At 35.7% G+C, this 43,346-nt stretch carries 24 protein-coding genes and 2 riboswitches; of the genes, 21 read left to right on the forward strand and 3 right to left on the reverse strand.

Annotated elements, in window-relative coordinates; all coding sequences use genetic code 11:
- From AVL50_RS18480 to AVL50_RS18500, 5 genes are all read left to right on the forward strand, one after another.
- A partial coding sequence (locus AVL50_RS18480; RefSeq protein ID WP_157491430.1) for a BamA/TamA family outer membrane protein occupies nt 1-632 on the forward strand: 632 nt, incomplete at its 5' end.
- A gap of 295 nt (nt 633-927) precedes the next feature.
- On the forward strand, nt 928-2,034 hold the full coding sequence (locus AVL50_RS18485) for a BamA/TamA family outer membrane protein (protein ID WP_062617968.1): 1,107 nt from the start codon (nt 928-930) through the stop codon (nt 2,032-2,034).
- A gap of 420 nt (nt 2,035-2,454) precedes the next feature.
- A riboswitch (cobalamin riboswitch) is annotated at nt 2,455-2,657 on the forward strand.
- Nucleotides 2,658-2,809: 152 nt separating this feature from the next.
- Nucleotides 2,810-3,787 carry a ribonucleotide-diphosphate reductase subunit beta gene (locus tag AVL50_RS18490; RefSeq protein ID WP_062617969.1) on the forward strand — a complete coding sequence of 326 codons (978 nt, stop codon included), beginning with the start codon at nt 2,810-2,812 and terminating at the stop codon, nt 3,785-3,787.
- 107 nt (nt 3,788-3,894) lie between these two features.
- Nucleotides 3,895-5,568: a ribonucleoside-diphosphate reductase subunit alpha gene (locus AVL50_RS18495; protein ID WP_157491431.1), complete on the forward strand. Its 1,674-nt coding sequence runs from the start codon at nt 3,895-3,897 to the stop codon at nt 5,566-5,568.
- Between the two features lie 1,002 nt (nt 5,569-6,570).
- Nucleotides 6,571-7,455, forward strand: coding sequence for a haloalkane dehalogenase (locus AVL50_RS18500; protein WP_062617971.1), 885 nt, complete (start codon nt 6,571-6,573; stop codon nt 7,453-7,455).
- Between the two features lie 32 nt (nt 7,456-7,487).
- Here the strand turns inward: AVL50_RS18500 and AVL50_RS33065 are convergent, their stop codons facing one another.
- The 3 genes from AVL50_RS33065 to AVL50_RS18515 all read right to left on the reverse strand — a co-directional run bounded on the left by AVL50_RS33065 (nt 7,488) and on the right by AVL50_RS18515 (nt 12,980).
- Complete coding sequence (locus AVL50_RS33065; protein WP_157491432.1) at nt 7,488-8,015, reverse strand: hypothetical protein; 528 nt, start codon at nt 8,013-8,015, stop codon at nt 7,488-7,490.
- A gap of 364 nt (nt 8,016-8,379) precedes the next feature.
- Nucleotides 8,380-10,017, reverse strand: coding sequence for a RagB/SusD family nutrient uptake outer membrane protein (locus AVL50_RS18510; protein WP_062617973.1), 1,638 nt, complete (start codon nt 10,015-10,017; stop codon nt 8,380-8,382).
- 35 nt (nt 10,018-10,052) lie between these two features.
- Nucleotides 10,053-12,980, reverse strand: a complete 2,928-nt coding sequence (locus tag AVL50_RS18515) for a TonB-dependent receptor (RefSeq protein ID WP_062617974.1) — start codon at nt 12,978-12,980, stop codon at nt 10,053-10,055.
- Nucleotides 12,981-13,508: 528 nt separating this feature from the next.
- Nucleotides 13,509-13,616, forward strand: a riboswitch (SAM riboswitch).
- Nucleotides 13,617-13,746: 130 nt separating this feature from the next.
- Between AVL50_RS18515 and metH the strand changes: the two genes are divergently transcribed.
- The 16 genes from metH to AVL50_RS18590 all read left to right on the forward strand — a co-directional run bounded on the left by metH (nt 13,747) and on the right by AVL50_RS18590 (nt 42,582).
- Nucleotides 13,747-17,553: a methionine synthase gene (gene metH / locus AVL50_RS18520; protein ID WP_062617975.1), complete on the forward strand. Its 3,807-nt coding sequence runs from the start codon at nt 13,747-13,749 to the stop codon at nt 17,551-17,553.
- Between the two features lie 312 nt (nt 17,554-17,865).
- Nucleotides 17,866-18,393 (forward strand): hypothetical protein, encoded by a 528-nt coding sequence (locus tag AVL50_RS18525; RefSeq protein ID WP_157491433.1) that lies wholly within the window; start codon nt 17,866-17,868, stop codon nt 18,391-18,393.
- A gap of 273 nt (nt 18,394-18,666) precedes the next feature.
- The gene (locus AVL50_RS18530) at nt 18,667-19,383 is read left to right on the forward strand and encodes a hypothetical protein (RefSeq protein ID WP_157491434.1); all 717 of its coding nucleotides are present in this window, start codon (nt 18,667-18,669) and stop codon (nt 19,381-19,383) included.
- Between the two features lie 220 nt (nt 19,384-19,603).
- Complete coding sequence (locus tag AVL50_RS18535) at nt 19,604-20,017, forward strand: hypothetical protein (protein WP_062617978.1); 414 nt, start codon at nt 19,604-19,606, stop codon at nt 20,015-20,017.
- Nucleotides 20,018-20,276: 259 nt separating this feature from the next.
- Nucleotides 20,277-20,858, forward strand: a complete 582-nt coding sequence (locus AVL50_RS18540) for a uracil-DNA glycosylase family protein (RefSeq protein ID WP_062617979.1) — start codon at nt 20,277-20,279, stop codon at nt 20,856-20,858.
- Between the two features lie 153 nt (nt 20,859-21,011).
- Nucleotides 21,012-21,599 (forward strand): hypothetical protein, encoded by a 588-nt coding sequence (locus AVL50_RS18545; protein ID WP_062617980.1) that lies wholly within the window; start codon nt 21,012-21,014, stop codon nt 21,597-21,599.
- A 476-nt stretch (nt 21,600-22,075) separates the two neighbouring features.
- Complete coding sequence (locus tag AVL50_RS33730; RefSeq protein WP_256366133.1) at nt 22,076-22,198, forward strand: hypothetical protein; 123 nt, start codon at nt 22,076-22,078, stop codon at nt 22,196-22,198.
- Between the two features lie 87 nt (nt 22,199-22,285).
- Nucleotides 22,286-23,386 (forward strand): AraC family transcriptional regulator, encoded by a 1,101-nt coding sequence (locus AVL50_RS18550; RefSeq protein ID WP_082795915.1) that lies wholly within the window; start codon nt 22,286-22,288, stop codon nt 23,384-23,386.
- A 218-nt stretch (nt 23,387-23,604) separates the two neighbouring features.
- On the forward strand, nt 23,605-25,359 hold the full coding sequence (lysS, locus tag AVL50_RS18555) for a lysine--tRNA ligase (RefSeq protein WP_216639069.1): 1,755 nt from the start codon (nt 23,605-23,607) through the stop codon (nt 25,357-25,359).
- Nucleotides 25,360-25,488: 129 nt separating this feature from the next.
- Nucleotides 25,489-25,779: an antibiotic biosynthesis monooxygenase gene (locus AVL50_RS18560; protein ID WP_253764305.1), complete on the forward strand. Its 291-nt coding sequence runs from the start codon at nt 25,489-25,491 to the stop codon at nt 25,777-25,779.
- Nucleotides 25,780-25,958: 179 nt separating this feature from the next.
- Entirely contained in the window at nt 25,959-28,604 is a 2,646-nt protein-coding gene (locus tag AVL50_RS18565; RefSeq protein WP_082795916.1) for a S9 family peptidase, read from the forward strand.
- A gap of 268 nt (nt 28,605-28,872) precedes the next feature.
- Nucleotides 28,873-29,883 (forward strand): hypothetical protein, encoded by a 1,011-nt coding sequence (locus tag AVL50_RS18570; RefSeq protein ID WP_062617982.1) that lies wholly within the window; start codon nt 28,873-28,875, stop codon nt 29,881-29,883.
- Between the two features lie 111 nt (nt 29,884-29,994).
- Nucleotides 29,995-31,014: an aldo/keto reductase gene (locus AVL50_RS18575; RefSeq protein WP_062617989.1), complete on the forward strand. Its 1,020-nt coding sequence runs from the start codon at nt 29,995-29,997 to the stop codon at nt 31,012-31,014.
- Nucleotides 31,015-31,399: 385 nt separating this feature from the next.
- Nucleotides 31,400-41,092, forward strand: coding sequence for an Ig-like domain-containing protein (locus tag AVL50_RS18580; protein WP_062617983.1), 9,693 nt, complete (start codon nt 31,400-31,402; stop codon nt 41,090-41,092).
- A gap of 337 nt (nt 41,093-41,429) precedes the next feature.
- On the forward strand, nt 41,430-41,669 hold the full coding sequence (locus tag AVL50_RS18585) for a hypothetical protein (protein ID WP_062617984.1): 240 nt from the start codon (nt 41,430-41,432) through the stop codon (nt 41,667-41,669).
- A 313-nt stretch (nt 41,670-41,982) separates the two neighbouring features.
- On the forward strand, nt 41,983-42,582 hold the full coding sequence (locus AVL50_RS18590) for an ankyrin repeat domain-containing protein (RefSeq protein WP_157491435.1): 600 nt from the start codon (nt 41,983-41,985) through the stop codon (nt 42,580-42,582).
- The last annotated feature ends 764 nt before the right edge of the window (nt 42,583-43,346 follow it).

A 43,346-nucleotide genomic window follows, 5' to 3' on the forward strand; every position in this document is an offset into this window, starting at 1 on the left:
ATATAGATATTTCTGAAAGAGCAGATGGAATGGAGACAGACACTTCAGAAATTCCAGGTTTTGATGGAGGTAAAGTTTCAGGGATAGGTCTTGTATATAAGTGGGATAGTAGAGATTATGTAATTGCTCCTACGAGTGGACATTATATAGAAGCAAGGTTTGAAACGAATCAATCTTGGATGGGATCGGAGTATAGCTTTAATCGTTTCTTTTTAGATGCAAGAAAATACATGGACCTTACTAAGGAAAAAGAAGGTAAAACAGTCTTGGCCTTGCAATGTGCTTTACAGACCACAAATGGTGATGTTCCTTTTAGGGAAATGTCATTAATGGGAGGTATGTATATGATGAGAGGGATTTATGAAGGTAGATATCGAGATAATAATATGTTGACTTTCCAAGCTGAAGTAAGACAGCATTTATTCTGGAGGATTGGTATGACAGGCTTTGTTTCTACTTCGAATGTATACAATAATCAAGATGGTTTTGATTTTAATCTAATAAAAGTTGCTGGGGGCGGTGGATTTAGATTAGCTTTTAATAAAGATGATAAAGCATCATTAAGAGCTGATTATGGTTTTGGCCCAGAAGGGAACTCAGGGCTTTACCTTACCTACGGAGAGGCTTTCTAAGTTTTTGAAGAAACTGTTGTTTCATAATTGCTAACAATAAGTACAAATTCAAAATTATCTCATACTAATTCTATTTATTGTTTTGCGATTACTTCCTTCAAAAAACTTTTAATAGAACCACTATTAATACGTTTTTTAGCGTTGTACTCCCAAAAAATAAATTAGAATTAACTACGATTTATTTTTGACTTTGTACTTAGATTGAAAAATTATAACAAAAACACACCTTAATTATTTTTATTACATTTGAAAAGACTGAACATAGTCAAAAATTTAAACTATTGATTTTTTTATTATGCCTTTAAGAATAGCATCTACCTTTTTCTGTTTATTTGTACTTTCAAATTTTATTTTTGCTCAGTCAGAGGTTGATACCTTATATAGATCTCAATTTACGGCATTCCCATATCCTGCATATGCCCAAGAAACAAGTTGGGAATTTGGTGCTGTAGGTGTATATCAATTCAAAACAGCCAATGCTACTTTTGGTACACGGCCATCCAACATTTATTTTATAGGTTTTTACACTTTAGAAAATCAAATGAGATTTAAACTAGAACATACTCTATTTACAAATCATGAAGATTGGGTTTTGGAGGGGCTGTTGGAATATTCAAAATACCCTGAGAAGTATTATGGAATCGGAAACAATACGCCCAATGATAATGAACAATTGATGGATTGGTCAAAAGTGGAGTTAAGACAGCAGTTATTGAAAAAACTCACAGACAAAATGTTTTTGGGGGTACAGTATCGATTGGTCAACTTTTGGAATATTAGTGTAGAAGAACGAGCAGATGGTACAGGAAGTTTGGAAGAAATTCCAGGTTATCAAGGAGGGATTAATTCAGGTTTAGGATTGGTGTACAAATGGGATAAGAGAGATTTTGTGCTGGCACCAACCACAGGTCATTTTATTGAATTCAGAGCCGAAAGTTATGGAAGTTGGCTGGGGAGTGACTATCAATTCAATGCATATAAACTGGATATGAGAAAATACCTTTCTCTCAACAAGAAAAAACCATATAATACGGTATTAGCTTTTCAAGGAATATTAAATCAAACTTATGGTGAAGTACCATTCAGAGAGTTGTCTTTGATGGGAGGCTTGCAGATGATGAGAGGTGTATATGAAGGAAGGTTCAGAGATCGTCATATGATGGCTTTTCAAGCTGAAGTGAGACAGCATCTTTTCTGGAGGCTTGGAGCCACCGCATTTTTTTCTACTGCACAAGTAGCACCGAATTGGAACGCTTTTCTTTTTGATCAATTTAAATTTGCAGGAGGGGCAGGGCTCCGATTGCTGATCAACAAAGATGACCGTGCAACTTTAAGAGCAGATTTTGGAATGGGACCTGATGGAAGTTCAGGATTGTATTTAACTTTTGGAGAAGCTTTCTAATTTATTTAGACTGTTTCTTACTTATTCATATTTTTTTGAAAAAATCAATACCTTTTTAATGATTGTAAAAAAGATACAATAGTGTATGAAGTACGCTTAGTATTATTTAATATGTAATTCTAATTACAATATTTTTAAGCAGACAATAAAACAATTCCTATTTAACTATAGTTTATTATTTTGTTCCCATTTTGGAAAATTTTCCTTTTTAAAATAACTGTTTTTTGACGTAATCAGCGCAAGTGTTACAAAGTTGTATACTGAATTGTTGTTTTTGAGTAGTCTTAGAAAAATACAATAAATCAGCAGATGAAAAAGTAATTTATATAGCGCTTTATATTGAAGATTTCAAGAAAAAAAGATAGAAATTTTTTAAAAAAAAGAACCTCGAAAAAGTTTGCAATACTCCGTAAAACAATCTTAATTTGCTAGAATAAAGGTGCTCTAAGTGACGCTTAAAAACTTAGAGTGAAAAGGGAAATAGGTGTAAATCCTGTACTGTACCCGCAGCTGTAAGTAAAGAGAAAATACTTCATTTTTAACCACTTTGGTAGATGATAAAGGGAAGGTGGAAGTATTGAATTTTACAAGTCAGAAGACCTGCCTTTATCTGCTCGTTATTCTTTTTCGGGTTAAAAAAGGAGCAACATCCTATCATCTAAAAAATAATACGCTTGTTTTTTTGTGTAGGAAATCACTTACTCTATTTTTTTAGAGTGCCTTAAATTTAAGTGTTTTTTCACTTGTGTGTTGTACTAAGAAACGTAAATAGAAAATGAGCTTACTTGATAAACGTGTAGCTTACAAACCATTTGAATATCCTCAGGCTCAGGATTTTATAGATGCCATTCATCAGACATTCTGGATCCATTCAGAAGTGAATTTTGATGCTGATATTCAACAGTTTAAAACGGATCTGTCAGATAACGAAAGAGAGGTTATTGGTAATATCCTTAAGACTTTTGCACAGACAGAAACAAACGTTCAAGATGATTTCTGGGGTGTTGTTGGACAGTTCATTCCAAAACCTGAAATAGCGGCTATGGCTATTACTTTTGCCGAAAATGAGGCAAGACACGCTTCTGCTTATGCACGTTTAAACGAATTGTTAGACTTGGATAACTTTGAAGAGTTCTTAGAGGATGAAACGGCTATGGAAAGATTAGAAATGCTTTCTAAAGTAGCAGTAGATGAAAAAGGGAAACCATCTCCATCAGACCTGTTGCAAAGTATTGCTATCTTTTCTTGCTTTACAGAAAATGTAAATCTATTCTCTCAGTTTGCAATCTTATTATCCTTCAAAAAGTTCAAAAACCAACTAAAAGGAATAGGAAACATCATTAAATGGAGTGCTAAGGATGAAAACTCACACGCACGTGCAGGAATGTGGTTATACAATACTTTAATTTCTGAATATCCTGAGTTGAATACTCCTGAGTTGCAAGAGCGTATCTATGAAGCAGCAAAAATATCACATGATGTAGAAGTCCGTCTTTTGACAGGAATCTTTGAGAAAGAAGAATTATCATTCTTACCATTGGATCACCTCATTCACTTTATGAGAGATCGTCTAAATAGAAGTTTACACGAAATTGGTTTGAAGCCAATTTTTGAAGTAGATCAGCCAACACTTCAGAAAATGCAGTGGTTTGATGAAGAAGTTTTTGGTCATGCACATGACGACTTCTTTGCGGTAAGACCTACAGAGTACACTAAAAAATCTCAATCTGTTACTGCAGACGATTTATTCTAAAGCTTTAGAAAATCATCTACGTGCAAAAGGCATTACCTGCCCTTTTGTACGCTCAATACTATATATTACCACCCTCAGTTCTAAATATTTTTATGTCTGATATTAACATGACTATCGAGACTTCACAGTTAGATTCACACCCGAAATGGATGACTGATGAAGGACTCCAAACCCTAAAAAGCGGTTACCTTCTAGAAGGTGAAAATGTCCGTGATGCTGTAACAAGAATTGCAAAAGCAGCTGCTTCTCGTTTAAAAAGACCAGATTTTGAAAAAAGGTTTTTTGATGCAATATGGAATAATTATTTATGTCCTGCATCACCTGTGTGGTCCAATATGGGTACCGAAAGAGGCTTGCCAATTAGTTGTTTTGGTAGTTATGTCCCTGATAGTATTGCAGGTATTGGCAGTACATTGGCAGAAGTAATGATGATGTCCAAAATTGGTGGAGGTACATCAATCAATGTTTCAGACGTTAGACCTAGGGGCTCTGATATTACGAATAATGGTACAAGTAATGGTGTATATCCTTTCTTAGAAATGTTTGATTCTGTGATTAATGGAACAAATCAAGGAAACACAAGAAGAGGAATGTTAGCCGCTTACCTTGATGTAGAACATGGAGATATTGATGAGTTTTTAACGATCAAAGATGTTGGAAAATCAATCCAGAATATCTTCATGGGTGTTTCTGTTTCTGATAATTTTATTCAAAAAGTAAAAGAAGGAGATCAACGCAGCAGAGAGGTATGGGCCAAAGTCATCAAGTCAAGAATCGAAAAAGGTATTCCTTATATTTTATATAAAGATAACGCTAATAATCAACGTCCAAGATGGTACAAAGACCAGGGTATGGAAATTAAAGCTTCTAACCTTTGTTCTGAAATTATGTTGCCATCAAACGATGAAGAATCATTTGTGTGCTGTTTATCGTCATTAAACCTAGTGAGATACGATGAATGGAAGGACATAGACTTGGTTGAAACTGCTATTTTCTTCCTAGATGCTGTAATGGAGGAGTTTATTGCGAAAGCAAAAGACATCCCTCATATGGAAAGAGCTGTGAATTTTGCAAAAAACCACAGAGCGTTAGGTTTAGGAGTTTTAGGATGGCACAGTTTCTTGCAGAAGAAGAAAATTCCTTTTGCAGGTATAGCAGCTGATTCTTGGACTAGAATTATCTTCAAACAAATCAAAGAGCAATCTATCAGAGCTTCTGAGAAATTAGCATCAGCTTATGGAGAACCTAAAGTAATGATGGATACAGGTAGAAGAAACTCAACGTTGTTGACAGTGGCGCCTACTACTTCTAATGCTTTGATTGCAGGCGGGTACAGCACAGGTATTGAGCCAATAGCGAGTAACTACTATGTGATGGATTCAGCAAAAGGTACATTCTCTCGTAAGAATAAAAACTTAGAAGCTTTATTGGATGAAAAAGGATTGAACACACCGGATGTTTGGAAACAAATATTGGCAGATGGCGGTTCTGTTCAAAATATTGGAGGATTGACAGAAGAGGAGAAAGAACTATTTTTAACTTTTAAAGAAATCAACCAATTACAGATTGTAAAACAAGCAGCATTACGTCAGTCTTATTTAGATCAATCTCAAAGTTTGAACTTGAACTTCCCTCCAACAACACCTGTAAAGGAAATCAATAAAGTAATGCTTGAAGCACATGCTTTAGGAGTAAAAACTCTTTACTATCAAAGAAGTGAGAGTATTCTAAGAACTCAAATGAATGTGACAGGAGACGAATGTATTTCTTGTGAAGGTTAATCTCTTTTTGAAGAGTTTTATATAAAGAAAAGGCTATTCTATATCATAGAGTAGCCTTTTTTAGAATTAAACATGCAGTTTATTTATACTATCGCAAACTAAAATTTCTTGACAAGACCCCCCATGTACGGTGAGTACTTGGGAGGCTTGTCTATAAGTATGGCGGGTGAGTGTCCCCGCGCTCATAAATGAGCCAAATTAATTAGTTGCTTTGACCTACAAAGCTTAAGACCTACAAGAGGTATTGATAATTAACAGCAAACTGTAATTATTGCCTTCAATTCCTTATTCTAATTAATAAGTACTTATTGATTTTTTCTTTTGACGGATTTTAAAAGGAGAGAAATAAATTCTTTACCTTAAGTAAGGTGATAGAAAGGGAACCTCAGAGGAGCATGTCTCCTCTGAGGTAGAATAGAACTATAGACAAAATTTCTACTCTATATACCCGCCATATATTTTTAGAGCACCTAATAGTATTAATCTAAGAGGTGTACATACATTCTTATATTCATTTTGACTTAAGCATTCATCTCAGTTATTGTATTGTTAAAAAATACTAATCGAGAATATGCTAATTTTGCACTGTGTTTTGAGGAGTGATGTTGTTTTTATTTCATTTTCATATATGCAATTTTACAACAGTTTTACCTTTTTTACAAATATTAAGCAAGGGTGAATAAATGGTGAAATTTTAATTTTTTTGTACTATTCTTATAAGTATACTGTGTTAAGTTAGTAAATATATCAATCGGTTTCGGAAAAGATGATTTTAAAGAAAACAAAGAATGGGAGTCACTAAATCGGTTGCATAAAATTACCTATTTTTATATTAATTGTATAAATTACAGTTTTAACTTGTATAATTTTTATGAAACCATAAAATGAAAAAAATGAGATTATTTTAATTTTTTTTCAGTGGATTGAATATTCTATCTATTTTACACTGAATGACTTACTATTTTAATAATTTTTGATCTATTCTTAATTTCACAAACTACTATGGAAATCCAATCCGCAGACCTGTCTTCGTTTACTAAATTGACTGAATACCCTTTTTCTCCACATTTTAATGAGTATAATGGAATAAAGATGCATTATATTGATGAAGGGCAAGGAGAGGTAATACTGGCTCTTCATGGGGAGCCCTCTTGGAGCTATTTATACCGAAACTTTATACCTGTTTTATCCAACTATCGCTTTATTGCTCCAGATCTGATAGGGTTTGGTAAATCAGATAAGCTGTCTTCTAAAAAAGATTACAGTTTTGAACTGCATTATGAATCTTTAAAAGACCTGATCAATACATTAGAATTGGATAACATAACCATAGTGGTTCAAGATTGGGGAGGCCTTTTGGGATTGAGTTTATTAGGAGAATTTCCTGAAAAGTTTAAAAGGGTAGTGATTATGAATACCTTCTTGCCAAAAGGAAACAAGCTGTCTCTATTTTTTAAAATGTGGCAACTTTATGCTAAATATCACCCCTTCTTATCCATAGATGGAATCATACAGAAAGGTACCTATGCAAAATTGGATAAAGAAACATTAGAAGCTTATCGCCTCCCATTTCCGAACAAAAAATCCAAGGCTGGTGCAAGCATTTTTCCTTCGTTGGTACCTTCAAAACCAACAGATGACGGTGTCTTTGAAATGACAAGGGCAAGAGATGTTTTATCGAAATGGGATAAGCCTGCCTTGGTGATGTTTTCTGATAAAGATCAAGTACTTGGTGGAATGGAGAAGTTCTTCTATAAACTTATTCCAGATGAAGTACAAACACGAATTATGATTCACAATGCCGGTCATTTTCTTCAAGAAGAGAAAGGGGAAGAGATTGCAAATCATATAAAAGCATTTATTGAAAACAATAAATTAAATGGCTAATTAGGATGATATTTTCTATATGGTTCTTTCTGTTAACGGTGCAGATAAAAATCTTTCATATTATTGATACAGAAAAAATTATAAGTGATTTCAGTAAAAGAGCCTTTTCGTGAATATTTATTGGTATCAAAATATTTCTTCTGTTCATTAAATCGAAGGTTTTTAACATAGTCGTGGCACTCGTTACTTTCATGGTTTCTGCCTGAAAGTTGAATTCTATCAGAACTGCCTATAGTATATTCAATGATTCCATTACTTCCGTTGGCCCAACTGCCTTGATATGAAGTAGCAGAAAAAGTGTGTATTTCGTTTTTAAACTCATATATCCAGTCATAACGATAGAATTCTCCATTGTGTTTGAGAATCATTTGCGTAGTGGTGTTTAATCCAAAATGCCCATGAGCGATATAGTACCTAGTATTATTACTGCTAGATGAACTGCCATCTCCATTATCTTCAATGGTATTATATTGCCGTTTGGGCTCAATCTCATGAGAACCACATGATATAACTGAGAAGATGAATAAGGAAGAGAGTAATAGTATTGTTAGAGATTTCATTTCTTGAAATTATTGATGTTTAACTAAGCTTTGATTGGTAAGATACGCTTTAAATTTAGACAAAAAATCCTACTTCTGAAATTAAAGTAAAAGACCACCCTGAAACATTCAAGGCGGTCTGAATAGCAATTTCCGTTAGTAACTGTATTATGAATTACGTTCTATTCGTCCTATAGTACATAATCAAAAAGATATGATTCGATGTTAACAATTTTAATTTCAACACAATTTAAGAGGTCGGGGTTATTCTTAAATTGATTTTATTTTGATGAATTTTGTCGAAATGATGTAGGTACAAACCCATGTCTGTACCTACTTTTTTAAACTACACTATTTAATTAAATCTATAATAAGGGGAGCAATCTTAGTACCCATCATTTTGATTCAAGTTAGGATTAGCCGCTACTTGAGTAGGAGGAATAGGGAATAAGTATCTATGAGACCCATCACTAGCTTTACCTTTACTTGGGAGCCAGAATAAATAAGAGTTGCCGTTTTCGTCTACTCTTTCCTCAAAAGCGTCAGCATCATTTTCCATTTGTTTGTTTTGCCAAGCTTCTAAGTATTTACCATGACGGATGATATCCTGTCGTCTTACGCCTTCCCAGCATAATTCCCAGCCTCTTTCCATCAAAATAAAGTCTAAGATGTCATTTACTTTTCCATCACTTTGAAGTTGAGTGAAATGAGCATTTGCATCTGCTATTGGAGATGAAGAGTCAAATCTATTGCCTTCAGTTCTCAATTTATTGATCATTGAGATGGCCTCTCCATTCATTCCTTTTCGAGCTAATGCTTCAGCATGCATTAACAATACATCTGCATATCTGATGATTGGAAAGTCATTACCTGACCAACCACCCCAAGATACTCCAATAGAACCTAAGTCTGGCTCCCATTTCATCAGGCGGACACCTTGTGTTTTATTGGCATCGAACAATGGAAGCTCTTGCTCATGTTGGACCATTGTTCCATCTATTTTTTCAAACTCTGTATAGAATTGATTTTTTCTACTATCAGCATCATCAAATGACTGATAACGGTCTGTCATAATTGAGAAACCATTCCACTTAGAAGGTACACCCCACTCAATACCTTTTACTTTGTAAGTGTCGTAGTGTACACCCCAGCTATTACCGTGATTTCCTAGTGGATCATCCGCAGTATAAGTAATGGCAAAAATATAGTCAGTGTTATTTTCTTCATTTGCAAGCTTAAATGTTTCAAGATAATCAGGGTATACAGCATATCCCATTCCCTCAATTACTTCACTATACTGAATTACTTTGTCCAGCTGTTCATCCGTAGGGTCTACTACTTTACTTCCATCTTGGAAATATACACCTGCATTGAGGTATATTTTGGTCAATAAAGCATAAGCTGCACCTTTACCAACTCTTGCATAGTTTGGCTTTTCAGGTAGACCATCTTTGATCGCTTCTAACTCATCCACGATGAATTGTGTTACTTCAGGACGTGTACTTGCTGGTGTATCTCCATTGTGTTTGGTTGTCAACACTAATGGCACATTTCCGAACATATCCATCAAATTGAAGTAATAAAATGCTCTTAGAAATCGAACCTCATTGGTAGTTGAAACTATTTCATCTGTTTGTTCAAAACCTTTTAAAGATTCAATTAAACCATTTGCCCTTGCTATACCTGTGTAAGGTGCATTCCATAATCTAGGTAGGTGAGGATGATTTTCATTCCAAGTATGTGCATTCAATTGAAGCCATTTTCCACCGTCATACCAGTCACCGCCTCTTGTTGGTACTAGCGTTTCATCTGAACAAACCTGAGAGAAACCCCAAGCATTTTCATGGTGATAAAATGATCTTAAAGATGCATAAACAGGAGCAACTGCTGAAGGTAAGTTTTCAGGGTCTTGAAAGTACTCATCAGTAACCGAACTGTAGAGTTTTTCATCAAGATTTGTACATGAAGTCGAAGATATTAATGCACCTGCAGCAAGTGCAATCATCAATTTATTTCTTAACATAATAATTTCTTTAATCTTTTTGGGAATGGGACAATTTAGAAGCCTACTGATATACCGCCGATAAATGTTCTTGCAGCAGGGTAGTTGTTGTAATCAATTCCAATTGGAGGAACTTGACTACCGCCAGCAGGAGCGTTCACTTCTGGGTCATAACCTGAGTAATTTGTGATTACAAATAAGTTTTGACCTGAAACATATAATCTTAGATTACGGATATGTTTCACATTTTCCATTCCGAACGTGTACCCTAAAGTTATGTTTGAAAGACGGATGAATGTAGCGTCTTCAATGAATCTTGAGTTGTAACCTGTTTGTCTGATTCCTTCATCAACAGCAGGTTTTACGACGTTGTAAGTACTGTTTTCACCATAAAGGTCATTAGTTGAAGAAAACTCTAAAGCAGTATTATTGAATACTTGATGTCCTGTTGCTGCATTAAAGAAGAAGTTGAAATCCCATTTTTTGTATCTAAATGTGTTATTCAAACCAAAAGTCCATTCAGGTAATGCTTGACCTAACACTTCATTCTCCTCAGAAACTAAAGCATTGCCACTTTCATCCAATCCAATGTAACGAGGACCCCAGAAAGTACCGTAGGGTAAACCTGGCTTGATCACTTGAGAGAATTGACCTACTTGACCACGGCCACCTACAGCACCTGTAAGTATCTCTTCATAATCACCAATGTTTTTCACTTCGTTTTTGTTATAAGCAGCTACTAAACCAGTTTCCCAAGTGAAGTCATTTTTGCTGAAGTTCAATGTATTGATTGAAATCTCAATACCTTGGTTTGTTAACTCACCAACATTTTGAAGGTAAACATCAACTGGAGCAGGTTGTGGGGCTTGAAGTTCTAACAATAAGTTGTTTGTGTTTTTTTGATAGAAATCTAAAGTACCATACACAATACCGCTGAATAATTCATAGTCAAAACCAAAGTTCAATTGAGTAGTTTCTTCCCACTGAAGGTCTGGATTAGCGTAGTTGTTGTAAGTTACACCAGAACCAATTCCAACAGCACTGTATTCTTTATTTCCAGAGAGAGTAGGTAATGATCTATAGTTGCCAATTTCTTGAGAACCTGTAACACCCCAACCTGCTCTAAGTTTTAAGTTGCTCACTACACTGCTTGAGCTTAAGAAATCTTCTTCCGATAATCTCCAAGCGGCAGAGAATGAAGGGAAAACACCCCATTTGTTATTTGCTCCAAATCTTGAAGAGCCATCAGCACGGACAGTAGCAGTGACAACGTATTTATCTTTAAAAGATAAGTTGGCTCTACCAATCCAAGAAATCAGCTTACTTGATTCCTTGTATGAATCTACAAGTATAGCACCATTGGCCGCATTTAGATTGTTTTCTGCTGTTTCGTCGATATCAAAACCAGTTGCATTTGAAGAATTGTAATCTCTACCAAATTCTTGGTAAGTATAACCTGCTAAAGCATTCAGCTTAAGGTCTCCAAACGTTTTTGTATAGTTAAGTGTTCCTTCTAAAAGGATATTATGTAAATTATTATTTCTTACATCAGCAGAACCATTTCCTTTGCCCACCCATTCGATTGTACCAGGCAAGTAAGCTTTTCTTTTGGCTGAAGTGATATCACCACCAAGGTTTAATTTACCTGTTAAGCCTTCAATGAATTGAGCTTCAATGAATACATTACCCAATACACGCTGAGTGTTTGTAAAATCACGAACAGAATTGGCCATGATGTATGGATTTTTCTCTAACTGATTTGAAGAAGAGAAATCTTCAGGTAAAAGTGGAGACATACGCAGCATATTGTTGATTACACCTCCGTCAAGAGCACCACCAACACCATAAGGAAGGTTGTTGTTTTTTGTGAATGCACCCATCATGTTAGCGCCTATTTTCACTCTGTCGCTTAACTTCTGAGTGATATTCATTCTACCGCCAATTCTTTCCATGCCAGAATTGATCATAATACCTTCTTGATTAAGGTAATTGACAGAAAATCTGTATTGCGTTTTTTGAGTGCCACCAGAAACCCCAATGTTGTGATTTTGAGTGATGGCATCACGTGTCATCAATTCTTGCCAGTCTGTATTAGCTCCTAAATCAAGAGGGTTAGAACCTTCAGCGGCAGTAGCTGCTCTGTATTCGCCTGCATCTAATACATCTACTTTTTTCGAAATCGAAGAAACACCAAAATAAGCGTCATAATCTACTTTTGCAGTTCCTTCTTTTCCTTTTTTAGTAGTGATGATGATTACACCGTTAGCACCTCTTGCTCCATAAATTGCAGTAGCAGATGCATCCTTCAAAACATCAAATGATTCGATGTCGTTAGGGTTGATTGATGCTAAAGGGTTTTTTGACGCTGATGCAGAATAAACACCTGAAGTCCCAGGGTCTGAAGCAGTATTATCAATTGGAAAGCCATCAATCACATACAAAGGCTCATTGGAAGCAGTAAGTGATGTACCACCTCTGACTCTGATATTCACGCCTGCACCAGGTTCACCAGAAGATGGAGTCATTTGTACACCGGCAATTTTGCCTTGAATCAGTTGATCAGGAGAGGCCATTACACCTTGGTTGAAGTTCTCAGATTTAATAGAAGCCATTGCTCCAGTTACATCCTTTTTCTCCATTTGACCGTAACCAACAACTACGACTTCTTCAAGTTGTTCTGCATCAACTTTAAGTTGGATAATGAAGTTGCTTTTGTTGCCAATTGTAACTTCTTGATCAAAGAAACCAATATAAGTAACTAATAAAGTTTCATTTTCTTCTGGGACGTTTAGACTAAATTTACCTTCAAAATCTGTGGTTGTTCCAAGTGTTGTTCCTTTGATAATTACGTTTACACCTGGTAGTGGAGAATTAGTATCATCATTTACAGTACCTGTGATAATTCTATCTTGAGCATGAGCTCTAAAAATAGTAAGTAATAGAAATACAGATACAATACAAATTAGTTGTATACCTTTTTTCATTTGTTACATGCGGTTTATTAATCGGTAATGAATAGTTAGAACACATGAAGGACCATGTATATTTAGTTATTTCATTTCCATTTTTTCATTCCATAGTTATAGACTAGTAGAGCTGCTTTAATTTTAAAATTTAATAGATCTCGAGATTTGAGCTTTAGCTGTCTGTTTTACAATTCTAGGGGTAATTCTATGATTTTGCAAATTTTAAAATTGTCTTAAAAGTGTTTAAAAACATCTGAAAATTGAATAATTCAAAGTGTATGATGAAGAATTCTTTAAACTATTGAAAAGTTGGTGTTTCAACCGGTTTCAATCATTAAATAACGTATTATGCTATACGTTAGAAACCTGTTGCGCGATCTGTTGCATAAATTTTAAAAACGTCGATAATACGCTTTAAAATTTGTACAATTCCTGTTTGAGAGAAATTTCAAAAAAGATAAAAAAAGTCATATTTTTTTATTGATAAGCCTTATTTTCTTCCTTATAACTGTTCAAATTTCTAAAAATGTGTCTATCTTTGCCACGTGCTTATCAAGAATGGCAGAGAGAACGGGCTCGTAGATGCCATGGCAACCGTTGTTCCCAGCGAAAGGTGCCAAGTCCCGCTTCGGAAGTGTCCGAGAAAGATGAGCTAAATGCATTCGTTCAAGAATGATTATCTCGAAAAATTATTAAGCACGTTTTTATCCTCTTAAGTGGTAGGAGTCTTTATCTTATCTACTTAGTATAGGGGTATGTGAAACGTAACTTTCAGAATATACTTATGTCAAAAAAGCTCAAAGAGTTAGCGAAAGAGCGTGTCTTGATTTTGGATGGTGCAATGGGTACTATGATCCAAAGACACAAATTGGGAGAAGAAGATTACAGAGGAGAAAGATATAAAGATCACCCTTGTGATGTGAAAGGGAATAATGATATGCTGTCCATCACACAGCCGGATATCATTAGAGACATTCACAAACAGTATTTTAATGCAGGTGCTGATATTGTAGAAACAAACACTTTCAGTGGTACTACCATTGCCATGGCAGACTACGAAATGGAAAGTGATGTGTATGAGTTGAACTATGCTTCAGCAAAACTAGCGAAAGAAGCAGCGGAAGAGTTTACTGCAAAGGAACCTAACAAACCTCGTTTTGTGGCGGGTGCCGTTGGTCCTACCAACAGAACAGCGTCTATCTCTCCTGATGTAAACGATCCAGGTTATAGAGCGGTAACTTTTGATGATCTTGTAGAAGCTTATTACTTGCAAGTACAAGGTTTGGCAGAAGGTGGTGCAGATACAATTTTGATCGAAACAGTATTTGATACCTTAAACTGTAAAGCAGCTCTTTTTGCAGCAGACAAGTATTTCACAGATGTAGAAGAAGGAAAAGTAGTCTCAGCGGCTCCGGCAGGAAGAGAAGACGAATTTCCTAATTTATATAAAGGAGAGCGTTTGCCATTGATGGTGTCAGGTACGATTACCGATGCCTCGGGTAGAACACTTTCAGGACAAGTAGTAGAGGCATTCTGGAACTCTATCCGTCATGCCGACCTATTCAGTGTTGGTTTGAACTGTGCTTTGGGTGCCGATTTACTTCGTCCATATATCCAAGAATTATCTCGTGTAGCAGATATCAACGTTTCTGCTTATCCAAACGCGGGTCTTCCAAATGAATTTGGTGAGTATGACCAAACTTCAGAAGAGATGGGTAAAATCCTTGAATCTTTTGATGGTTTAGTGAACATCATCGGTGGATGCTGTGGTACTACTCCTGATCATATTGGAGCGATTGCAGAGACTTTCAAACAAGCTAAAGTAAGAGAGATCCCTACGCAGGAAGCTTTCCAACGTTTGAGTGGTTTAGAACCTGTAACGATCAAGCCAGACAGTATTTTTGTGAACGTGGGTGAAAGAGCCAACGTAACAGGTTCTGCTAAATTCCGTCGTTTGATTGAGAACGGACAGTTTGAAGAAGCCATTGAAGTGGTAAGACATCAAGTAGAAGGTGGAGCTCAAGTGATTGACGTCAACATGGATGAAGGGATGTTGGATTCTAAGGAGTGTATGACACGTTTCTTGAATTTGATCGCTTCTGAACCAGATATCGCCAAGCTTCCAATCATGGTCGATTCTTCAAAATGGGAAGTTATCGAAGCGGGTTTGAAGACCTTACAAGGTAAAGGTATTGTGAACTCGATTTCATTAAAAGAAGGAGAGGAAGACTTTATCGCGAAAGCAACATTGATTAAAAAGTATGGTGCGGCAGCCGTTGTAATGGCGTTTGATGAAGATGGACAAGCAGACAACTTTGAAAGAAGAAAAGAGATCTGTGGTCGTTCGTATGATATTCTTGTTAATAAAGTAGGTTTCCCTCCTCAAGATATCATTTTTGACCCAAACATCTTAGCAGTTGCAACAGGTATTGATGAGCATAATAACTATGCAGTTGATTTCTTTAAGGGTACAAAATGGATCAAAGAAAACTTACCACATGCATTAGTTAGTGGTGGTGTTTCTAATATCTCTTTCTCATTCAGAGGTAATAATGCTGTAAGAGAAGCGATGCACTCTGTATTTTTATACCACGCTGGTAAAGCTGGTATGGACATGGGTATTGTAAACCCAGGTATGCTTGAAGTGTATGAAGAGATTCCAAAAGACTTATTAGAGCATGTTGAAGATGTTCTTTTAAACAGAAGAGAGGATGCAACTGAACGTTTGGTTGATTTTGCTGAAACTGTAAAATCAAAAGGGAAGAAAAAAGAAGTAGATCTTTCTTGGAGAGAAAATCCTGTAGAGCAGAGATTGTCTCATGCCTTAGTAAAAGGTTTAGTTGAATTTATAGATGAAGATGTAGAGGAAGCTCGCCAGAAATTTGACCGCCCAATTGAAGTGATTGAAGGTCCTTTGATGGATGGTATGAACGTGGTAGGTGATTTATTTGGTGAAGGTAAAATGTTCCTTCCTCAAGTAGTGAAATCTGCCCGAGTAATGAAAAAGGCGGTAGCGATTCTTATTCCATATATTGAAGAAGAAAAAGCGAACAACCCTGATTTGGAAGCTTCTTCTTCAGCCGGTAAAATCTTAATGGCCACTGTAAAAGGAGATGTGCATGATATCGGTAAAAACATTGTAAGTGTAGTTTTAGCTTGTAACAACTTTGAGATCATCGACCTTGGTGTGATGGTACCATTAGACAAGATCATTAGAACTGCCGTTGAAGAAAAAGTAGATGTAATTGGTCTTTCAGGCTTGATTACGCCTTCATTGGATGAGATGGTTTATGTTGCTGATGAATTGGAACGTCAGGAATTAGACATTCCAGTGATGATTGGTGGAGCAACTACTTCAAGAATCCATACAGCAGTGAAAATTGATCCTAAATACTCAGGTTCAGTAGTTCACGTATTGGATGCTTCTAAGTCAGTGCCAATTGCTTCAGCATATACATCTGAAAACAAAGAATACCGTCAAGAGGTGATTCAAGAGTTCAAAGACGAATATGCGGCACTTAGAGAATCGCATGCAAAACGTCAAGGAGCGAAGAAGTTATTACCGATAGAAGAAGCACGTAAGAATAAGGTGCAAATTGATTGGGAAACAACGCCAATTACAAAGCCTTCTTTCTTAGGTGTGAAAACATTTGAGGATTATAGCTTAGAAGAAATCTCACACTATATCGATTGGACTCCATTCTTCCAAACTTGGGAGTTGGCAGGTAAATTCCCTGCTATCCTTAAGGATGAAGTGGTAGGAAAAGAAGCAACTGATCTTTACAATGATGCGAAAGCGTTATTAAAAGAGATTGTAGATAATAAATTACTTCAAGCCAATGCAGTAGTCGGTTTCTTCCCAGCCAACAGTATCAACGATGATGATATTGCTTTATATGACTTTAAAGAAGAGGATGTAGAGTTGCCAGATGCAGAGCATCATCATTCTACTTTCTACAGAGAAGACAGAGAGAAGCAAGTGGGCACACTTTGTCACTTAAGACAGCAAAACAAAAAAGCGGCAGGGAAACCAAACTTCTGTTTGAGTGACTTTGTAGCACCAGTAGAATCAGGTAGAAGAGATTACGTTGGTGGTTTTGCAGTAACAGCCGGAATCGGAATTGATGCTTTAGTAGAGAAATACGAAGCGGATCATGACGATTACAACAGCATTATGGTAAAAGCTTTAGCAGATCGTTTAGCTGAAGCATTTACTGAATTGATGCACGAAAAGGTAAGAAAGGAAATCTGGGGTTATGCGAAAGATGAGATCCATAACAATGAAGAATTAATTGATGAAAAATATCAAGGTATTCGTCCAGCGCCAGGTTACCCTGCATGTCCTGATCATACAGAAAAAGACAAGTTATTTGCTATGCTAGATGTAGAGAAAAACATTGGTGTTTCACTAACATCAAGCTATGCAATGACACCTGCAGCATCTGTAAGTGGTTGGTACTTTGGTAATGAGAATTCTCGTTACTTCGGTTTAGGAAAAATCAACAAAGACCAATTACAAGACTACGCCAAACGTGTGGAGAAAGAGGAGAGAGAAATGGAACGTTGGTTAGGCAGTGTGTTGAGTTACTAGAATTTCAATTCATTGATATAAAGAGACAACTTGAGAGATAATTTCAGGTTGTCTTTTTTTGTGGCTCTATTTTTAAAACAACTATTGAGAATTAAAGAGGCTTCTCGGAAATTTGTAATATATATTAGAATAATGATGTCTTAGTTTGAATATAGTATGCTGTTTATTACTTTGAGAGAAGTAAACTATTTTTTAATGGAGTAAATGTGATGATTAAGCTAATACAGTTTCTATCAAGGAGGGGTACCTTTTAATTAAAAAGATTACCCCAATAATAGAAGTAAGTTTAGTCAATACATTATGAATAATCAAATGAAGACATTATATAAAATTCTATTACTTACAATAATTGATTTTGGGTTGATCTGGTTATGGGTTTATCTAATGGACCCAGATCCTAGTATATCGATTACAATCATTTTACTTGTTCCTTTGGTTTTAGTAATTAACTTGATAATAGGAGGGTTATTACTCTATTTCAAGAAAAAAGATTATTCTAAATTGTTTTTTATAAACTCAATTTTGGCTTCAATAATAATGAATTATCTGTTCGGTAAGGGAATTGATAGACATCTAAATACTAGATTCGAAAGTTGGGAATTTCAAAAAGCTGATTCAACCTTTAGGCTAAATAGGAAGAAAAAAACGGATGAGTTTAGTATGTCCTACAGCTTAAGTCCTAGTTCATCTACGGTTTTTTTATATGGAAAGTGTACTGAAAAAAATGGAGAGTGGCACTTGAGTGCTGATTCATTAAATATGAAAATAATCAATGATACGGAACTTATCGGATTTAGAAACCAGACAGATACTATAAAGATGAATAAATTAGTTCGGTGAAAACTATACAGCTAAAACATTATTCAATACAGACTCACTCAAAGTCTTCCAAGATCAATGAAAAGTAAATTGTACTTAGCAATCCTTTTTTGTTCTTTGATAAATACCCTGTTTATAGGTTTCATTATGAGAGACAGTTCATTTAGTGTAAATGATATAGTGTATTCAACTGTAACAGTACTAGAAGTGATGAATCCTTAGGTTGTTCAATCAAAAGCTGTAATTTTGGGAAATTAAGCATTGACACTATCGATGTGAAATAAACGCTTTACTATGAACACTAACAATTACAGTAAATCTTTCTATTATTTTGTAGGGATTGCATTTTTATGGATTCCCATCTTATTTTTTGACTCTCCTTACTTTGATGAATATTTCTTCGATGGGAAAATAATCTCCACAGTATCTGTTTTAAGCATATTTGTCATCATATTCTTCTTGTCGTCATTACGTATTCGATTTTTAATGACAGTCATGGTGCCTTTGTCATGGTTAGGTGAAATGTTGTGTTGTGTATGGATGGATATGTATGATTACAGAGGTGGACAAATTCCGATGTATGTGCCCTTTGGTCATGCTGTAATATTTGCATTGGGATGGAATATTACTCAAAAAAGCCCAATTCTTGCCAACGCCCTTCAATTCAAAAAATGGATGATGGGTTTTTATATTTTACTTTTCGCAGTAGTAATTTTATACTTCAAAGACACATTGAGTTTAGCCCTAGGAACATTATTCTTCTGGGCCTTATGGAGAAGAAATTACATGCCCTTTTACCTTGTAATGAGTGCATTGGTGTTATATTTGGAAATAATCGGAACGTATTACGGAGTATGGAAATGGGATAAAAAACAGTGGATCTTCCAAACTGTCAACCCACCCATAGGAGCCATGTTTATTTATATTGGCGGTGATATGATTTTAGGCAGATTATGCAGGTATTTGTTAAAGGTTCTAAGGAAAAGAAAGGTCGTTTATGTGAGAAATTAATTATTATGATTAGTCAATAAGAGATCTATCTAATTGTCTCAATCGCATAAAGCCTCCAACTGTTCGTGATGTCAAGCCGAAAGGCGTCATTACGAATTTTAGAATTGTATAAGTTTGAAACTTATAACAATAAAATATATCCATGATTTCTTAAGTGAAGGATCAAAAACAAAACAGTAAATAACTAATTGAAAACGTAATCTAAGAACTATTAGAAAATATGAAGAGTAATGAAGTTAGTACGATGATATTTGAGGCTTTAGAATATCTGGCGCCAATAAAAACGCCTTTGGTGGATATGCTTTCAGGAAAAAATATTTATGGCCGCCCTCCATTTCTTAGATTTAGATTTGATATTCCAGATGAAAATGACGAATTATATATAAAGGTTGAAAATATAATAAGTAATTATCATGGGAAATTGAAATGGATCTTGATTAGACGGAAAAATAATTATTTCTTGATGCCTTTTCTTTTATCAAAATACATAGATTCACCTTCATTTCTTAAGCAAGGTTTCCTTTCTCATGAACTGGGGGAATTTAAGTACAAAGAGATTATTGACCAGGCAATTGATGATATTCCACTTCTAGCTAGTTTGATCATTGAAAAATCAAATATATCAGGTCAATAACTGATGAAAAGAGAACTTATCAAATCACTCATCATTACAGTTCTAATTATTGTAATCATTCTGATTGGAGACATATTTCAAGTTCCTTTTCTAAGTGACTTTTTCTTTTACTTAGTTATTTTACCATCAGCGTATAGTTTTTCAGAAGGGCCTTTAATAGGCACAATTATTTACTTAGAACCGTTTATTCTATGGGGAATTATTTTTCTTTATAGTATTTTCTCAACTAAATTGAATATTCAATAACCCAAAAAATATAATGGACTCAGCTGAACTATTATTAAATGAAATTATCAACTCGGATATCTGTAGAGGATGTGAGCCTCCAAATTCAAAACCACTATTGAATTTTTCATCAAAATCTAAAATACTGATTGTAGGTCAAGCCCCAGGAGTTAAAGCCATTGAATCAGGAATTCCCTGGAATGATGCAAGTGGGAGAAGGCTAAGAGAATGGATGGGTATATCGAATGATGATTTTTATGATAAGGAAAAAGTAGCCATTGTACCCATGGACTTCTGTTTTCCTGGTAAAGGAAAATCAGGTGATTTACCACCACGACCGATATGTGCTCAGAAGTGGTTGCCAAAAATCATGAAAGAGCTCAAAAATGTAGAGTTCACCCTCTTAATAGGGCAGTATGCACAAAAACACTTTCTTGGCGAACTCAGAAAACCCAACTTAACCTCTACAGTCAAAAATTGGAGGGAATATTACCCAAAATATTTTGTGATGCCTCATCCTTCTCCAAGAAACAATATTTGGCTAAGAAAAAACGAATGGTTTGAAGTTGAATTATTACCTGTTTTGAAAAGTGAGATAGAGAAGATATGCTATTAATAGTTGATGTTGAAAAATGCTGGTTTAAACCTGAAGCAAAATGAAGTTGTATACTACATGATTGATTTTCATAGCAATATTAAGAAGCTGACAAATATTTAATTCAAAAGCCATGAGCAATTGTAAATCAATTTTACTTCAATTAAAGAAATAGTGAAAAAGGGCGAATACAATCTTGCATACAATAAATATCATAATTCATATTATGAGTATTCAAACTATTTAGGGGGGGATATTCTTGAAAAGAACAAACTATGTAAAGCAGTTGAGCATAACTTAGATAATACAATCAATAGTTATTTGACGTATATTTCTTCCAGCCATATCAACCCTCGCCAAGACTTTATTTTAAGATTAAAGAGGGCAATAAAAAGTAAAGATCTTTATGCTCTGCGTTTTCTACTGTTTCTAACAGAAAAGTTAGATCTAGAAGATTTGAGTGACGAATTTGTACAAGTAATTAAAATATTTGAGATAGATAAAGAACTGAACAATCTAGAGTTATCTGTCATTGAGTGGATAATTGAATATTGGTTAGAATTTGATAATCATATGGTAATAGACTCTTTGAAACACATTTATTTTATAAAACCTACTAATTATCTAAGCCTTCATATTAAGTCATTAACACTGTTGTCTTCAATAGCAACAAAGGAAGCTGTTGAAGTTATAACCATGTATTTGAATCACCCAGAAGAGTACATCCGTGAAGAAGCTGAAGAGTGTTTGAAATATATATAAGTGAAGGATATTTTCAGGTCCCTCACAGTTTGTAAGTATCAACCTGTAGGCGTCTGAACATCCGTACGTGCCAGCATGTACGACGGATACATCTACTGGTGGGAGTCGTCCCATACTCATGGGAAAGAGGGTCTCATAGTCATGGGAAAAGGTGTCCCTTCTATATGGGAAACCCTTTCCCATGTATAGGGGAAAGAGTTTCACCTTCTAGCCTCCAGTTTGACACTTGCACCAATGGAACCAAAAACTCTTGTGGAGTACACTATTCACCGTACACACTGTACGGTGTATAGTGTACAAGCAGTACGGTGAATAGCGAACGGTGTGTACGGTGGGTAGTGTACGGATAGTATGGGCAGGTAATACACCCTGTATCGGGAAGAAGCATCTACATAGTAAGGGTGAAATGTTCGACATTATTTGACCTAAACCAAACTAAAAATTCACTATATTTACCCTATAAGCGAACAACATCAATGTGTACTTTACATTATGTCAGTACTTTGGATACCAGAGAAGCAAACGGAAAGAAGGAAGGTATTGAAATAGGTACTGGTTTGACAATTGCTGAAGTAAAAGAATTGTTTGAAAATCGATAGTTTTTTGAATAACATAAAACATGATGGTACTACAAAATGCTATGATTTCATTCATCTATATGTCAAATTAACTTTAAGGGTAGGAATATGAATTTCAACATTTTCAACTTCTTGAGTATTATGGGGGCTATTCAAGGAGTCTTTTTTTCATTGGTCATATTATTTCTGCAGAGAGGAAGGAAAATCTCAAATTACTTGCTTTCAGCATTGATTGCCTGCATTGCGGTAACTATGGGACGTCATGTGTTGTCCGATATGCAAGTTCTACAACAGCACCCCTTATTAGAAAGTGTCCCCTTGACCTACCTGTTATTGATTGGTCCATTGCTTTTTTTATATACAAAATCAATCTGTACCCCCAATTATTCATTTGATTTTCAGTCGGCCAAACATCTTCTGCCTGCTTTTATATTTTTCATTGCCAGAGTGATCAATCTTTTAGATCAGTTTTATTTTGAAGTGGGAATTTTTGAAGTATTCAACGGTTATGGAAAATTTGAAGTGATTGTAGGAGTAATTTCTATGAGTATTTATGCTTTTATGACTTTTAGAACTATCAATCGTGAAGAGGAAATCTCTGATGCTGATGTGCAGAATAGGATTTGGATGAAAAAAATTATCTATGGGTGGGCTATTGGGTGGATATTATTTGCCTTACTGACTTTTATAGACCTGTTTTTCTTTGCATATGAAAGACCTTATTCAGATTACTATATCTTATTCCTTTATTTGGCTTTTGTAATCTATTGGCTAGGAATGAAAGGCTTTTATGAACGGATCACACATTTTACAAAAGAGATGAAGGAAGAAGAAAATGAGCGTACTTTCAAGACCACAATTCTTCAAAGTGATATGGAAGTTTTACAAACGGTGATGGAAGGAGAGAAGCTATACCTTGATCCAGAATTAAATCTTGAAAAACTATCATCGAAAGTAGGTTTCCCAACCAAGAAAGTTTCGGTTATCCTTAATCAAGGATTTGAAAAGTCATTTTACCATTTTATCAATACATACAGAGTAGAAGAATTTAAAAAGAGAATTTCTGAAAATCAAAATCAGACGTTGTTGAATATTGCCTATGACAGTGGTTTTAATTCCAAGTCAACTTTTAACTATATCTTCAAAAAAGAAACAGGAGAAACACCTTTGCAATACAAAAAGAGAATAAAGGGAAAAATGTCCCTCTAATGATTTTATATATCGCTCTTCAACCTAAAACCAGCCAATTTTTGTCATTTAATTGAAAATAGATTTAAATTTTAAATGATTCTCCGTTTTTTTCAAAATCAATCCTCCTACTTCCAATAAAATCTATTATTTTCGCCTTTTGAAATTGTGCAGTAATGTATGGTAACCGAAGGGGTTTTCGGTTATGCATTTCTGACGTTGAGCAAAAAACAATCAAAATGCAAATTCTTAGCGAACAAGAAGTACTCCGTAGAGAAAAGAGACAACAGTTGATGGACTTGGGCATTGACCCATATCCAGCGGAAAAGTTTGATGTAAACGTTTCAGCAGCACATATTCTTAAGAATTTTGAGCGTCGTCCAAATGATTATGGTACGATCTCAATTGCTGGACGTATTATGAGTGTTCGTGCGATGGGTAAGGCAGCATTTGTTGAATTACAAGATGCCTCTGGTCGTATTCAAGTTTATGTAAATAGAGATGAGATCTGTCCTGGTGAGGATAAGACTTTATATAATACGGTATTTAAGAAGCTTTTAGATAGAGGTGATTTTATCGGTATTGAAGGTTTTGTTTTCAAAACAGAAGTAGGCGAAATCACAGTACACGCAAAATCACTTAAAGTTTTATCAAAAGCCTTAAAACCACTTCCTGCCGTTAAGGTAACGAAAGACGCTGATGGAAATGAGACAATGCACGATGCATTCTCTGATCCTGAGTTAAGATACCGTCAACGTTATGTGGATTTAGTAGTAAATAAAGACGTTAAAGATACTTTTATCAAAAGAACAAAGATCATTAACGCAATGCGTAACTTCTTCAACGACCACGGTCACTTAGAAGTAGATACGCCAGTTTTACAAGCAATCCCAGGTGGTGCGGCGGCAAGCCCGTTCATTACACATCACAATGCTTTGGATATTCCATTGTATTTAAGAATTGCCAACGAATTATATTTGAAAAGATTAATCGTAGGTGGTTTTGATGGTGTATATGAGTTCTCTCGTAACTTCAGAAATGAAGGTATGGACAGAACACACAACCCTGAGTTTACAGCCGTTGAGATCTATGTAGCTTACAAAGATTACAACTGGATGATGGAATTTACTGAGCAATGTTTAGAGCACGTAGCAATTGCTGCAAACGGTTCTACAGATGCTAAAGTTGGAAACAACGAAATTTCATTCAAAGCACCATACCGCCGTGTAACTATGGCTGAGGCGATCATGGAACATACAGGTAAAGATATCAACGGCAAATCTGTTGAAGAATTACGTGTATTCTGTGACGAGTTAGGTATCGAGCATGATGAAACAATGGGTAAAGGTAAATTAATCGATGAGATTTTCGGTGAGAAATGTGAGGGTAACTATATCCAGCCAACATTCATTACTGATTATCCTGTTGAGATGTCTCCTTTATGTAAGCGTCATAGAGACAATCCTGAATTAACAGAGCGTTTCGAGTTGATGGTCAATGGTAAAGAGGTTGCGAATGCTTACTCTGAGTTGAATGATCCAATCGATCAAAGAGAGCGTTTTGAGGAGCAAATGAAGCTAATGGAAGCAGGAGATGACGAAGCAATGTTCATCGACCAAGACTTCTTAAGAGCATTAGAATACGGTATGCCTCCAACATCAGGTTTAGGTATCGGTATCGACCGTTTAGTAATGATGTTGACGGACAATGCTTCTATCCAAGAAGTATTATTCTTCCCTCAAATGCGTCCTGAAAAATGGCCTGTAGCTTCTTCGGAACAAGAGTGGGCGGCAATCGGTGTTGAGAAAGATTTGATTAACGTGATGCACAAATTAGGTTTCTATATGATTTCTGACCTTGCTGATAAAGCAGTAGGTAAATTGATGAATGACTTCATCGGTATGAAGAAGAAATTGAAGCTGAAGCAAATCCCTAACCCTTCAAAAGACGCGGTTCAAGGATGGATTGACAAGGCTGCAGAAGCCAACAACTAGATAAAAATACTACCATCAGTAGTTGATTATATTGAGCTACCTTCAGCAATGAAGGTAGCTTTTTTGTTTTTAGCAAAAAAACAATTCGTATCTTCAATCTATAAAACTATTACAAACATGATATTAGAAATGGCAACCCTTCAGGTAAAAGAAGGGATGGAAGAACAATTTGAGATTGACTTCAAAACGGCTGGTCAATACATCAGTTCAATTAAAGGGTATCAAGGACATACTTTGAAAAAATGCCTGGAACACAAAAATAAATACCTCTTACTTGTTCATTGGGATTCAGTGGAAGCACATGAAATTGGTTTCAGGAAATCAGATGTTTATTTGAAATGGAAGGAACTTTTACACCATTATTATGAGCCTTTTCCGGAAGTAGAGCATTATTCTACAGTTTTGGATAATAGTTTATAGTATAAATTCGTTCTTTTAGAAAATATTGAATAACTTATATTTCGTAAACAAAATTTAATAACCAAGCGTAAAATTATTTTATCAACAAAACTAATTATTATATGTAAAACAGTGTCTAATCAATTTTCCTAACTAATTATATTAAATAATAAGCTTAAAGCTTCAATAACTCTTAAATAATGAAAAACGTACTTTTAATCTATTTATCCCTAATAGTATTTATGGGAACTAAATCCTATGCTCAAAATAAAGAAGTTCCTTTACTGGATAGAGAAATTTTCTTTGGTAACCCTGAAATAGCTGGAGGACAGCTAAGTCCAGATGGTAAATTTATCTCTTTCTTAAAAGAGTATAATGGAACCCTGAATATTTGGGTGAAAAAATTCGATGAGCCTTTTGAAAATGCAAAACCTCTCACCGATAATGAACGTCCAATTGGAGGTTACTTTTGGACTTATGATGGGAAATATATCCTTTATGTAAAAGATAACAAAGGGGATGAAAACTACAATGTTTATGCTGTAGATCCATTGGCAGAAGTCAAAGAAGGAGTTCCAGAGGCGAAGAACCTAACACCGTTAAAAGATGTAACCGTTCAGATTTATCAGGTAAGTCGTAATGAGCCTAATATCATGATGGTAGGTATCAATGACAGAGATAAAGCATGGCATGACCTTTACAAGGTGGATATTGCTACAGGCGAAAGAACATTGATCTTTGAAAACAAAAACCGTATTACTGGTTGGAATTTTGACTGGGACGAAGAGCCAAGACTAGCCTACAGAACAAACGATAAAGGGCATTCTGAAATCATGCGTATTGATGGTGAAAATAAATTCACTAAAATATATGAGACCAACCTTGAAGAAAGTGCTTACGTAAGTGGATGGAATAAAGACAATTCACAGTTTTATTTAGTGTCAAATAAAGGTGATGTAGACTTGACAACATTGTACTTGATGAATCCAAAAACTGAAGCCATTGAAAAAGTAGAAAGCGATCCTAAAAACAAAGTGGACTTTGGTGGTGTATTTTTAGATGATAACACCAGAGAACTTTTGTACACTTCTTATACTTACGACAAGCGTGAACGTCTTTGGAAAAATAAGAAATGGGCAAAGTTATTCAGTCACTTGGAAAAGCAGTTTAAAGGGAGAGAAGTTGGTTTCTCAAGTTTCACAAAAGACTATAAGCAGATGTTGATCTCTGTAACAGGGGACAAGTATGCACCAGATGTATACTATTACAACAGTGATACAAAAAAACTAATCCACCAATATACACCAAAGCCAAAACTGAAAGAAAATGAGCAGTATTTGGCAGAGATGAAACCCATCACATATAAAAGTAGCGATGGATTAGAAATTCCAGGTTACTTATCCATTCCCAAAAATAAAGAAGCGAAGAATCTTCCACTTGTAGTATTAGTACATGGAGGTCCAAAGGGTCCTAGAGATTACTGGGGTTACAACTCATATGTCCAAATGCTGGCCAATAGAGGTTATGCTGTATTGCAACCTAACTTCAGAGCAAGTGGCGGCTATGGTAAATCATTCCTAAACGCTGGTAACAAGCAATGGGGTAAATTGATGCAAGATGATATCACTTATGGTGTAAAATACTTGATCAGTGAGGGAACTGTAGATGCTTCCAAAGTAGCCATTATGGGCGGTAGTTACGGTGGATATGCTACACTAGCAGGTTTAGCATTTACTCCTGATTTATACACTTGTGGAGTGGATATTGTAGGTCCAAGTAATCTATTCACGTTGCTGGAATCTATTCCTCCATATTGGGAAGCTTTCAGAAAATCACTGTATGAAATGACGGGTGATCCAGAGACAGAGGAAGGAAAGAAACTGATAGAAGAAACGAGCCCATTGTTCCATGTCGATAAAATGAAAAAGCCACTTCTGATTGTTCAGGGAGCCAATGACCCAAGAGTAAAGCAAGCGGAGAGTGATCAGATTGTGATTGCATTAAGAGATGCGGATAAAGAGGTAGAATACCTACTGGCTGACGATGAAGGACACGGTTTCAGAAAGCCAACCAATAATATGGCCATGTGGGTAGCCACTGAGAAGTTTTTAGCCAAACACTTAGGTGGGAGATATCAAGAAGGAGGTTCGGATGAAGTGATGAAACGTTTAGGAGAAATCACGGTAGACGTTTCTAAAGTGACTTACACACCAAAAGAAGAGGTAGAGACTTCAGCTTCAATTAAATTCACAACAACAGATATCATCCCAGGTGAGTATGATTATACTGTAACCATAGAAGTACAGGATAAAACTATTCCTATGACTTCGCACCGATCGGTGAAAAAAGAAGGGGAGTTTACAACTATCACTGACAAGGCGCAATCTCCAATGGGAGAGGTAGTTGATAAGTTATTTGTGAAAGATATGAAGCCAGTCAAAAGAGAAATTCAGCAAGGAGGACAAACTTTCTTGATGAACTTTGGGGAAGATAACATTGAGATGGAAATGATGGGACAGAAGTTCAATATTCCTGTTGAAGGAGCAGTGTTGTGTGGTGATATTGCTTTAGATTTATTCATCTCAAGAATGCCATTGAGAGAAGGTTTTGAAACGGTTTTCCTTTCACCAGATTTGATGACACAAAAAATGAAACAGCTTCAAGTTAAAGTGAAAGAAAAGAAAGAAGAAAAGATTTATGTTGTAAGTTTAACTAATCTTGATAATACCAATGAAGTGACAGAATACACTATCAACGTTGAAGATATGATAGGTGTTCAAGAAACCAAAATTGTTCCTCAAATGGGTAATGCAAAAATTACAACTGTTTTGAAGCAAGATAACTAAAAACTTTAGTACTGCAGATTATATGATTCATGGCCACTCCATCAATGGAGTGGCTTTTTTTGTCCTAATTTATTTTAAAATATGACATTAGAAGATAATTTATCTTTTTGATTGTTAATACTGCCTTTATGGTGTGATATGCATTGTTATTTGATTTGTAGTGTGTTATGTGGGTTTAAGATAAGATTGATATTTAATGTTAGATATCTAAATGTTTATACGCAAACTATATTTGTTGTCTACTAAATTTATAATAGAATCAATACGAATGAGACAGCAATTATCGATTTTTATACTTGTGTTATTTTCTACTCAATTATTTTCTCAGGAACATATTGTGATCAATGAAAATGACTCTACAAATCAATACCCATACACCTTTCCAATTTGGGGAGACAAACTTGAAGAAAAAGGAATTGATTTTCCATTACCGGCAGGTATCTCTTTGCATTATGTTTATAATGAAATGTATTTAGGGATCTCAGAGTTTGGTATGGGTATTAATGGTACTGACCTTTCATCAATTTTGAATGAACAAACACTTGGTTTTCAAACAACACGTGCTTATTCAAATGGAATTAATTTAAGGGGAGATTTATTTACCCTGCCTTTCTTAAACTTTTATGGCTTATTTTCTTATGTGGAAGGAGGAACAGAAGTTGCTCTACAACCTGACTTTGGAATGGGAGCAATGCCACTTTTTAAATCTAGTGTAGTTTTTAACGCCATTTCATTTGGTGGTGGTATGACGTTCAATTATGGTTACAAGGATTATTTCTTTTCTGCAGATGTCAATTATTCAGGCACGCGAACTGATTTATTAGAAAACGAAGTCAATGTTGTTGTTTCTTCATTTAGAATCGGTAAAAAGTTTAATCTTAAAAAGAAGGATCGTTTTGTCAATTTTTATGTAGGTGCAATGTATAGAAACTTTGTGAGTAGAGGGATCACTGCAGGTGTAGTCCAAATCAAAGAAGTGTTACCAGATTTAGACGATCATTACAATATATGGTACAATCAATTAACTCCAATTCAGCAACGTTTATTGGACAAAACCATTGAAGGTGTTAATGAAGAATACAATTTAGCAATTGGAGAAGGTGGAGTAATGAATTCAACAGTGGATTATTACATTAAAAAAGACCTGATTAAAAAATGGACTTTCCAATTTGGTGGACAATTTCAATTAAGTAAAAGAATTTGGATAAGAGGAGAATATGGTGTTTCTGATTATTCAAAATTTATCATGACAGGTATTAATTATAGGTTCGGGATTTAATTAATAAAGAAGAGGCAATAGGATTCAAAGAAGTACATTCTCTATTTATTTCTGAAATAGTTTCAAGTAGATTGATTAAATTAAGTGATCTTAAAACTAAATATTGATGTAATGAGATATAAGTTATTTGGCAAGTCTGGCTTGAAGGTTTCGGAGCTTTGTCTAGGAGCAATGACATTCGGAGAAGAATGGGGTACAGGAGCTGACTTTAATACTTCAAGTAAAATCTTTGATACTTTTGCTGATGCAGGAGGAAATTTTATTGATACTGCTAACTTTTACACCAACGGCACTTCAGAGAAATTCTTAGCTGATTTTGTAGGGACTGAAAGAGATCGCTATGTATTGGCTTCAAAATATACATTAATTGAAGATGCAAGTCACCCTAATGGGACAGGGAATTCAAGAAGAAATATGATGAGAACAGTGGAAGCATCTTTAAAAAGAATGAACACTGATTATATGGATATTCTCTGGGTACATATGTGGGATTTTACGACAAGAGTAGATGAAGTACTGAGGGCCATGAATGATTTAATATCTCAAGGAAAAGTATGTTACATTGGTATATCAGATACGCCTGCGTGGGTGGTCTCCAAAGCCAATATGATGGCAGAACTGAGAGGATGGGAGGAATTTGTGGGTTTGCAGGTGGAGTACAGTCTTATCACCCGTGATATTGAGAGAGAATTACTGCCAATGGCCAATCACTATGGAATGTCAGTGACTACTTGGTCACCTTTGGGAGCAGGATTGTTGTCTGGAAAATACAACAATGGAATGATCGATGAAGGAAGGTTGTCTGAAAAAAGCGTAAAGTTCAATCCGCAGAATATTGCGATTGCGAAAAAGGTAGCTAAAGTTGCAGAGAAGTTGGGTAAATCACCTTCACAAGTTGCCTTGAATTGGTTGAGAGCTCAGGATAAAAGTATCATTCCTATTATAGGTTCTAGAAAACCTCATCAAATAGAAGATAACTTGAAATGTTTGGAATGGGAGTTGCCTCAAGAAGACCTTCAAGAATTGTCTGATATCAGTAAGATAGATTTAGGTTTTCCAACAAAGTTTTTAAAAGAAGACAATGTGAAGAACTATGCATTCGGGGGTTGGTATGATAAAATTGATTTTTAGTATTTCTTCTAACATTCAATAATAAAATGTCATTCAGCCTTTTTGATGACGTATTTCACTATTTAAAGAAAGCAGTACTGTGATTTAAAGTTACATTACTGCTTTTTTGTTTTCTGAATTAGAACATAACCCAAGTATTTACGTATATTAACGAAAACCGAAGCTACTACTGAATTAAAAAATCTGCCTCCAAACATAAATGAAATCAATTGTAGTCATTTAATATTTTACATTTATATTTCAATTAACTGACTGATACATAGATGTGAAAATTCAAATGGATAGATTTTTTTTGTTATTTGTTTTGTATGGCTGTTGAACCTGAGATATGATAAGACATAAATACTTTATTCTACTATACTTTTTATTAAGCTTTTTACTTGTAGTGAACATAGCAAACGCACAAGTAGATTCTTTTACACAAATTGGGAGTTCGCCCACACAAAGTGTGATCTTGTCATGGGATTTTGAAGTGACAGGAATTACCCCTTCATCTTCTGATTTTACAGTGACTGAAGATGTTGGAGGTACAATTACAGATGTCACATCAAGCTGTGAAGTTACGGTTGTTGAAATCAACCCAAGTTCAGATTATACTATCTATGTAAATGTAGGTGATAATTTTGCAGATGGGACAATATTTACATTGGAGTACAACCGTATGCCTCATGCTACGACTTCTTCTGACACTTATACAATTGATACAAGTGCAGGATTAGAATCTGATGTGACAACATTTTCTTTGAGCACTGTTTCAGACTTGGGAGAGTTGAACAATGATGGGGTAACAAGCTTAAGTAATTTATTGTTTACCGTTAATTCCACAGCTACTAATATTGTTTATTTAAAATCAGGAATTACAACAATAGGAACTACCATAGCAACAGGTTCTGCAGACTTGATAGTTTCTTCTTCCTTGTCAGATGGAGACCATTTAATATATGCCTACGGTGTGGATACAAATGGAGACCTGACTTTTACTTCAGAACCGATAAATGTAACCATAGATACTTCAGTGCCAACAACACCAGGCACTTTAGACTTAAAAGCCACAAGTGATTCGGGAGGTGATGATACCGATGATATCACGAACATAGATACACCAGAGATCAATGTAGCATCACTTACGGTTGAAGCTGGCAATGAAATCGTTTTTGAAAGTGATATTGATGGAGAAGTAGGCCGTTTTAATTACAGTTCCTCTCCCTATGATTTTACATTGAATAGCTTGTCAGATGGAGACCATGATATCACTTGTGTTGTTGTAGACTCAGCAGGGAATGAAAGTGTAGCTTCATCTACTTTAACGATTACTATTGATACAGATGTTCCTTCAGATCCGGTATTAAGTTTTCTGTCAAGTTCTGATACAGGCAGAGATGATACGGATGGAAAAACCAATGATGATACTCCTGTTTTTAATGTGGTTTCAGAATCAGGAACTACTATTGAATTATTTGAAGGGTCCAACCCAGATGGAACTTTGACAAGTACAGGTGACGATGATATTACAGCTTCTACATCATTGACAACCAATGGTGTTTATAGCTATACCGTAAAAGTAACAGATGAAGCAGGTAACGAATCCAATGCTTCTAATACTGAAGCAGTAGACTATAAGTCTGTAACAGTAAGCACACTGTCTACGCCAACTTTAGATGCAGGTTCTGATTCAGGAACAACAGGTGATAATAAAACCAATGATCAAACGCCCACCTATTCTTTTTCGAGTTTAGATGATTCAGATGATAAAGAGCTTATTGTCAGTAGTAATTTGGATGGGGAAGTGGCAAGAGTGACAATCACAGGAACGAGTCAAGATGTTACTTTAAGCACTTTGTCAGAGGGTACACATACTTTGACCTATCATGCAGAAGATGTTTATGGAAATGTGGGAGCTACCGATAATGTCAGTTTGGAAATTGATATTACACCACCAACTTTAACGAATGTCACAATTGCTTCTAACAATTCTTCTAATACATCAATGGTGGCAGACGGAAATACATCAACCTTGACTTTTGTAAGTGATGAAGACCTTCAATCTTCATTTAATGTAACATTAGGAGGAGTATCTATAGCACCTTCAAAATCAGGATTGACGTATACAGCAGCAAATACATTTTCAACACCTGGAGCTTATACGGTTTTAGGAATTTCAATTCCAGTAGTGGATGAAGCTGGAAACGTAGGTTCAACAGTGACGACTACGACTAATAGTTCTACAAATACATTTTTTCCAGCACTTACTAATACTGTCACCGCTCCAGGAACAATTAATTATTGTAATTCAGAGAGCTACACCTATACTATTTCTGGAGGAACAGCATCGGGTGGTTCAGGTACCTATACTTATTCATGGCAAAGAAGTAAAGATGGTGGCTCATTTTCTGCTCTCAATTCTTATGGCGAAGATTATACTGAATCTTCAGGATTGGCTAGTGGAGTATACCGATATAGAAGAGTGGTCACAAGTGAAGGAATTTCTATCAATTCCAACGAAGTGATCGTGAATGTAAATCCAGATATTGCCTCCAATTCTATAAGTTCGAGCAGTGCCTCAGGTTATTGTAACTCAATTGCCGCAAATACTCTAGTATTCACAGGTTCAACTCCAACGGGTGGTAATTCATCTTACACCTATAGATGGCAAATGAGTACCGATGGCGGAAGTAACTGGTCAAATTTATCAGGCACCTCTGCTTCTTATACACACGCCTCTACGATTTCTTCTTCAGGAACTGTAATGTTTAGAAGGAGAGTAATATCGGGTGGGTGTACTTCCTACTCCAATGAGTTGTCTTATGTAGTCACAGCGTCCATTTCAAGTAATACAGTAGCCAATTCTACAGGAACATTAGTGTGTTTGAATGAGCCAATTATTTTAGTGGGTTCAGTTCCTGCAGGAGGTAATTCTACTTACACCTATCAATGGCAACAGAGTTTTAATAGTGGAAGCTATACCAATATTTCAGGAGCCACTTCACAGAGTTATTTTCTGTCCAATGTGACGACTGCAGGAAATTATACCTTTAGAAGGGTGGTAACATCAGGCAATTGTACCTCTACTTCTTCGGCAACCTCAACAATTACTGTCCCTTCAGAAGCAAGTGGATATACATTGTCACCAACTACAACCAACTATAGTGATCAGCAATCAACAGGTGTAGCTTTAGCAGCCTCAGGATTGGTGGCAGGAGAAGATTTCTATTGTTCTGGTCCAGGTGTAGTAAGCACGGGAAATGGTGCAGGTGAAAATACTTTTTATCCCAACCTAGCAGGACAAGGTACACACATTGTCAATTATCACATCACAAAGGGAGGATGTGAAAAAGTAGACCAAGTATCATTTACAGTTTATGATGGTTCGAGTGTGATAAACCTTAATCCATTGTATTGTGAAGATGATCCAGCGGTGGCTTTATCAATTCCTGGCGGAACACCATCATTTGTGGGCGGTGTACCTCCTTATACTTTAGTAAGGTTTGAAGGAACAGGTACATCAGGAGTAGGAATGCCATCTGGAGCCACTTTTACACCTTCTACAGTAGTAACTTCTACCGCAGATGGACAAAATGAAACGGTTACAATTACAGCCGTTTATCAAGATAATACACCTCTTGTACCATTAGAATTTAGTGTTTCACAAGCGGTAACAGTGACTAAAAACCACGTGGCAGACATCAATATGAGTCAATTGAATTATTGTATTGATGCTGCTGATTTCAATGTAACAGCAAATGTAGATGGTTCATTGACTACAGATGGAACATTCCAATTGGATTCCAATATACCAACCTCAAATCCTATTACAATTTCACCTTCGGGCTTGTCGTTAGGAAGTCACACGTTGACTTATACTTATACAGATGGTAATGGCTGTTCGGCTACAGATGTTGTAAATTTCTCAATCAATCCATTGCCTACAGTTAGTTTTGATTATGTATCAGCTACAGATGATGGTGATTTCTGTTTTGATGCCGATACAGTATTTCTTCAAGGTAAATCAGGAGGATCAAATGTATCCTCGGGTGTTTTCTCTTCTTCTGATGCAAATGCAGGAGCAATAGTGAGTTATGGAGATGGAACTGGAGCGTTTATCCCATCCATGGCCAATGGAGATGAATTCAACTTGAATCAAGATTTTAAAATTACATTTACTTATACTGATGGTAATACTTGTGTCAATGCTGTAGATTCTACTGTTAATGTATACGGGTATGACCAAGTCACTTTGGCAAGAAGTTCTGCTACTGATTCGGTTTGTTATAGTGATGGAGATGTGAGAATAAGACCAATGGAAAGTGGTGCATTGTATTCAGGTTCGGGAGTAACTTGGAGTGTGGATACGGGAGCAAGTGGATTTACAACTCGTATGGACGGAACGATTGATTTTCATCCTTCTATAGCGGCTGCTAATGCAGGAGAAACAAGTACAAGTGATTATTCAACTCATGTGATTACCTATTCCTATGAAAATTCAGAAGGATGTACAAGGGAAGTGAAAGATACGTTGTATGTAAAGCCATTGCCTTTGGCCCCAACATTAATTTCTTCAGTTCCTTCTTATTGTTCTCAAGACACGGGATTAGGTGATTTAGAGGTTTCAGGAGTTGTAGGAGCACAATTTTCATGGTCTTCTGATGCTTCATTCTCCTCAATTTTAAGTTCAACAAATACATTAACTCCAGCAGATGCACCAACAGTTTCTACAGTGACAACAGTATCTTATTGGGTAAGACAAACTAATACAGAGTCATGTACTTCTGCCGCACTGAAGATAGATATTACAATTTATCCTAAAGCAACGGCTCCAACTTTATCGGCTTCTAATCAGACCACTTATTGTTCTGGAGCTACAATTTCAGCCTTGTCCGTGGCCACTGCAGGAAATAGTATAAAATGGTACTCGGATGCAGGGTTAACCACTCAAGTTGGGTTTGGAGATACTTATACACCAGCTGTAAATACAAATGTTGCGGCAGACTCTACCATAACTTACTATGTAACAGAGACCACTAATGGTTGTGAAGGATTGCCAACATCTATTACACTCACTATCTATAAAACGCCCGATCCACCAACTTTCAATCCCGTTGCACAGCTTTGTTCAGGAGATGCCTTATCGAGTTTAAGTATTGCATCAGGTTCTAATGTCAGGTGGTATTCTGATGCAGCAGGAACATCCTTATTAGGTACCGGTAATAATTACTTGCCTTCTTTTGCAACAGATGTGGTCAATGACTCCACCGTAACGATTTATGCAACGAGTAGATTGAATGGGTGTGAAAGTGTTACCTCTTCAGTTGATATTAATATCAATGCATTGCCTCCTCCACCTACAGTACCAGCAATCACTCCTTATTGTGAAGGAGATGCAATAACGGCGATGACTGCATCAGGAGAAACAGGTGCTTCTTTTGAGTGGTATTCCGATGAAACATTATCCACCTTGGAAGCGACTACAGCGACTTATGACCCAATGATGAATGCTCCAAGTTATCCAACGTTAGATACATTGAATTTTTGGGTGATTCAAATAGCAACAGATGGTTGTGAGAGTGAACCTTTAGAGGTAGATATTCCTGTTTATCCTAGACCATCGGCACCATCCTTATCCGCAAGTAACCAGCTGGTTTACTGTTCAGGAGATGCGATTACTCAACTTTCTGTGGCAACAGCAGGCAATAGCATTAAGTGGTATTCGGATGCAGGACTTACTAATCAAGTAGGTTTTGGAGATGATTTCACCCCAGCTTTGAACACCAATGTTGCGGCAGATTCTACGGTGACTTATTATGTAACCGAGACCACCAATGGTTGTGAAGGTGCCGCGACATCAACAACACTGACCATCTATAAAACGCCTGATGCTCCAACTTTCAATCCTGTAGCATTAGTCTGTTCTGGAGATGCACTATCTAGTATAAGCGTCGCTACAGGTTCCAATGTACGTTGGTATTCAGACGCCGCCGGAACTAGTTTGCTTGGAACGGGTAATAATTATTTGCCGTCTTTTGGAACAACAGTAGTCAATGACTCTACCGTGACGATTTATGCTTCTAGTACCTTGAATGGTTGTGAGAGTGTAACTTCTTCTGTAGCTATCAATATCAATGCTTTGCCAGCAGAACCAACAGTGCCAACTATTTCTCCTTATTGTGAAGGGGATGTTGTGGCATCAATGACTGCATCAGGAGAAACGGATGCAGACTTTGAGTGGTACTCTGATGAAAGTTTAACAACGAGGGTAGCCACTACTGCTACTTTTGATCCTATGATCAATGCTCCTAGTTATCCTTCTTTGGATACTTTGAATTATTGGGTATTACAAATTGCAACAGACGGTTGTATCAGTCCAGCTTATAAAGTGGATATTCCAGTTTACCCTAGACCTTTGGCTCCTTCATTAGACGTCAACAACCAATTGGTGTATTGTTCTGGAGATATTATTTCATCTCTATCAGTAGCAACACCAGGTAATAATATAAAATGGTATTCAGATGCAGGACTTACCAATCAAGTAGGTTTTGGAGATGATTTTACCCCAGCTATTAATACCAATGTTGCGGCAGATTCAACAGTTACTTATTATGTGACAGAAACCACGAATGGTTGTGAAGGCGGAGCAACCTCAACGACTTTGACCATTTTCAAAACACCAGACGCTCCAACGTTCAATGCAGTGGCTCTAATTTGTAGTGGAGATCCATTGCCAAATTTGAGTATTGCCACAGGGGTTAATATTAAGTGGTATTCAGATGCCTCCAAAACAAATTTATTGGGATTGGGCAATAATTACCTGCCAACGTTCTCATCTATTGTAACAGCAGATTCCGTTGCAAGTTTGTATGCTACGAGTACTTTAAATGGGTGTGAAAGTGAAGTGGGTCAAGTTGATATTTCTATCAATGCATTACCTGAAGCTCCAGTTGTGGCGGCCATTGCTCCTTATTGTGAGGATGATGTGATTCAACCTATTTCTGCTTCCGGTGAAAGTAATGCCAATTATGAATGGTACACAGATGAAGGCTTGACATTAAGAATTTCAACAGATCAAGTATTTGATCCAGGTATAAACGCTCCAGGTTTTGCCTCTCTTGATACCATCAATTATTGGGTAGTGCAAATCACACCAGATGGCTGTAGTAGTTTGGCTACCAAAGTAGATATTCCTGTCTATCCAACACCTTCAAAACCTGTAGTAGATAACAGAAGCCCGGTGTATTGTTCAGGTGATGAAATTCAACCTATTACCGTTACTTCTGGAAGTAACATTAGGTGGTATGATGACGATCAATTGTCGAGTATTGTATCCACCAACACATCATTTACACCTCCAGATCCAAACAGTACGGAAGATTATTCAAAAACATATTATATCACACAAACAGTCGATGGATGTGAAAGTGATACTACAGAAGTCACGATGACCATTAATAGAAGACCGGATATTCCAACAGTAGCCGCTACGTTGAGCTATTGTTCGGGAGATGCTCTTCAACCTATGATTGTTTCAAGTATTGCAGAAGATGTAACTTGGTATAGTGATGCAGCAATGACGCAAGTGGTGGGAACCACCAACTCATTTACACCTACAGATTCTACACTTGTTACGGAAACAACAACTTATACTTATTATGTGACAGATGCTCATTTGGGTTGTGAAGGAGATCCACTTCAATTGGATATTGTAATACATCCATTGCCAATTTTTGATCTATTTGGTATTGAAGAAGGACAAGTATTTTGTCAAAGTGATGATAATCCATTAGTAATTACAACAGTGTCCGGTGGTGTTCTTACTTCATCAACAGGTGCATTAATTCGTTCGAATAATGAAGTAGTATTAGAAAATTCGCCTTTAGGCAATCATACCATTCGTTATACCTATACCAATGAAAATAGTTGTGTGAATTATGTAGAGAGGAACTTTACAATTGTGGATGTGCCAGATGTGAACTTTGATTATGATGTATTCTGCGATACCAAAGTTGTTCAATTCAGAGACTTGACAACAACACAAGATTCAACGATCATCACAAGTTGGTTCTATGATTTCGGTGCTGGTGAAGGTTCTAAGTTTATTACAAGTGCAGATTCAGCAGCTTCTTATGAACATACTTTCTCTACCAGTGGTTTCAAAACCATTACACTCACTGTAGAGACTAACGCAGGATGTACCAATATTTCTACCTCAAAAAGTGTTTTCATAGGCACACCTCCAGAGGCGGATTTTGAATGGAAGATTTCTGAATTTGGTGCTGATATGGAATTTGAGGAGATGTCATCAGCGGTGAATTTTGATACTCTATCTTCTTGGGAATGGGACTTCGGTGATGGTACAACTGTTTTCATTGATGCCACCACAAGCTCAAGTGGAGCCATCATTCACAGGTACGGTCAAATTGGTACATATGATGTAGATTTGACAGTAACCACAAAGAGAGGTTGTTCTAAAGTGATTTCTAAATCTGTCTATGTCATCCCAAGAGTTTTCTTGACCAATGAAGAGGATCAATATTTTGAAGACTTCAACGGTACAGATGGTGGTTGGATACCTAGAGGTATTGCATCAAGCTGGGAACATGGTGTGGCACAAGGTGAGAATATTATTACAGATACTAAAGTTTGGGTGACCAATTTGACCACTAACTATAATGTAAGTGAAGATTCTTATCTTAATACACCTTCTTTTGATATCTCTGGATTAAGCAGGCCTGCCATTATTTTTGATATGCAGTTGGATGCCGAAGCCCATATTGATGGGGTGACACTTCAGTATTCATTAGACTCCGGTCAAACTTGGAATATTCTTGGAGATGTAAGTGATCCTATCAATTGGTACAACAGTTCCAACATTCTTTCAGACCCTGGAAATCAAGTAGGGGGTAGTAATACAGACTCTAAAGGTTGGACAGGTAATACTCCAGAATCGGGAGGTATTTTCAGAGAAAACAGATCAATACGTCATAATTTGGATCAATTTATTGGAGAAGAACACTTGAGGTTGAGGTTTGCCTTTAAGTCCAACTCAGATCTAGAAGATGAAGGGGTATCCATAGATAACGTATTCATTGGAAACCGTAAAAAAGTAGTGGTCGTGGAAACAATGACCAATGCAGGACAGCAAGAAGACAGCAGAGAGCTTCCAGATCTTGATTCAGTATTGAATAGAATTGACTTGGACGTTTTGGCAATTAATTATCATATTAAAGTAGATGGAAAGAGCGATTCATTGAACATTGATAATCCAGAGCCATCAAGTGGTAGAAGGTTCTATTATGGTATTACTGATGCCCCAAGTACAATTATAGACGGTAATGGTTTTAATGGACATACCGAAGATTTTATCAATGATTATAGAAATATCATTGCCAAAAGAGCATTGCTGGATCCAGAATTTGATATTGATATAAGTTTACCAAATCCTTCGGAAGCGGATGAAATAGAAGTAACCTTAACATCAAATGGCAATTTCTCTCCTGATTCATCTGAGATTGTAGTGCATGTGGTCACCATAGAATCAGAAATATTTGGAGTGGAAGTAAGTGAAGGAGTCTTTACACACCATAGTGTTATGAAATCTATGAGCCCAGCACCTGGGGCAGAAGGAACTAGTTTCTTCGGAAGAACATGGTCGCCAGGAAGCCAAGAAATATTTACAGTAGCATGGGATAACCCTCAGGTTTATGATACGGATAAGGCCGAAGTTGTAGTCTTTGTACAAGACAATAATACCAAAGAAATCTTCCAAGCCATCCGTAGAGATGTCTCTCATTTGGTATCAACAGACCCTAAAGATGTGACCAGTAATGATCCTCTTAACGGAGAGGTTGAATGGACAGTATATCCAAACCCAACCTCAGGGATAATTACCGTAGAAAGCCCTTCTACATTATTCAACTGTCAGTGGATATTGACAACCTTGGCAGGGAAAGATATTAAATCTGGTCATTTCACGGGAAATAGTTATTCCATAGATTTGAAAAACCTACCGTCTGGTATTTATTATATCAATCATCTTGATGAAAGAGGACCAATAGGAAAAGCTCAGAAGGTAGTTGTAATGAAATAATTTGAGCAATAGCAAAGTAGAAGTGCTTCTTGTTAGGTGCTTTAAAGGGCATGTGATTTTAATAAAATTGCATGCCCTTTTTGAATGTAATTTCACTAGCCATATAAAAAATAATAAGACCATGAACGTTTGTTTTCTAATAGACATTGTCATCATTGATCACGCCATCATTACCCCACGACCTAAGATTAATGATAAGAAAAAACTTTGTAAGTCATAATAAATGCTATGTGAAATACTACAACCCATTTGGTATGAATATGGTGGGTATTGAGAAGGAAGGTACGCCGGATCAAAAAATATTAATCATATTTAAATTATAGGAGGAAATCAAATTATGCCAGGAATAAAATGTAAATGTGGGAATGTAATTAAGTTTGGAGAAATTCCGAATTCTAATGAATGGCTATTTATATCTGATGTGGAATATGATAAATATTCAGGTAATGTAGATTCTGAAAAATTATATATGGATTTAAAAAGTATGCTTATTTGTCAGAAATGTAAAAGAATTTGGATTTATTGGAATGGTTATGATAATGCTCCCACTCCTTATAAATTAGATGTTGATAATTAATTTCTACTATTCCGAATTTCCAGTTTTTTATTGCAAATCCAGTTCTGAAGTTATGAGTGTTAGTTTCACTTAGAACTAGGCTATAGAATAAGTTTCCAACTTATAACTTCAAATAAAAAAGAAGATAGGTAAAACATAAAGGTCAATTTTTGATAACTATACATTCAAAATTGACCATTATCTACTTTTATGTAGAAAGTTGTATTTGGGAGTTCAAATCATCAGGGGATTTTACGAATCCCACTTCATTATCAACCTGAAGATGGTCCATCAAATTCATCACGTAAAAATGAACATAAATCAAAATAATAATATGAAATATACAGATCAAAATAAGTTTAATAAATTAAGAAATTGTATTGTAGATAACCATGTTGATTCTTTTAAAAAAATAATTGACTCTGAAATTAGTAATAGAAATATCCTAACAATAATTGATGAGTATACTAATCAATCATTATTACATAAGGCAACTTTTTTTAGAAATCTAGAAATAACAACTTTTTTGTTAGAACAAAATATACCAGTCAATACCCAAGATTATAAAGGCTTTACATGCCTTCATACCTTTGTGCAAGGTATGGAAAATAGCTTCGTATTTAAGCCAAAGTTAAGAAATGAAGATTATATTTTATTTCATCAACTTATAGAAAATGGTGTAAATCTAGACATTAAAAATGATTACGGAGTAGGGGCTTTGTCATTAGCTATTTTTACTTGGCGAAGGGGAAAGTGTGATTATGATCTCGTAGAATTATTTTTGAATCAATCTACAAATATTGAAGAAATGGAAGAACGAATTAATTCTTATAATGAGCAAATAAATGATTCAAAAAATGAAGGAGCTATAAATAACATTATTCATATTAGAGATTGTATTCAAAAAAGGATAGACGAGCTAAAAAAATTATAGATGTTTAATAATACTTCCACCGTTCCGAGTGTTAAGTGCTAGCGTCACTCGGCTATTGAATAAGTTTTCAACTCTATACTTTGTTCGAAGATTATAAAAAACCTCAATATTTAATAAAAGCACTTCCTGGTCAATAAAAGAAGAAAAATGTATATTATTATTATTTTAAATTCTCTGAGAAAATCATACCTATTTATAATTTTATTCATGGTAAAGTTATACTCTGATATTATTCCAATAAATGAAGGTTTTTTATTGGTATTATCATTTTTAGAATTATTTCAGTAATAATAGATGATAAGTATTTGTTGACATTTTGTGATAATAAAAAATATAAAATAAAATATTATTCTATGTTTAAAAAGAGAGTTATGTATCTTGATAGATTTGAATCTATTGATATTAAACAAACTAACTTTTTTTTCACAATTCAAGAGATAACAATCAACGGAAAAAAAGAAAATACTTTTTTTGTTATTGATGAAGAGTTACAAGAGGAATTAATGAAAAAGTTAAATCTCTAATTACTCTATGTGTTAAGTGTTAGTGTCACTCAGAACTCTCCAATTGATTAAGTCTTTGACTTATAGTATTATGTAAGAAAGAAAATAATAAGATACACTCTCTTCCCCCACTGTTCTGTGTATCAAGCCGTCAGGTGTTACTTAGAACTTGTCTATTGTATAAGTTTCCAACTTATAACATCAAATTAAAAAAGAGGATATGTTAAAACATAAAGGTTAATTTTTGATAACAATATAATA

The sequence above is a fragment of the Flammeovirga sp. SJP92 genome (genome assembly GCF_001583495.1).
GTDB lineage: Bacteria > Bacteroidota > Bacteroidia > Cytophagales > Flammeovirgaceae > Flammeovirga.

Coding starts and splice junctions, on each gene's coding strand:
- AVL50_RS33730 (WP_256366133.1), top strand. CDS start 22,076: ATGTGTACTTTACATTATGTCAGTACTTTGGATACCAGAGAAGCAAAC.
- AVL50_RS18550 (WP_082795915.1), top strand. CDS start 22,286: ATGAATTTCAACATTTTCAACTTCTTGAGTATTATGGGGGCTATTCAA.
- metH (WP_062617975.1), top strand. CDS start 13,747: ATGTCAAAAAAGCTCAAAGAGTTAGCGAAAGAGCGTGTCTTGATTTTG.
- AVL50_RS33065 (WP_157491432.1), bottom strand. CDS start 8,015: ATGAAATCTCTAACAATACTATTACTCTCTTCCTTATTCATCTTCTCA.
- AVL50_RS18510 (WP_062617973.1), bottom strand. CDS start 10,017: ATGTTAAGAAATAAATTGATGATTGCACTTGCTGCAGGTGCATTAATA.
- AVL50_RS18535 (WP_062617978.1), top strand. CDS start 19,604: ATGAAGAGTAATGAAGTTAGTACGATGATATTTGAGGCTTTAGAATAT.
- AVL50_RS18490 (WP_062617969.1), top strand. CDS start 2,810: ATGAGCTTACTTGATAAACGTGTAGCTTACAAACCATTTGAATATCCT.
- AVL50_RS18585 (WP_062617984.1), top strand. CDS start 41,430: ATGCCAGGAATAAAATGTAAATGTGGGAATGTAATTAAGTTTGGAGAA.
- AVL50_RS18495 (WP_157491431.1), top strand. CDS start 3,895: ATGACTATCGAGACTTCACAGTTAGATTCACACCCGAAATGGATGACT.
- AVL50_RS18565 (WP_082795916.1), top strand. CDS start 25,959: ATGAAAAACGTACTTTTAATCTATTTATCCCTAATAGTATTTATGGGA.
- AVL50_RS18570 (WP_062617982.1), top strand. CDS start 28,873: ATGAGACAGCAATTATCGATTTTTATACTTGTGTTATTTTCTACTCAA.
- AVL50_RS18500 (WP_062617971.1), top strand. CDS start 6,571: ATGGAAATCCAATCCGCAGACCTGTCTTCGTTTACTAAATTGACTGAA.
- AVL50_RS18485 (WP_062617968.1), top strand. CDS start 928: ATGCCTTTAAGAATAGCATCTACCTTTTTCTGTTTATTTGTACTTTCA.
- AVL50_RS18575 (WP_062617989.1), top strand. CDS start 29,995: ATGAGATATAAGTTATTTGGCAAGTCTGGCTTGAAGGTTTCGGAGCTT.
- AVL50_RS18560 (WP_253764305.1), top strand. CDS start 25,489: ATGGCAACCCTTCAGGTAAAAGAAGGGATGGAAGAACAATTTGAGATT.
- AVL50_RS18530 (WP_157491434.1), top strand. CDS start 18,667: ATGAACACTAACAATTACAGTAAATCTTTCTATTATTTTGTAGGGATT.
- AVL50_RS18590 (WP_157491435.1), top strand. CDS start 41,983: ATGAAATATACAGATCAAAATAAGTTTAATAAATTAAGAAATTGTATT.
- AVL50_RS18515 (WP_062617974.1), bottom strand. CDS start 12,980: ATGAAAAAAGGTATACAACTAATTTGTATTGTATCTGTATTTCTATTA.
- lysS (WP_216639069.1), top strand. CDS start 23,605: ATGCAAATTCTTAGCGAACAAGAAGTACTCCGTAGAGAAAAGAGACAA.
- AVL50_RS18540 (WP_062617979.1), top strand. CDS start 20,277: ATGGACTCAGCTGAACTATTATTAAATGAAATTATCAACTCGGATATC.
- AVL50_RS18525 (WP_157491433.1), top strand. CDS start 17,866: ATGAAGACATTATATAAAATTCTATTACTTACAATAATTGATTTTGGG.